This is a genomic window from Roseivivax marinus (assembly GCF_900109705.1).
In the GTDB taxonomy this organism is placed as follows: domain Bacteria; phylum Pseudomonadota; class Alphaproteobacteria; order Rhodobacterales; family Rhodobacteraceae; genus Roseivivax; species Roseivivax marinus.
Genome location: NZ_FOAI01000005.1, coordinates 226,519 through 279,259, shown reverse-complemented (window position 1 = coordinate 279,259; position 52,741 = coordinate 226,519). Strand labels below are relative to the sequence as shown.

Annotated in this window: 38 protein-coding genes and 1 tRNA gene (1 of these 39 cut by a window edge); 12 read left to right on the top strand and 27 right to left on the bottom strand. The window is 68.0% G+C overall.

The genetic code is table 11. The features are described from left to right. Window positions 1-388, bottom strand: a 388-nt coding sequence (locus BMX29_RS08760) for an IS110 family transposase (RefSeq protein WP_139196967.1), incomplete at its 3' end; no start/stop codon positions are given. A gap of 390 nt (window positions 389-778) precedes the next feature. Then, complete coding sequence (locus BMX29_RS08755; protein WP_092811971.1) at window positions 779-13,645, bottom strand: Ig-like domain-containing protein; 12,867 nt, start codon at window positions 13,643-13,645, stop codon at window positions 779-781. 979 nt (window positions 13,646-14,624) lie between these two features. Between BMX29_RS08755 and BMX29_RS08750 the strand changes: the two genes are divergently transcribed. The 3 genes from BMX29_RS08750 (at window position 14,625) to BMX29_RS08740 (ending at window position 18,354) form a co-directional block, all read left to right on the top strand. After that, window positions 14,625-15,395, top strand: a complete 771-nt coding sequence (locus BMX29_RS08750; RefSeq protein ID WP_092811969.1) for a L,D-transpeptidase — start codon at window positions 14,625-14,627, stop codon at window positions 15,393-15,395. A gap of 449 nt (window positions 15,396-15,844) precedes the next feature. Continuing rightward, window positions 15,845-17,035 (top strand): TRAP transporter substrate-binding protein, encoded by a 1,191-nt coding sequence (locus BMX29_RS08745; RefSeq protein ID WP_081749582.1) that lies wholly within the window; start codon window positions 15,845-15,847, stop codon window positions 17,033-17,035. 137 nt (window positions 17,036-17,172) lie between these two features. Continuing rightward, window positions 17,173-18,354, top strand: coding sequence for a TRAP transporter substrate-binding protein (locus BMX29_RS08740; RefSeq protein ID WP_092811967.1), 1,182 nt, complete (start codon window positions 17,173-17,175; stop codon window positions 18,352-18,354). Between the two features lie 45 nt (window positions 18,355-18,399). Here the strand turns inward: BMX29_RS08740 and BMX29_RS08735 are convergent, their stop codons facing one another. The 14 genes from BMX29_RS08735 to iscR form a co-directional block, all read right to left on the bottom strand. Beyond that, window positions 18,400-20,499 carry a TRAP transporter large permease gene (locus BMX29_RS08735; protein ID WP_092811965.1) on the bottom strand — a complete coding sequence of 700 codons (2,100 nt, stop codon included), beginning with the start codon at window positions 20,497-20,499 and terminating at the stop codon, window positions 18,400-18,402. Beyond that, on the bottom strand, window positions 20,496-21,059 hold the full coding sequence (locus tag BMX29_RS08730) for a TRAP transporter small permease subunit (protein ID WP_043841443.1): 564 nt from the start codon (window positions 21,057-21,059) through the stop codon (window positions 20,496-20,498). The genes BMX29_RS08735 and BMX29_RS08730 overlap by 4 nt, the downstream gene beginning before the upstream one ends. A 180-nt stretch (window positions 21,060-21,239) precedes the next feature. Next, window positions 21,240-21,316 (bottom strand) — tRNA-Arg (locus BMX29_RS08725). 542 nt (window positions 21,317-21,858) lie between these two features. Further along, entirely contained in the window at window positions 21,859-23,079 is a 1,221-nt protein-coding gene (locus BMX29_RS08720) for a cysteine desulfurase (RefSeq protein WP_092811963.1), read from the bottom strand. Further along, a complete protein-coding gene (locus BMX29_RS08715; protein WP_092811961.1) occupies window positions 23,072-23,662 on the bottom strand; it encodes a YIP1 family protein in 591 nt (196 codons plus the stop codon). Before BMX29_RS08715 ends, BMX29_RS08720 begins: the two co-directional genes overlap by 8 nt. Beyond that, on the bottom strand, window positions 23,659-24,141 hold the full coding sequence (locus tag BMX29_RS08710) for a YIP1 family protein (protein WP_092811959.1): 483 nt from the start codon (window positions 24,139-24,141) through the stop codon (window positions 23,659-23,661). Before BMX29_RS08710 ends, BMX29_RS08715 begins: the two co-directional genes overlap by 4 nt. A 5-nt stretch (window positions 24,142-24,146) precedes the next feature. Then, window positions 24,147-25,442, bottom strand: a complete 1,296-nt coding sequence (sufD, locus tag BMX29_RS08705) for a Fe-S cluster assembly protein SufD (RefSeq protein ID WP_092812009.1) — start codon at window positions 25,440-25,442, stop codon at window positions 24,147-24,149. 5 nt (window positions 25,443-25,447) lie between these two features. Beyond that, complete coding sequence (sufC, locus tag BMX29_RS08700) at window positions 25,448-26,200, bottom strand: Fe-S cluster assembly ATPase SufC (RefSeq protein WP_043841500.1); 753 nt, start codon at window positions 26,198-26,200, stop codon at window positions 25,448-25,450. A 36-nt stretch (window positions 26,201-26,236) separates the two neighbouring features. Further along, window positions 26,237-26,839, bottom strand: a complete 603-nt coding sequence (locus tag BMX29_RS08695) for a class I SAM-dependent methyltransferase (protein ID WP_092811957.1) — start codon at window positions 26,837-26,839, stop codon at window positions 26,237-26,239. Continuing rightward, entirely contained in the window at window positions 26,839-27,153 is a 315-nt protein-coding gene (locus BMX29_RS08690; RefSeq protein ID WP_043841503.1) for a heavy metal-binding domain-containing protein, read from the bottom strand. The genes BMX29_RS08695 and BMX29_RS08690 overlap by 1 nt, the downstream gene beginning before the upstream one ends. Before the next feature lie 55 nt (window positions 27,154-27,208). Beyond that, window positions 27,209-28,015, bottom strand: coding sequence for a polysaccharide pyruvyl transferase family protein (locus tag BMX29_RS08685; protein ID WP_092811955.1), 807 nt, complete (start codon window positions 28,013-28,015; stop codon window positions 27,209-27,211). A 1-nt stretch (window position 28,016) separates the two neighbouring features. Further along, a complete protein-coding gene (gene sufB, locus BMX29_RS08680; RefSeq protein WP_092811953.1) occupies window positions 28,017-29,561 on the bottom strand; it encodes a Fe-S cluster assembly protein SufB in 1,545 nt (514 codons plus the stop codon). 60 nt (window positions 29,562-29,621) lie between these two features. After that, window positions 29,622-30,665 (bottom strand): cysteine desulfurase family protein, encoded by a 1,044-nt coding sequence (locus tag BMX29_RS08675; RefSeq protein ID WP_092811951.1) that lies wholly within the window; start codon window positions 30,663-30,665, stop codon window positions 29,622-29,624. A gap of 31 nt (window positions 30,666-30,696) precedes the next feature. Then, a complete protein-coding gene (iscR, locus tag BMX29_RS08670; protein ID WP_092811949.1) occupies window positions 30,697-31,158 on the bottom strand; it encodes a Fe-S cluster assembly transcriptional regulator IscR in 462 nt (153 codons plus the stop codon). Between the two features lie 187 nt (window positions 31,159-31,345). Between iscR and BMX29_RS08665 the strand changes: the two genes are divergently transcribed. Continuing rightward, entirely contained in the window at window positions 31,346-31,999 is a 654-nt protein-coding gene (locus BMX29_RS08665; protein ID WP_092811947.1) for an alpha/beta hydrolase, read from the top strand. 22 nt (window positions 32,000-32,021) lie between these two features. Further along, a complete protein-coding gene (locus tag BMX29_RS08660) occupies window positions 32,022-32,273 on the top strand; it encodes a hypothetical protein (protein WP_043841511.1) in 252 nt (83 codons plus the stop codon). A 137-nt stretch (window positions 32,274-32,410) separates the two neighbouring features. On the opposite strand, the gene BMX29_RS08655 is transcribed toward BMX29_RS08660, so the two are convergent. Both BMX29_RS08655 and BMX29_RS08650 read right to left on the bottom strand, forming a co-directional pair. After that, window positions 32,411-33,010, bottom strand: a complete 600-nt coding sequence (locus BMX29_RS08655; protein WP_244889196.1) for a DUF924 family protein — start codon at window positions 33,008-33,010, stop codon at window positions 32,411-32,413. Window positions 33,011-33,116: 106 nt separating this feature from the next. Beyond that, complete coding sequence (locus BMX29_RS08650) at window positions 33,117-34,370, bottom strand: MFS transporter (protein ID WP_092811945.1); 1,254 nt, start codon at window positions 34,368-34,370, stop codon at window positions 33,117-33,119. 542 nt (window positions 34,371-34,912) lie between these two features. Here BMX29_RS08650 and BMX29_RS08645 point away from each other — a divergent pair. Further along, on the top strand, window positions 34,913-35,314 hold the full coding sequence (locus BMX29_RS08645; RefSeq protein WP_092811943.1) for a TadE/TadG family type IV pilus assembly protein: 402 nt from the start codon (window positions 34,913-34,915) through the stop codon (window positions 35,312-35,314). After that, the gene (locus tag BMX29_RS08640) at window positions 35,314-36,609 is read left to right on the top strand and encodes a pilus assembly protein TadG-related protein (RefSeq protein ID WP_092811941.1); all 1,296 of its coding nucleotides are present in this window, start codon (window positions 35,314-35,316) and stop codon (window positions 36,607-36,609) included. The genes BMX29_RS08645 and BMX29_RS08640 overlap by 1 nt, the downstream gene beginning before the upstream one ends. On the opposite strand, the gene queA is transcribed toward BMX29_RS08640, so the two are convergent. Then, window positions 36,606-37,661, bottom strand: a complete 1,056-nt coding sequence (gene queA, locus BMX29_RS08635) for a tRNA preQ1(34) S-adenosylmethionine ribosyltransferase-isomerase QueA (RefSeq protein WP_092811939.1) — start codon at window positions 37,659-37,661, stop codon at window positions 36,606-36,608. The genes BMX29_RS08640 and queA overlap by 4 nt on opposite strands. Before the next feature lie 5 nt (window positions 37,662-37,666). Further along, on the bottom strand, window positions 37,667-40,933 hold the full coding sequence (locus BMX29_RS08630) for a YhdP family protein (protein ID WP_175471163.1): 3,267 nt from the start codon (window positions 40,931-40,933) through the stop codon (window positions 37,667-37,669). 115 nt (window positions 40,934-41,048) lie between these two features. On the opposite strand from BMX29_RS08630, the gene BMX29_RS08625 reads away from it, so the two are divergent. The 3 genes from BMX29_RS08625 (at window position 41,049) to BMX29_RS08615 (ending at window position 43,707) form a co-directional block, all read left to right on the top strand. Further along, complete coding sequence (locus BMX29_RS08625; protein WP_092811935.1) at window positions 41,049-41,504, top strand: peroxiredoxin; 456 nt, start codon at window positions 41,049-41,051, stop codon at window positions 41,502-41,504. Between the two features lie 381 nt (window positions 41,505-41,885). After that, window positions 41,886-43,196, top strand: a complete 1,311-nt coding sequence (locus tag BMX29_RS08620) for a M23 family metallopeptidase (protein ID WP_092811933.1) — start codon at window positions 41,886-41,888, stop codon at window positions 43,194-43,196. Beyond that, on the top strand, window positions 43,186-43,707 hold the full coding sequence (locus BMX29_RS08615; RefSeq protein WP_092811931.1) for a bactofilin family protein: 522 nt from the start codon (window positions 43,186-43,188) through the stop codon (window positions 43,705-43,707). The genes BMX29_RS08620 and BMX29_RS08615 overlap by 11 nt, the downstream gene beginning before the upstream one ends. A 281-nt stretch (window positions 43,708-43,988) precedes the next feature. On the opposite strand, the gene BMX29_RS08610 is transcribed toward BMX29_RS08615, so the two are convergent. The 4 genes from BMX29_RS08610 to BMX29_RS08595 all read right to left on the bottom strand — a co-directional run bounded on the left by BMX29_RS08610 (window position 43,989) and on the right by BMX29_RS08595 (window position 47,028). Next, window positions 43,989-44,573 (bottom strand): HNH endonuclease, encoded by a 585-nt coding sequence (locus BMX29_RS08610; RefSeq protein WP_043841525.1) that lies wholly within the window; start codon window positions 44,571-44,573, stop codon window positions 43,989-43,991. 258 nt (window positions 44,574-44,831) lie between these two features. Continuing rightward, window positions 44,832-45,497 (bottom strand): alpha/beta hydrolase, encoded by a 666-nt coding sequence (locus tag BMX29_RS08605; protein ID WP_043841527.1) that lies wholly within the window; start codon window positions 45,495-45,497, stop codon window positions 44,832-44,834. Then, entirely contained in the window at window positions 45,494-46,141 is a 648-nt protein-coding gene (locus BMX29_RS08600) for a DNA-3-methyladenine glycosylase family protein (RefSeq protein ID WP_092811929.1), read from the bottom strand. The genes BMX29_RS08605 and BMX29_RS08600 overlap by 4 nt, the downstream gene beginning before the upstream one ends. Beyond that, on the bottom strand, window positions 46,108-47,028 hold the full coding sequence (locus BMX29_RS08595; RefSeq protein WP_244889195.1) for a precorrin-6A/cobalt-precorrin-6A reductase: 921 nt from the start codon (window positions 47,026-47,028) through the stop codon (window positions 46,108-46,110). The genes BMX29_RS08600 and BMX29_RS08595 overlap by 34 nt, the downstream gene beginning before the upstream one ends. On the opposite strand from BMX29_RS08595, the gene BMX29_RS08590 reads away from it, so the two are divergent. Beyond that, entirely contained in the window at window positions 46,909-48,126 is a 1,218-nt protein-coding gene (locus tag BMX29_RS08590) for an MFS transporter (protein ID WP_092812005.1), read from the top strand. The genes BMX29_RS08595 and BMX29_RS08590 overlap by 120 nt on opposite strands. 28 nt (window positions 48,127-48,154) lie before the next feature. Here BMX29_RS08590 and BMX29_RS08585 read toward each other — a convergent pair whose 3' ends face one another. The 3 genes from BMX29_RS08585 to cysS all read right to left on the bottom strand — a co-directional run bounded on the left by BMX29_RS08585 (window position 48,155) and on the right by cysS (window position 52,321). Further along, a complete protein-coding gene (locus tag BMX29_RS08585) occupies window positions 48,155-48,928 on the bottom strand; it encodes a squalene/phytoene synthase family protein (protein ID WP_043841529.1) in 774 nt (257 codons plus the stop codon). A gap of 123 nt (window positions 48,929-49,051) precedes the next feature. Next, window positions 49,052-50,686: a citramalate synthase gene (gene cimA, locus BMX29_RS08580; RefSeq protein WP_244889194.1), complete on the bottom strand. Its 1,635-nt coding sequence runs from the start codon at window positions 50,684-50,686 to the stop codon at window positions 49,052-49,054. 264 nt (window positions 50,687-50,950) lie between these two features. Beyond that, window positions 50,951-52,321 carry a cysteine--tRNA ligase gene (gene cysS, locus BMX29_RS08570; RefSeq protein ID WP_092811921.1) on the bottom strand — a complete coding sequence of 457 codons (1,371 nt, stop codon included), beginning with the start codon at window positions 52,319-52,321 and terminating at the stop codon, window positions 50,951-50,953. Window positions 52,322-52,539: 218 nt separating this feature from the next. On the opposite strand from cysS, the gene BMX29_RS08565 reads away from it, so the two are divergent. After that, window positions 52,540-52,741 carry the 5' portion of an MmcQ/YjbR family DNA-binding protein gene (locus tag BMX29_RS08565; RefSeq protein ID WP_092812003.1) on the top strand. The gene runs 164 nt beyond the window's last position, so only the first 202 of its 366 coding nucleotides appear in the window; the start codon lies at window positions 52,540-52,542; its stop codon lies off the right edge, out of view.

The window sequence follows — 52,741 nt, the reverse complement described above, 5'->3', positions numbered from 1 at the left end:
ACGCTCTGAGACCACGCACCTTTCCGGCGGGATGGCTACGTCCGGCATCCGGTCGGAACACCATGAAACGGGCGATGAGCTCCGCGTCGATGCGGTCCGTCTTGGCCCGGGTCCCGCGGCTGGCGGCAAAGGCTTTGATCTGCGCTGGCGGTAATTGTCGCGTGACGATTTCTGCCGCGTCGAGCGCTGCCCATAGCCGCCACTCCTGACCACCGGTGGCCTCAAAGCACACCAGGGCGCCTTGCCGGCGAGCCATGGTCACCGCCTGTGCATGGCCCTCCGGCGCGTTCGGCAATCGAAAGCGTTCACCACCCGGCAGGCAATGGATGTCCAGCCAGTCACGAGAGACGTCTATGCCGATGACGCGTTCGGGTGATACCGTGTTCATGCTCTCTTCCTTCTGCTCCGCGGTCCTGATGGCCGCTTCCAACTGTTCGAGACGATGAAAGAGAGACGGTGCTGGCTCGCTAGCAGACGTGGTCAGGCCACAAGGCTCAGACGCCAAACACCGCCCCGTCACCAACCTTGGCCGAGGTTGGTGACGGGGACAGAATAGCGAACCTGAGATACAGAAGTGGTCAGTCAGCAGCAGGCGAAAGGCACGCAGGTCGCAGACGTCATCCGCGTCCGGGCGCCATAACTTTCCCCCGGGGCCTCATGACCTGCCCACGTCATGGGGCGCCCTCAAAAGAGGCGCCCCCGGTCCCGGGGGACCGGAGGCGCCATATCTTGCCGTTGGGTGGCACACGGCCCCGGAGCGCGCCCGGGACCTGCCCGCTCAGATATCGAAGGACGAGTCCGCCGCCAGAAGGCCGATCTGTTCCTCTTCGAGCGCCGCGTCGAAGATCGCGACGTCGGCCATCTGGCCCGAGAACGGGTTAGTGAAGTTCGATCCGCCCGTGGCGCTGCCCCAGCCGAGGCCACCGACCTGCAGGTACTCGCCGTTGCCGGTCCAGTCCATGACGAACCCCGGGGCGGAGTCGGCCAGCACGCCGTCGATCCAGAGCTCCACGCCGTCCCCGTCGAACACCGCCGCGACCTCGTATTCCTGGTTCGCCGTGATGTCGAAGACGAAGGTCTCGCTGTTCGCACCGTCCTGGAAACGGACCTTGAGGTCACCGCTCTCGATATAGGCGGCGAAGTGGTTGCCGCCGCCGGCGAATCCGCTGGCGTCCTTGACCACGAGGCCCTGGCGCGCCGACGGATTGTCGTCGATGAACGAGAAGGCGATCGTGCCCTCGGCGATCTCGAGATCCGGGGTCGGCGCGACGTTGATGACCGATCCCGACGAGCCGTTGAAGCCGGTGACACCGCCGACCTCAAAGACCGGCGTCGGCAGCGAGGACGGCTCGGAGACCTCGACGGTGACCGTCGCCGTGGCGGTGGGACCGTCGCCATCCGACAACGTGTAGTCGAAGCTGTCGGTGCCTACGAACCCGGCGTCGGGCGTGTAGGTCACCGTGCCGTCGCCGTTGACCTCGGCCGAGCCGGAAACCGGTGTCGTGGTTTCGGTGACCATGAGCAGGTCGCCGTCGGCGTCGCTGTCGTTCGCGAGCACGTCGATGATCACCGGCGCGTCCGTGATCGTCTCCGCCACGTCGTTCACCGCCTCCGGGTCGTCCTCGAGGCCGTTTACCGTGACGGTGACTTCCGAGGTATCGGTGCCGCCGTTGCTGTCGCTCACCACCAGTTCGAACGTGTCCGTCCCGAAGAAGTCCGCGTCGGGCGTGTAGGTCACCTGCCCGTCCGCCTCGATCGTCGCGCTGCCGTTGGCGGGCCCGCTGCCGATCGAGTCGATGGTGACGGTGTCTCCATCGAGGTCGGTGTCGTTGGCCGCTGCGTCGAAAGTGACCGAGCTGTCCTCGTCCACCGAGACGATGTCGTCCACTGCGACCGGGGGCGAGTTGAGCGGCCCGTCGGCGTGCAGCTCCGCGACCTGGCCCGCATCGAGGCGCGTGTCGTAGAACTGACGGTCCGAGATCGTGCCCTCGAACGGCGCGTCGAAGCCGGAAGAGCCGCTCGAGCTGCCCCATCCGCGACCACCCCACTGGATCCACTCGATATTCTGGGTCCAGTCCATCTGCAGCGGGCTCGACGCCACGAGTTCTCCGTCGATGTAGAGCTCGCTCGCGCCGCCTGCGCCGAACACCGCGGCCACGTCGTAGGTCTGCCCCGCGACGATCCCCGGCACCTGGAACGTGGCGCTGGCGCCGCCGTCCTGGTAGCGGGCCACGAGGGTGGAGCCGTTGAGGTAGATGACGAGGTGGTTGCCGCCGCCGCCGAAGCCCGAGGCATCCTTCGAGAAGAGGCCCTGCGCTCCGCTGGTGTCGGCCGCCGTGAACGAGAAGTTCAGCGTCGCCTGCGGCACCGAGTAGAGCGCGTCGTGCGGCTGTTCGATCACCGAGCCGCTGCTGCCGTCGAAGCTCACGGCGTTCGGCAGGTCCACCACCGGTGTCGGGAAGGACGTTATGTCGATGCTGACCGTCGCGGTGTCGGAGAACTCTCCGTCCGTCACGGTGTAGTCGAAGCTGTCCTCCGTCTGCCCGGCCGCGGGCGTGTAGGTCACGGTCCCGTTGCCGTTGTCCACGATGTTCCCGCCGTTCGCGGTGGCGGTCAGGCCCGCCAGCGTCAGCACGTCGCCGTCGATGTCCACGTCGTTGCCGAGCAGGTCGATGATGATCGCACTGTCGGCCTGGACCGTGGCGCTGTCATCGACCGCCACCGGCGCGTCGTTCACCGGCGTGACCGTGACCGACACCGTGGCGGTGTCGAAGCCGCCGTTGCCGTCGGTGACCTGCACCTCGAAGCTGTCGTCGCCGTTGAAGTCGGCGTCCGGCGTGTAGGTGACCGAGCCGTCCGCGCCGACCGACGCGCTGCCGTTGGCAGGCGAGACGGCGATGGCGAAGGCCGTCACGGTGTCGCCGTTGGCATCGGTGTCGTTGGCACCGGGCTGGAAGGTCACGCTGCCGTCCTCGTCCACGGTGATGGCGTCGGCGACCGCCACGGGCGGCACGTTCGGCTCATCGAGGACTGTGACGGTCACGGTGGCGGTCGAGGTCACGACCCCGCCCGCATCCGAGACGGTGTAGGTGAACTTGTCCTCGCCGACGAAACCCGACGCCGGGGTGTAGGTCACCGTTCCGTCGCCGTTGATCGTCACGGTGCTGCCGGCGGCGCCGCCGCTGACACCCGTGACCACCAGCGCGTCGCCGTCGAGTTCGATGTCGTTGGCGATGACATCGATATTGACAGCATTGCCCGTCACCGTGGTCCCGGTGTCGTCCACCGCGACCGGGTCGTCATCCACCGGGGTGATCTCGACAAAGACCGTCGAAGTCACGGTGTCGACGCCGTCCGAGATCAGGAGCTCGAAGCTGTCGGATCCGTTGGCATCGGGGTTTGGCGTGTAGGTCACGGTGCCATCGGCCTCGATGACCGCCTCGCCCTTGCCGGGCGCGGTGGCGATGCCGGCGACCACCAGGGCGTCGCCGTCCGGATCGGTGTCGTTCGTGAGCGGCGCGAAGTTCACCTTGCCGTCCTCGTCCACGAGGATGGTGTCGTCACCCGGCACCGGCGCGTTGTTCGAGCCGCTCGAGGACGAGGCCAGCCCGGCGATCTGCGACGCGGTGAGGACCTGGGCGTAGATCTGCTTGTCCGAGATCGTGCCCTCGAACGGCGCATCGAAACCCGGCGAGCCGGTGCTGCTGCCCCAGCCGCGGCCGCCCCACTGGACGTATTCCTCGTTTCCGGCCCAGCTGACTGCAAGATCATCGGAGTCCACGAGGTTGCCGTCCACCCAGAGGGCCACGCCGTCCGGTCCGAAGGTCGCGGCGATCTCGTATTCCTCGCCTGCGGAGATGCCCCCGAAGCTGAGTTCCGCCGAGGTGCTGTCGTCCTGGAAACGGGCGATCAGCGTGGAACCGTTGAGGTAGATCGTGGTGTGGCCGCCGCCGCCGAAGAACGACGCGTCCTTGCCGAAGAGACCCTGCGCGCCGCTCGTGTCCGATGCGGTGAACGAGAAGGCCACCGTGCCCTGCGCGACCTGCCAGGCCGGATCGTGCGGCAACTCTTGCACGCCCGCGTTGGTGCCGTCGAAGGTCATCACGCCGGGGGCGTCGTAGACCAGCGGGGCGCCAAGCTTCACCACCAGCGGCGCGCTGGTCAGGCCGATCGCGCCGGAACCCGCGGCATCCTGGACAACGGCCACGAAGCCGTTGACCCCGCCGTCCGGTCCCGTGCCACCGTCGGAGGTCAGCAGCGAGAACGGCACCTGTGCGGTTCCGGCGGCATCCAGCTGGACCGTTGCGACAACCTGGCCGGCCATCGCCTCGTTGGCGTAGAAGGGCAGCTCCGCGGGGCTGACGCCGAAGGCCGGCGCGCCGCTCGCGATGAAGAGACGGCTGTCCATCTGCAGAATATCGACAGTCGAATTGGCAGGCCCCGTGACCTCCACCAGGAAGTCGGTCGAGTTTACGTCCGCCTGCACGCCGGGCAGCGTCGCCACCAGGTCCGCCCCGCCGGCCACCAGAGCCAGCGTCGGCGCCGGAGCGGTGTCGTCGGTGCGGATCCGGGCCAGCGAGCCGCCGAGCGAGCCACCGTCGCCGGCGGCGGCTGTCGCCGCGCCCTCGTGGACGAGGCTGCCCAGCGACACCTCCTGCGTGGTGCCGTCGGTGAAGGTGACGGTCACGGTGGAGCCGATCAGCTCGTAGCCCGAAACCGAGCCCGCATTGCCGGCGCCCGGCACGCCCTGGATCGAGTTCGGGTCGATGTCGGTGGTGAAGGTGAACTGCTCACCGGGGTCGAAGTCGGTGAAGTCGATGGTCAGCACGTCGAAGCCGCCGTTCCGCGCCTGCGAGAACGGATCAGAGCTCGGATCGGCCGGCTGCACCAGGCCGGTCGCCGCCGCGCCGGAATTCGGCGTGAACGGAGAGGCCGTGGCGTCGCCGCCCGCGCCGGTGGGGTCGAACACCATGTCGGGCAGCAGCGCCGTCGAGAGGTCGAAGGACACCTGCGCGACCTGGATGCCGCTGCCGGCAAGGCTTTCGTTGGTCAGAATGAAGCTGCCCGAGCCGAATGTGGAGGCGTCGAGCCCCGTTCCCGGCGTGACCTGCACGCCAAGCTGCCCGCCGACCAGCTCCTCGGGATCGTCGTCCCCGAGCAGAATGGCCGCCTTCGCATCGGGATCGATGATCACGTTGGCGTCCCCCGCAGAGACGCCGGTCAGGGTGATCTCGACGGTTTCGTCGCCCTCGAACACGGTGTCGTCGATCACCGAGATGTCGATGACCGCGCTGTCCGCGCCCGCCGCGACGACGACTGTGCCGCCGAGGGCCGCGTAGTCGGCGCCGTTGGTCGCGCTGCCGCCGATGGTATACGCGATGGTCGTGGCCTCGGTCACCGCGGCCTCGAGCTGCACGGCGAACTGGCCGTCCGTGCCGGGCTCGGCGGCATCGCTGACCGCGACCACGGTGGCGACGTTGGAGCCTGTCGCCGAGGCATCAAGCACCACGGTCGCGTCGTCATCATCCCCCACCGAGGCATCGCCCGGCACGGAGTCCGGATCCTCCTGATCGGCCGTCAGGATTTGCGCGTAGTTGGCGTAGTCCGCCGGAACCGGCGCGCCGTCCTCGATCGAGTAGACCTCGATGCCGTTCAGCAGCGGGTTCTCCATCCCATCGACCAGGTCGTGCAGGAACGTGAGGTCGAGCGTCCCGTCGGTGACCTCGACCTGCACCTCGATCATGCCACCGACCTCGTGGCCGAACTGCGCCGAGAGATCGATGTTGTCGAGCTCGGGCAGCACGGTCCCCTCGACCGCCACGTCGAACACCCGCGCGCCGACATCGCTGGTGCCAGTGAAGCCGTTGCCCATGAAGAGCCGCACGCCGTAGGTGCCGGGGCTTCCGACGTCGAAGGCCCATGCCATCTCGGGATCGGTCGCGGCATCCCAGCGCTCTGTGTCGAAGATCGCGCCGGGCACCGAGCCGGGCACCGTGGCGCCGGGATCGACCGCCACGAAGCTGGAGACGTTGTTGCTGCCGGGAACGGCAAGGTAGGGGCTGTTGGTCGCGGCGGTATCGGCACTCCAGGCCGGTCCGCCGTCGGTCGCCGCGAGCTCGGCACCACCGGCGTTCACGCGGTAGAGTACCGTTTCGACCTGCGGGACGATGGGTCCGTTGACCGTTGTGGTGATGTCCAGCGTCGCGGTCGCACCGCGCGCCAGGCTGCCCACGGACCAGAGGCCGGTCGCCGGGTCGTAGGCCCCGACGCCGCTGTCGCCGACATATGTCACGCCATTTGGCAGAAGGTCCTGCACCGCCACGCCGGTGGCGTCGACGCCCGCCGCGTGGGTGAGCGTCAGGGTGTAGGTCACGGTATCGCCGTAGGCCGGGGCCTCGTCGGAGACCGTCATCGCCAGTTCGAGATCGGCGGTGGTGAGAGGCGCGACCGAGACCGTCGCCTCGTCGTCCTCTCCCGAAGCTCCGTTGTCGGGCGTGGAGTCCGGATCCGGCAGGTCCGAGGCGATCACTTCGGCGAAGGTGTCGTAGGCGGTCGCGTCGCCCTCGACCACTGTGGAGATCTCGATGCCCTTGAGGGCCGGGTTCTCCAATCCGTGCAGGAACTCGATGTCGAGCGTGCCGTCGTCGCCGACCACCACGCGCTCGGTCAGGGCGAACGCGCCCTTGGGACCGGCAATGGCGTAGGGATCGACGTCGTCGAAGGCCAGGCCGCCCTCGATGTTCACGTCGAACACCCGCTCACCTACCGCGTCGATGCCGCTGAAGAGCTCGGCGAACAGAAGCTTGACCTCGACCAGCGTGCCCGCGGCCACGTCGAACTGCCACGCCATTTCGGGATCGGTCCCGGCGTCGTAGCGTTCGGTGTTGAAGACCGCCAGCGGCGCCGAAGCGGGGACGCTGGGGTCGCTGAGGTCGATCGCCCCGGGATGCGCCGAATTGGCATCGCCCGTGTAGAGACTGGTGCCGGTGCTGTTGGCCACCAGGTATGGGCTGTTCGCAGCATCGCCGAACGTCCCCTGGTCGCCCGACCAGTCGAGCGCCGAGCCGTCTGCCGCCGCGACCGTCGCGCCGCCGACGTTGACGCGGTAGATCGGCGTCACCTCGTCGAGCGTGGCCAGGTCGAGCACGGTGACCTCGAGGTCGAGACTGGCCGAGCCGCCGGTGCCGACCGTGCCCACGGTCCACACCCCGGTCGCCGGATCGAAGCTGCCGTCGCCCGCGGCGCCCACGAAGGCGAAGCCCGCGGGCAACGTCTCCTCGACCACAACGCCGGTCGCCGCGGCGGGGCCGTCATTGTCGAGCGTGAGCGTAAACGTGACGGTATCGCCCGCCACCGGTGTCGGATCGGACACGGTCTTGGACAGCGACAGGTCGGCTTCCTGCACCTCGGAATAGGACAGGTGGATCGGAGAGGTGACCGGGCCCTTGGGCTGGTCGGTCGCGGTGTCGATCACGCTTGCCGTGATGCCGAGCGGGAGCTGCGCCTCGTCGAGAACGCCGTACTCGTTGACCGCATCGGGCACCGACAGGTCGAACGCCGCGACCTGGGTGAAGTCGAAGAGCGACGAGATGTCCTGCACCGTGCCGTCGAGCGCGACATCGACATAGAGCATCTCGACCATGTTGTTGGCCGCGAAGCCGCTGTCTTCCAGCGCCGCGAGTTGTGCGTCGAGTTGTGCCTTGTAGGGATCGCTGTCGGCGAACTCGTTGGTGAAGGGCACGATGAAGCCCTTGCCCACCAGAACCCGCGCGGTCTCGCCCGCGGGGCCCTGGATCAGGATCTGCGGCCCGCCGTCGGTGTAGGTGCCGACGTCGCCTGCGCCGAGCCCGTTGGCGGTCAGCGTGACGTCGAGCGCCCCGGCCGCCTGGGTCGAGAGCGCCTCGGCCCCCATCTGCGCGTCCGCCCCCTGCCCCTGCAGCTGACCGGTCGAGGTGGAGCCGTCGGTGTAGCCCACCGTGAACGTGCTGCCCGACAGCTCGGCGCCGCCGATGCCGCCCACGTCCCAGAGCCCTGCCCCTGCCAGCGATGCCCCGCTGTCCAGCGTCCCCTTGTCGGATCCGGCGATGGAGTTCGGATCCATGTCGACGCCGAAGCTGATGCTCTTGCCCGGAGTGAAGTCGTCGAATTCGAGACGCAGCCGCTCGAAGCCCGCGATGCCGCCGGTGCCGAGATACGTGATGCCCTCGGCCCCCGCGCCGAAGCCGCCCGACGGAACGATCAGTCCGGTGCCGCCATCGGTGCCGCCGTTGAGGGTCACGATCTTGCCCACGTCGTCGCCGGCAAGGCCGAACGGATCGAATACCGCGTCGGGCAGGATCGCGTCGGTCACGTCCAGCTCGATCCAGGCGATCGCCTTGTCACCGACGTTCTGGATCTGGAAGGATCCGTTGCCGAAGTTCGATTGCTCGATGTTGGTCGCCCCGTCGTTGACGGTGAGCGTCGCCGCACCGACCGTGGGCGTCCCATCGGCAGTGCGGACCACGATGCCCGAGACCTTGGCGTTGTCCACCGAGGCCGTCACCGAGATGTCGAGTGCAGCGGGATCGCCGAAGCTGTCCGGCGAGACCGTGTCGGGCAGCGTCAGCACGACCGGCGCGTTGATGTCGCCGCCGTTCTCCGCGAGGATATCGTAGTCGTCGAGCACGATCTGCCCCTCGACGATGACGTCGAAGACCCTCTGACCGGGATCGGTCTGGTAGATTTCGGCGAAGTAGAGCTCGATCGAGTAGCTTCCGGGAGCCACCGGGATCGCGTAGGAGAACGCGGGCGCAGTCCCGCCACCGTAGCGCTCGGTTTCGTAGATCGTGCCGTCAAAGGCCGGCTGTTCGCCATTGCCCCCTGCACCGTCCGTGAAGGCTTGCCCCCCGTCGAAGTACTGGTCGGCCGAGAAGTCGATTCCGTCCTGTGTCAGCGCCGGGCCGCCCGCGTTGATCGCGGCCACGATCTCTCCGCCCGCGTTGTCGTCTTCGGTGACGGTGCCGGTGGCGGTCGCGTTGCCGATCCCGGCAAAGGTGTCGCCGCTGACGATACCGGTCAGCTTGACGGTGACTGTCTCGGGCCCGTTGGCCTGGTCGTCATTGGGCACGTCCACCACGATCTGGCCGTCGGTCACGCCGAGTGCCAGGGTGCCGGTGCTGATCGCGCCATTCACGTCGATCTCGTAGCCCACCTCCACGTATCCGTTCGGCGTGACGTCGAAGGTCACCGGGAAGACGAGCGTGGTCGTGCCGGTGTCGCCGTCCTCCACCACGGAGGCCGGGCTCGGCGCCCCTACGGAGACGGTACTGTCCGGCGCGGGATCGGCGCTGACGATCTCGATCGCGCTGAGCTTGGGGTTCTGCACGCCTTGCAGGAAGTCCACGTTGAGCGTGCCGTCGCTGACCGTGGTGGCGACCTGCTGGACGCCTGCGGTGTTCCAGCCAAACGCGCCGGTGATGTCGAAGTCGTCGAGCGCGAGCGCCCCTTCCACGTTCACGTCGAACACCCGCACGCCGGGATCCTGCGCGCCGGTCCAGATCTCGGCGAAGTAGAGGTTCACGATGTAGTCGCCGTTCACCACGTCGAAGGCCCACGACATGTTGTCGGGGTTGGCGAGGGTGCTGTAACGCTCGGTGTCGAAGACCGCGTCGGGCGCATCGGTGCCGTTAGTTCCGGTGAACGCGCTTCCGAAAGTGACGTCCTCCGACGGCGCGGTCAGGTCGAGATAGGGCGACGGCGTACCGGTCGCGGCAGTGCCATTCGCATTGGCCGCCGACTGGTCCTCGGACCAGGCCGGGCCGCCGTCGCTGGCGGCGACCTCCGCGCCACCGGCGTTGACGCGGTAGAGCACCTCGCCCGGCAGAGCGCCGTCATCGTCGAGGATGGTGACCGTCGCGGTGCCGGTGCCGATATAGGCGTCCGCCCCCGAGACAGAGGTAATCTCGATCTCGAAGGCCTCGTTGCCCTCGATGTCGGTGTCGCCGAGGATCGCGACCGGGATGGTGAAGTCGGCGGACCCGCCGGCAATGGAGCCCGACCCGGTGTAGACCCCGGTGCCCGGATCGAAGGTGGCGCCGGGCACGGTGTAATCCACCGCCGGCGTTGCGCCGCCCGCCACGGGCCGCACGGCGTAGGTGAAGGCCACGGTCTCGTCCACCGGCACGGTCCGGGAAGTCTGCACGGTCACGAGCACGTCGCCGCTGCCCGCGTCGCCTTCGAGCGCGGCGGCGGACAGGATCGAAAGGGCGGGCCCGGTGCCCAGGGGTTCGAGCGCCACGATCTCGACCGCGTTGATCAACGGGTTCTCGACCACGTGGGTAAAATCGATGTCGACGGTGCCGTCGTCCACCACGCCGACCCACTCGAACATGCCGCCCACCTTGTGGCCCAGCGTCGCCGAGAGGTCGAGATCGTCGAGGAACAGCGCGCCCTCCACCGAAACGTCGAAGACCCGGGCGCCGGGCGCACTTGTCCCGTCGAAGCCGTTGCCCATGAAGAGCCGCACCGCGTAAAGGCCATCGGCCAGCGTGCCGTTGCCGAATTCGAGCCCGAACGGATTGGCTTCATCGTTGCCGTAAAGCTCGTTGGTGTAGAGGCCCGTCGGCGTGGTCGCGGGATCGACCGAGCCATCCAGCCCGTTGTCGGCCGCATTCTGCGTGCTGGGCGCGGACGATCCCACGAGCGTCGCGCTGCTTTGCAGCCACGCCGGCCCGCCGTCGATCGCGGCGACATCCACGTTGCCGGCGTTCCAGCGGTAGAGGACCTCGCCCTCGGCGTAGCTCAGCGGCGCGCCGGTGATCTCGACGGAATCCCAGTCCGCGCCGAAGCTGTCATCGCCGGCAGCGGCGGTGGACAGAAGGCCGACGAAGGCGCCGGTGGTCTTGCCGGCGTTCTGGTAGGTGCCGCGCACCGCGGCGGCCACGTCGGCGGGAATGGCGATGGCCGTGGTCTCGGCCCAATCGGTGAAGACACCGTTGTCGACGTAGCGCGCCCGCGCCGTGGCGGTGGACGCCCCCGGCGTCAGGTCGAGGTCGAGCGCGACCTGCATGTCCGGGTCGCCGTCGCCGAGGCGCACCGGCGCCTCGATACCGGGAATCTCGAGGAAGACCGAGCTGTTCTGGTCGTCCTCCTCCACCAGCAGTTCGATACCGTAACGCACGCTGCCGCCGTCGTTCACCACGGCAACCGCCGCCTGGACGAAGGTCGACTGGTCGCCGGGACCGACCACGAGACCGTACTTCTCGCCTCCGTCCCAGGTCTGGTTCTCGTTCAGCGAGTACGAGAAGATGTTCTTGCCGGTGGTCACGATGCTGACCGCGCCGACATTCTGCTCGACCGCGAAGCCCAGGCCCAGAACGTCGCCCTGGTCGTTCGCGGTGTCCTCTGCAGAGCCTGTGTTCGCCGCGTCGATGCTGACGATGGTGGACGCGCCACCAAGGTTCCAGACGCCGCCGTTGTAGAGCGCCGGCTCGCCCGGCTCGGCCACCTGCGGATCGACGCCGTTGCGCCAGACCGCGTTCACGCCGATGTCGCCGGCGATGCTGTTGCCGTCCGGCACGGCGCCTGCGGGCGTGGTGGCGGGGTTGTTCAACTCGAAATCCCAGAGCTGGGTCTCGTCCGCGCCGACGCGCACGCCCAGGCCCTCGGTCGGGTCGCCCACGTGGCTGTCCACGATGTTGTTGAGCCCGTCGAGATCGAGATCGGTGCTGGGATCGGCCGGCTGCCCGCCGGGCACGAAGAAGGTCACGTTGTCGGCGCCATAGGTGGCCGCGATCACCAGGCCCGCGAAGTCGTCGATCCCGTCGCCGTCCTTGTCGATCAGGACGTCCGGAGAGAACCCGGCATCGCCGAGCGTGGTAACGCTGAGCGGCTGGGAGCCGAAGCCGCCGATCGTGCCAAGGCTGTCGACGGCGTCCACGCGCCCGTCGCCATCGGTGTCGATCGGCTTCTCGAAGTAGAGATTGCCGTTGAACGAGGCGGCGATGACCGCCCCGTCGAGCGCGCCGCCGAAGAAGCTCGCCGTGTATTCGGCAAGTCCGTTGGTGGAGGCGTTGACCGTCTTAAGGGAGCCGTCGTTGTTGTTGTCGAGAAGCTGGCTTTCGGGCGAATAGGCCGTGCCGTCCATGACGCTCAGTCCGTCGAAGAAGGCGGTCGGGTCGTTCAGAGAGCTGCCCGGGTGGAACCAGTCGTAGCCCGACACAACGTCGAAGAGGTCCGCGGGCAGCCCCGTGGTGCCAGTGACATCGTTCCAGACGCCCGAACCCTGCTCCTCGTAGATGATGAGGATGTTGGCGAGGTAGGTCCGCGCCTGCGCCTCGTCCGTGAAGATCTGGGCGCCGTCCACCACGATCGGGTCGCTCGGCGTCGCGCCCTTGTAGGTGCCGTCCGGGTTGAAGGCCGCTGCCAGCGCCTCCTTCGACGCGCGGATCGGGTTGGCATCGCCGCCATAGGTGCCGTAGGCGTCGCCGATGCCGCCGACATAGTGCAACTGGTCGCCGAACCCGTCCGAGCCGCCCTCGTTGAATTCGTTCGTGGCGAGCTCGGACGTCCAGTCATCGACGATCTGGCCGTCGGAGAAGGACAGCGGCTGACCGCCCCAGCCGCCGTTCGGCCCGTTGTCCCAGGTGAAGACGTTGCCGGCCTCGGTCACCAGCACGTCGTACTGGTTACGGAATCCGGGCGCGAAGACGGTCATCGGGTTGTCGACGAAGACGAGCTCTCCGCCCTGACTCACCAGAACGCGCTCGGTGATCTTGGCCATGTTGAGGCCGTTGTTGCCGCCGGCCCAATCCGGCCCCGAGCCGTTGTCGTCGAGCGAGAAGTTCGGGTTGGCGTCGATCTGTGCCTGGCTCAGCCCGAGATCGAGGAGATCCACATCCGTTCGCGTAGGGTCGTTCAGCGTCGGCAGGTCGAGCACGAACTGCTCGCCGTTGCCGTCGGTACGCACGTCGAAGCTCTCGAGCTCGGTGAGGTTGAACTTCAGGATCGTGCCCGACAGCGCGAAGTCCACCGTCCCCGAGAAGTTGTTGCCCGGCGCGCCCTTGTTGGTATTGCCGCCCTGCGCGACGTAGAGATACGTGTCCCCCGACACAGGATCGATCCCGAGGTCGAGTCCGTTGGTCGCGTGGTTCTCTTCCGACCGCGGCAGGCCGCGGATGATCGCGACGTTCGACAGGATGTCACCGGGCTCGACCCCGGCATTGGCCGCGGCGTAGTCCGCGCTCGCCACCACGATGCGGTGCACCTGGCCCGAGTTGGTGTCGAGCCCCGTGTCGTTGCCCACCGCGATGCGCCAGTCCGAGGACGAGACGTAAAGCACGTCGTTGCCGTCGGCATCCGCGCTGACCGTCATGCCGGTCACCTGTCGCTGGTTCGTCGAGTTGGACGTGCCGTCGTCGTTATAGTTCTGGGTGGAGCCGGGGATAACGCCGATCGCAAGCGTGTTTACTACGGTGAAGTCGGTGGTCAGGGCGCCGAAGCCGTCCACGGCGCGGTCGACCTCGTATCGGTAGACGGTGCCGTCCTGCTGCGCGACGTAAACGAAGGGTTGGCCGGTCTTGCTGGTGTCGATGGCTGTCGGGTTGTTGGACGACTCGCCCACGAGACCGGAAGCGCCGAATGTGATGGAAGAGTTGGTGAAAGCCATGAAATAATCCCCCCGAGGCCAAGCCCGTAAAAAGAAATGCCGCGTAATCGAATAATCCGGTCATTCGGAACGAATGACCGGCGCAATCTCAAATCGGGGAAATCCGTCTCGGGGATACGCGAGAAGACACCGGAGTTTTCGGTTACCATGCACCCGGCGGCACCGGGCCGCCTCGACCGACACATGCTCGCGGGCCGTATCGCACCGGATGAGACAACGGGTGCCTTCAACCGCCGCGCGGTACGTTCCCAACCAACTCCGCGCTCGCCTGCTCCCCCTTTGCCAGACACAGCCCCGACGCCAACGGTGTCGCGGCGCGTTGATAGCTGTCAACGCAGGTGGCGCCGCCGCGGAGGCCGGGCCTTCATGCTCGGCGGGATTTCGGTTTAGGTATCAATACCTAAAGTTGCGTAGCTGATGTGCGTCAGATCAGGGCGCCAATTCGACAAATACAACCTTAGGTTTATCTTCAAAAAATTTTTCTATTGTTTAGTTGTCAGTGCCCGATATCACTCAACTTCTTCCCGTCAATTGCGGACCGCGAGTCAGGAGTGGTGTTTGAGATTTCGGGCCACCGCTTTGCCAGAATCTGAATGGAGAAGGGACGCCCGGAGAATATATGAACCGGGTATCCGCATTTATGTGACCCGCCGATCCCGACCACTGCGCACGTCTCTCCGTGTGCCTCCGAAAGCGGACCGACCGGCGACAACGACGTCGCCCGCCGGGTTCGGATGACGCACTCCTGCAGACAGAGGCATCGACATCGCGGGGCGTCGCTCCCCCTGCCTGCCGTGAAATTGCGCGCGCGGGCCGTGAAAGGCATCCCGGACCGGCACGCGATGGCCACCCGCGGGGTCGGGGGCTTGCCGCTCGCGGCCTTCGTAGGTACCGACAACCGCCAGCACGATACTCATACCGGCGAGATCTCGCGAGCGGCGCTGGCCGACGGCATCTCCCGGAGCACCGGAGACATGCAATGACACGGCTTTCCGCCCTCCCCGCCGCCTGCGCCCTCGCCGCTCTCGTCTCGGCCTGCGCGCCGGCCGCCCCCTTCGAAGGCGTCGCCGACCGCCTCTCGCTCGGCAGCGGCCTCAGTGCGGAGACGCTCGAGATGTACGACGCGATGGAGGACGAGGGCCGCACCGTGCCCGCCATCGATCCGAAATACCTCTCGCCGTCCAAGGTCCGGCAGGAGGTGGCCTACTTCGCGCCCTACTCGGCAGGAACCATCGTGGTCGATCCCGGCGCCAATCGGCTCTACCGCGTGCTCGGCGACGACCGGGCCATGCGCTACGCCGTCGCGGTGGGTGCGGCGGGCTACGGCTTCTCGGGTCAGGCCCGCGTGCCCTACACCCGCAAGTGGCCGAACTGGACGCCCACCCAGAACATGATCAAGCGCGAGCCCGAGAAGTACAAACCGCTCGCCGCGGGACTCGAAGGCGGGCTCGACAACCCGCTCGGCGCGCGCGCGCTCTACCTCTATCGCAACGGCCGAGACACGCTCTATCGCATCCACGGCACCCCGAGCCCGTGGACCGTCGGCCACGATGCCTCTTCGGGCTGCATCCGCATGTTCAACCAGGACGTCATCCACCTTGCCGAGCAGATCAGCTCGGGCACCCGGGTGGTCGTGCTGCCGCGCGAGGACAGCGGCAAGTGGACCTCGGATCCGGACGCCCCGGCGCCCGACGCCATGGCCGGCGCGACGGACGACAGCCTCTCGGACGGCGCGGACGACGCCACGTGATCCGCTCGCGCGTTACCCGGGGGGGCCCACACGGCGGGCCCCCGGGTAACGCGCCCCGAGACCCTCTGCCCGCTTCACTGTTAAAGGTAGGGACGAGCTTCGCCTGAAGGGTGACCCTTCCAGCCCTCGATGGCCGGCCCGGGCAACGAAGAGCTTCCACGAAGCAGAGCGTGCCCCCGCCGCGCCGTGGCGACCGTTGCGAGGCAGGACTGGCGTGCCCCCTTTGACGGCCCTTGGCCAAGGCGGCGGTCTGCGCCAACACCACCTCGCGGGCTGCTGCGCTGCCGGAACCACGACGGCAGCGGCCGACAAGCGGTCCGCAGCCCCCTTCGCCCCATCCGCAACAGCGACCTTGCACCCCTGCGACTTGTCGCGCGCTCACCCCGATGTGACCCCGGAGCAGAGGGCGCTACGTTGGCGCCTGTCCGACATTCTAGGGGAGAGAGTTCATGGATCGTCGCAAGTTTCTGACCACCGCCGCCGTGGGGGGCACCGGCGCTAGCGTCCTCGCCGCACCGGCCGTCGCGCAGTCGAGCCCGCAGGTTCAGTGGCGCTGCACCTCGTCGTTCCCGCAGTCGCTGGACACGATCTACGGCGGTGCGCAGGACGTGGCCCAATATGTCCGCGAGGCGACCGACGGCGCCTTCGACATCCAGGTCTTTGCCGGCGGCGAGATCGTGCCCGGCCTGCAGGCCGCCGACGCGGTGCAGAACGGCACCGTCGAGATGTGCCACACCGCGGCTTACTACTATGTCGGCAAGTCGCCGACCTGGGCGCTTGGCGCGACCATTCCCTACGGCCTCAACAACCGCGGCATGAACGCGTGGCTGTATTACGGTGGCGGTCTCGACGCGCTCAACAACTTCTACAACGGCGTGGGCCTCCACTACCTGCCCGCGGGCAACACCGGCACCCAGATGGGCGGCTGGTTCCGCAACGAGATCGGCGGCCTTGCCGACATGGAAGGCCTGCAGATGCGGATCGCGGGCCTCGCGGGCCGGATCATGGAAGAGATCGGCGTCGTGCCGCAGCAGATCGCGGGCGGCGACATCTACCCCGCGCTCGAGCGCGGCACCATCGACGCGGCCGAGTGGATCGGCCCCTATGACGACGAGAAGCTCGGCTTCTACCAGGTGGCGCCGTACTACTACTATCCCGGCTGGTGGGAGGGGAACCTTACCCTCAACGTCTTCGTCGGCACCGAGGCGTGGAACAGCCTGCCCGACACCTACAAGCGCCTGCTCGAGACCGCCTGCCGCGCGGCCAACACCGAGATGATGGCCGAGTACGACTACAAGAACCCCACCGCCCTGCGGAACCTCGTGCAGAACGGCGCGCAGCTGCGCGCCTTCCCGCAGGACGTGCTGGACGCGACCTACGAGGCGGGCCTGTCGCTCTACTCGGATCTGCGCAATTCCGCGGATGGCTGGGCCGACATCTACGACAGCATGATGGCGTTCCAGTCCGAGCACTTCCTGTGGCAGCAGGTGGCCGAGGCGACCTTCGCCAACTTCATGATGGACAAGCAGCGCAACGGCCAGCTGCCCGCACAGATCCAGGGCGCGGGCTCGGTCGGCGGCGGCGAGTCCGGATCCGGCGGCTCCGGGTCCGGCGACAGCTCGGGCGGCGCCTCCGAGTAAGCCCGCCGCCCTACGGCGTGCCTCCTAAGAAAGGCCCCGGCATAGCTCCGGGGCCTTTTTCTTTCCTGCCCACGTATCGACCTTGTTCGCAATTATTCATATGAAGTGCTCAATATGCAGCAATAAGAGGCAAACACATGGATCGCCGCTCATTTTTTCGAACCGCCGCGATCGGCGGTGCCGGTAGCCTGACGCTCGCGGCGCCCGCGATCGCGCAGTCGTCGCCCCAGGTGCAGTGGCGCTGCACCTCGTCGTTCCCCAAGGGTCTGGACACCGTATACGGCGGCGCCGAGGATCTGGCGCGCTATGTCCGCGAGGCGACCGACGGGGCCTTCGACATCCAGGTCTTCGCCGCCGGCGAGATCGTGCCCGGCCTGCAGGCCGCGGACGCCGCGCAGAACGGCACCGTCGAGATGTGCCACACCGCCGCCTACTACTTCGTCGGCAAGTCGCCGACCTGGGCGCTCGGCACCGTGATCCCGTTCGGTCTGAACGCGCGCGGCATGAACGCGTGGCTCTACTACGGCGGTGGCGCCGACGCGCTCAACACGTTCTACAACCAGCAGGGCCTGCAATTCATGGCCGCCGGCAACACCGGCACCCAGATGGGCGGCTGGTTCCGCGAGGAGATCGGCGGGCTTCAGGACATGCAGGGCCTTCAGATGCGCGTGGCGGGCCTCGGCGGCCGGATCATGGAAGCGCTCGGCGTGGTGCCCCAGCAGATCGCCGGCGGTGACGTGTATGCCGCACTCGAACGCGGCGCGATCGACGCGACCGAATGGGTCGGTCCCTATGACGACAACCGCCTCGGCTTCCAGCGTGTGGCGCCCTACTACTACTACCCCGGCTGGTGGGAGGGGAACGCGACCCTCTCGGTCTTCTGCAACAAGGAGGCCTACGACGCACTGCCCGAATCCTACCGCAGCCTGCTCGAGACGGCCGCGCGCGCGGTGAACACCGACATGCTGGCCGAGTACGACTACAAGAACCCCACCGCCCTGCGTGAACTCGTGGACAACGGCGCCGAGCTGCGCCGCTTCCCCGACGACGTGATGGAGGCCGGTTACGAAGCCACGCTCGATCTCTATTCCGACTTCCGCCAGAACGTGGACGGCTGGGCCGAGATCTACGACTCCATGATGGCGTTCCAGTCCGAGCACTTCCTCTGGACGCAGGTGGCCGAGCAGAACTTCGCGGCGTTCATGCAGCAGAAACAGAGCGAAGGCCGTCTGCCCGCCCAGATCGACGGTGCCGGTGCGGTCGGCGGCGGCTCCGCCGCAGGCAGCGACGCCGCAAGCTCCGAGAGCACCGACCAGTGACCTAGAAACGAAGCGGCCCCCGGGATCACCGGGGGCCGTTTCGCATCAGTTGAAGTTGAAGCCGCCGCTGTCGCCGCCGCCGGCCTGGCCCTCGGGCTCCGGCTCGGGGTTGGCCTCCGGCTCCGGCGACGTATCAGCGTCGGACCCGGACGCACCGCCTGACCCGCTGCCACCGAAGTTGAAGCCTCCGCCGCTGTCGGCTTCCAGAGTCTCCTGCGGTTCGGCTTCAGGGGCGGTATCGCCCCCCTGCCCGCCGCCGAAATTGAAGCCACCACCGGACGACTGACCGGAGGACGAGGACCCGGCCCCGTCGGACGACTGCCCGCCCGACGACGGTGCCGCACCGGAACCGCCTCCGAAGTTGAAGCCTCCGCCGCCGTTCGACGCCCCGTCTCCCTGGCCTTCGGACGAGCTGCCGGAGCCGCCCGATCCACCGAAGTTGAAGCCGCCCGACGCACCGCCGCCAGTGCTTCCGCCCGACGACGATCCGCCGCCGCCGAAGTTGAAGCTGCCGCCCGAGCCGGAGTCGCTGTCGGGCGCGGTCTGGGTCGCCGGCGCGCGATTGCGCTGCGCCTCGCGGTCGGCCTTGTAGTGCGTCACAAGGCTCGGGACCGAGATCACCAGAAGGATCAGCAGGAACTGGATGCCGATATAAGGCAGTACGCCGCGATAGATCTGCGCGGTGCGAATGCCCGGAAGCGTTTCGCCCGTCACCTTGTCCGGCCGGTCAGACCCCGGCGCCACCGATCGCAGGTAGAACAGCGCGAAGCCGAAGGGTGGCGTCAGGAACGAGGTCTGCAGGTTCATCGACAGGATCACGCCGAACCAGATCAGGTCGATGCCCAGCGTCTCGGCCACCGGCGCCAGCAGCGGCACAAGGATGAAGGCGATCTCGAAAAAGTCGAGGAAGCAGCCGAGGATGAAGATCACGATGGTGACCACCACGAGGAAGCCGAACTGCCCGCCCGGCAGGCCCAGCAGCAGTTCCTCGAGCCACACCTGGCCGTTCACCCCGTAGAACGTGAGGCCGAAGACCCGGGCACCGATCAGGATGAACAGCACGAACGCCGAGAGCTTGGCCGTGGCCTCCACCGCTGACCGCAGCGTGCCGAAGTTGAGCCGGCCCTTGGCGACGGCAAGGATCAGCGCGCCCACGGCGCCCATCGCCCCGCCTTCGGTCGGCGTGGCGATGCCGAGGAAGATCGTGCCCAGCACGAGGAAGATCAGCGCCAGCGGCGGGATCAGCACGATCACCACCTCCTCGGCCAGCTTCGACAGGAAGCCGAGCCGCAGGTAGCGGTTCGCGAGCGCGATGCCATAGCAGATGATGACGGTGAACGCCGAGACGAAGACCACCCGCGTGGCCGGAATGTAGTCGGCGAACAGGAGCCGCGTCGACGCGATGTAGAGCACCGCGGCCAGCGCGAACATCGCCAGGAGCGAAGTCACACCGCCTCCGAGCCGCCGCTCTTCCGGTGGCAGCGCCGGCACGGCCGAAGGCCGCAGCATGGTCAGCGCGAACATGTAGACGCAGTAGACGAGGATCACCACGAGCGCCGGGTAGAGCGCACCGAGGTACATGTCTCCCACCGAGACGCCCAGCTGGTCCGCCATGACGATGAGCACGAGCGACGGCGGCACGATCTGCGCCAGCGTGCCCGCCGCCGCGATGGTGCCCGTGGCGACCGAGGGATCGTAGCGATAGCGTTGCATCACCGGCAGCGAGATCAGGCCCATGGCGATCACCGACGCCGCGACGACGCCCGTGGTGGCGGCCAGCAGCGCACCGACGAGGATCACCGCGAAAGCCACGCCACCCCGCAACGGGCCGAAGAGCTGTCCCACGGTGTCGAGCAGGTCCTCGGCCATGCCCGACCTCTCGAGGATCAGGCCCATGAAGGTGAAGAACGGGATCGCCAGCAGCGTGTCGTTCGACATGATGCCGAACACCCTCTCGGGCATGGCCCTCAGAAGCGGCCAGAAGAGGTTGATCTCGTTGGAATAGTCCGACAGCGCCACGCCGATGACGAAGAACACCATGCCGCCACCGGCCAGTGTCAGCGCCACCGGGTAACCCAGCAGCAGAAGCCCCATCACGGAGATGAACATGATGGGGGCGAGGTTGTGAGCGATAAGCTCGATCATGAGCGGGCCTCCCGTGCCGCGGGCGGCAACTCGTCGTCTTTCGTGACTGGATAGGGCATCGCGCCCGACAGCTGCGCGAGCCGCTTGACGATCTCGGAGAGCCCCTGCGCGGACAGCGACACGAAGCCCAGAAGCACCCACAGTTTCGCGGGCCATCGGATCAGGCCGCCAGCGTTCGACGACTGTTCGCCCGACTGGAACGAGCTGACGAAGAACGGCCAGGCGAGCCACACCATCAGGATACAGAACGGCATCAGGAACAGAAGGTGCAGCGTCAGGTCGATGATCGCTCGGCCCTTCGGCGAGAGACGCTGCGACAGCACGTCGACACGCACATGTTCATCCTGCCGCAGGGTCCACGCGGCGCAGAGCAGGAATACGGCGCCGAAGAGGTACCATTGCAGTTCAAGCCACGCATTGGACGAGAGGTTGAAGCTCTTGCGGATGATCGCGTTGCCTGCCGACACGAGCACAGAGGCCAGGATCAGCCACGCGACAATGCGCCCGATCCACCCGTTCACCGTGTCGATGCCCCGCGCGAGCGGCAGCAGTGCCTTCATGACGACCTCCCCTTCCAGCCGGTCTGCGCGCGCTCTTGCCACAGTTCGCGGGCGGCGTGAACAGGCGCCGCGGTGCACAGGCGCCGTTATACCGTGCACGGGAGGTATCTCGCGGACGATCGAGGGCCAGCCGCGCGCGCTTTCAGTCGCCGGACGGGGCATTCGGGATGAGAATGAGAGTGGCGCACCCGAAAGGATTCGAACCTTTGGCCTCTGCCTTCGGAGGGCAGCGCTCTATCCAGCTGAGCTACGGGTGCAGCGGGGGTGTGCCTAACGCCGTTCGCGGGTCGGCGCAAGCGGGATCCCGTGGCAGGAGGTGCATGCAATTCCGGGGTGACACAAAACTATACCTATGGTAGAAATTAAATGTGGCCACGTCCCTTTTCAGGGGGTCAAGGCCATCGGAGCATAGTTCGAGACGTTGACATGACCTGACTCTTGCTCGGACTGCGGTGCCTCCCGCCGCCGTGTCGGGCAGATCGCATCGAGACACCGCCAGAGCGTACCCGGACCGTGCGCTCGCCTCGTGCCGGCATCCTCGGCGCTTGGTTGGTGTCGAAGACGTGATGGGAAAGGCGGCGCGTCCGATGGCCCCTCGGCGATCCGTCCGGGCGACATGCTCCGAACCATATACGCATCCCGGCGCGGCCCTTCGCGCGCGCCACGGGTCTTCGCGCCTCCCGGTGGGCTCGCCCCCGGCCGCACGGCACCCCCGCGGCCTCCCGCCGAGAGGACGAGGACGCCGGCGCCCCTTTCCCCCGGGGCGCCGGCGCAGTCGTTCAGAGCCTGCGCGACGGCATCAGGCGAAGAGTTCGTGGGCCAGTTCCAGTGCATCCACCAGCACGTCGACCTCGGCCTCCGTGTTGTAGAGGCCGAAGGACGCCCGGCAGGTCGCCGACACGCCGAGGTGATCCATCAGCGGGCCTGCACAATGGTGGCCCGCACGCACGGCCACACCACGCTTGTCGAGGATCGTCGAGATGTCGTGCGGGTGCGCCGCGCCGTCGAGCGAAAACGAGAAGATCGCCGCCTTGCCCGGCGCCTTGCCCTGCACCTGAAGCCAGTTCAGCCCGTCGAGCCGCGAGCGTGCGTAAGCGGCGAGCTTCGCCTCGTGCGCCGCGATATTCTCCATCCCGAGATCCATCATGTAGTCGAGCGCGACGCCCAGTCCGATGGTCTGGACGATGCCGGGCGTCCCGGCCTCGAACTTCATCGGTGGATCGGCCCAGGTAACCTCGTCCTTGTGGACTTCGCGGATCATGTCGCCACCGCCCATGAAGGGCCGCATCTCGTCCAGCCGCTCCTTGCGGATGTAGATCGCGCCCGAGCCGCTGGGGCCATAAAGCTTGTGACCGGTGATAGCGTAGAAGTCGCAGCCGATATCGGCCACGTCGACGGGCATGTGCACGGCGCCCTGGCTGCCGTCCACGAGGACCGGCACGCCCTTCTCGTGCGCCGCGGCGCAGATCGCCTTCACGTCCACCACGGTGCCGAGGACGTTCGACAGATGCGTGATCGCCACCAGCTTGGTCTTCGGGCCGATCGCGTCGATGACCTTCTGGGTATCGAGCGAGCCGTCCAGCTCGGTGTCCACCCATGTCAGCTTCACGCCCTGCCGCTCGCGCAGGAAGTGCCAGGGCACGATGTTGGCATGGTGCTCCATCACCGACAGGACGATCTCGTCGCCCTCCTGCATCCGAGGCATCGCCCAGCCGTAGGCCACGAGGTTGATGCCCTCGGTGGTGCCGGTGTTCAGCACGACCTCCTCCTCGGAAGGGGCGCCGAGAAACTTCGCTACGGTGCCCCGCACGGCCTCGTATTTCTCGGTGGCGAGGTTCGATAGCGTGTGCAGGCCACGGTGCACGTTGGAATATTCCTCGGCATAGGCCCGGGTGACCGCATCGATCACCACCTGCGGCTTCTGCGCCGAGGCGCCGTTGTCGAGGTAGACCAGCGGCTTGCCGTTTACCTCGCGCGACAGGATCGGAAAGTCCCGGCGGACCTCTGCAACGTCATACATCTCCGGTCATCCCCACGGTTGCGCCCGAAAGCGACAGGAACAGTGCGATGCCGAGCGCGAGGCCGGTCACGGCCAGCAGTACCGACAGCGCGGACTTGCCGAGGCCCTCGAAGCCGTGGGCCTCGGCGAGAAAATTGATGAGAATCCATATCCCCGCCGCCGACGCGGCGAGCGACACGATCCCCGCAAGGCCCGGCGCGATGGGCGCGAGAACGATCAGAAGCGCCTGCACCAGGACGTCGAGCCCCTGCACCCAGGCCACCAGCAGCGCGACGTCACGCAGCCGCCCTGTGCCGCCAATGCCGCGGCCCGACCAGGTCATCGCGACGATGGTCGCCACCATCACGATGGCCAGCCCGCCGGCGAAGACCATCGGCTGCGACAGAAGCGGCATCAACGCCTCGTCGTCCGGTGGCGCGAGCTGCACCGACACGCCCACGAGCGCGCTTTGCAGCACGACCACCAGCGCCATTGCACAGGCAATCGCCTCGGTGCCGAGCCGGAGCGACAGAAGCATCCGCGCCACGTCGCGCGGCGCGACGACGCTCTGCCAGGCGAGCGACAGATATCCGTTGAGCGTCATGCGCCCTCCTCGGCGACAATCATCCCGGCGATCCAGAACCAGAGGAACGCGGCGCACCAGGCCAGCCCCACGAGGCTGAGCGCGGGGCCCGCCCCCACGAGGCCCGCGGTGAGACCGTTCAACAGGATCAGCGGCGTGGAGGCAAGAAAGCTCCAGAAAAGCGCGATACGGGCCGCGCCCCACGTTCCCCTGCCGCCCAACAGCCGTGCCACGCCATGACCTATGGCCGCGAGCGCGTAGAACAGCAGGGGCGCGACGAAAAGCCACCCGAAGAGGGCGCCGCCCAGCATCGGGTTCAACTCTTCGCCGTTCAGATGCGCCTGCCGCGACAGCACCGGCCATTGCGACACGAAGGTCAGCGTGCACGCCCCCATCAACATGGCGAGCGCACGATCCTCTCGCGGGCCGTCGGCCAGGAGCCGCCTGACGACGGCTCCCGGTCTGCGGTAGGTCGCGACGATGTTCGTTGCGACGCTCACGCCCTTCAGCGCGCCCGGCGGCGGAAGAGCCAGGCCGAGATACGCTCGACGATCTCGTCCTGGAGAGCCTCGTCGTCGATCTCCTGCACGGCCTCGGCGAGGAAGGCGAGCGTCAGGTAGTCCGTCGCCTCACCCTCCGGGATGCCGCGCGAGCGCAGGTAGAACAGCGCCTCCTCGTCGATGGCGCCCGAGGTCGAGCCATGCGAGCAGGCCACGTCGTCGGCATAGATCTCGAGTTCCGGCTTGGCCTGGAACGTCGAGTTGTCGTCCAGCAGGAGCGACTGCGAGATCTGGTAGCCGTCGGTCTTCTGCGCGCCCTTCTCGACCAGGATCTTGCCCTGGAACACGCCCACGGCGCCGTTGCGCAGGACCTTCTTGAAGACCTGACGGCTTTCGCAGTTCACCGCGTCATGGGTGATGAAGACCGTGTCGTCGTGGTGGAAGTCGCCGTCGCCCATGCAGGCACCCGCGATGTGGGCCACCGCGTCGTCGCCGGTCAGCTCGAGCACGACCTCGTTGCGCGTCATCACGCCGTTCGCGGTCAGCGTGAACGACTTGAACACCGACTCCTCGCCCAGCCGGCCGAAGATGTGCGTCGCCGCGCGGCGCTCGTGGTCGCGGCCCTGCGTGCGGATGTGACGGAACGTGGCGCGGTCGGCGACGTCGATCTCCATGCACTTGTTGAAGCGCGCGGCGGCCGGGCCGTTCTCGAGCAGCGTCAGCTCACCGCCCTCCTCGACCTTGACCACATGATGCAGGATCGCGTCCGAGGTCTCGGAGGCGTGGTTGTAGATCAGGCAGATCGGCTTCGACACCTTGCCGGTGACGCGGATCAGCACGCCGTCCTCGGCGAACGCCGTGTTGAACGCCGCGAGCGGACGCTCCACCGGCGACTGGCCGCGCGCCTCGAGCACACCGTAAACGTCGCGCGCCCAGTGGATGTCCGCGCTGCTTTCACGCAGACGCTCGATCTCGACGTTCTCGAGGCTCAGGTCGTCCGAGGCCTCGGCGTCGAAGGCGCCGTCGGTGAAGACGATCTTGAGCCGGTCGAAGGCGTGGAACACCTGCGGCTCGCCGGCATCGAAGATCGCCGCCGGGGTCACCTCGGCCGAGGTCAGCGTATCAGGACGGGTGTATTTCCAGTACTCGTCGCGGCCTTGCGGCAGGCCCATGGCGCGCAGGCGTGCCTCGGCGTCCTTGCGCGCGGGTTCAGCCCAGCCGCCCGTGGGACGCTGCAGCCCGTCGAGCCGCGTCGCGGTCGCGTCGAGCTTGCGCTGGTCGGGCGCTTTTTTCTTCAGCATGGCCATTACGCGGTCTCCTGGAACTCTGCGTAGCCGTTGTTCTCGACCTCGAGCGCGAGCTCGGGGCCGCCGGTCTTCACGATCTTGCCGTCGGACATGATGTGCACGACGTCCGGTTTGATGTGGTCGAGAAGACGCTGGTAGTGGGTGATGACGAGGAAGCCGCGATCGGGGCTGCGGAGTGCGTTCACGCCTTCGGACACCAGCTTCATCGCGTCGACGTCGAGGCCCGAGTCGGTCTCGTCGAGGATGCAGAGCTTGGGCGCGAGCATCGCCATCTGAAGGATCTCGTTGCGCTTCTTCTCGCCACCCGAGAAGCCGACGTTGACCGGACGCTTGAGCATGTCGGCGTCGATCTGCAGCTCCTTCGCCTTGGCGCGGATTTCCTTGAGGAAGTCGGACGACGACATCTCTTCCTCGCCGCGCGCCTTGCGCTGCGCGTTCACCGCCGAGCGCAGGAAGGTCATGTTGCCGACGCCGGGGATTTCGACCGGGTACTGGAATGCCAGGAACATGCCTGCGGCGGCGCGCTCCTCGGGTTCAAGGTCGAGGATGTCCTCGCCCAGCAGGGTCGCCGATCCATCGGTCACCTCGTAGCCTTCGCGGCCCGACAGGACGTAGGACAGCGTGGACTTGCCCGACCCGTTCGGACCCATGATCGCGTGCACCTTCCCGGCCTCGACGGTCAGGTCCACACCCTTGAGGATCTGCTTGTCCTCTTCCTCAAGCTTCACGTGCAGGTTCTTGATCTCGAGCATGTTTTCCTCTTTCGCTGTTCGGTCGCAGACGCCCCGTCAGGGCCGCTGCATGATCTGGATGATCCGCAGGAGCTTTCCCGGCGGGATGGCCTGCGGTGTTATGTCGAAGCGTGCCATCCGTCCGGCGATGGCGGCCGGGGCCCCGATGAACCCCTCGATCCGGTGGTAGTGCGCCCGGTGGGCATAATCGTCGAAGAGCAGCGTCAGCGGCCGCTCGGCGCAGTAGGCGGCGGCAAGCGCGCAGCCCAGCCGGAAGCGTCCGTCGACCAGCACCACGTCAGGATGGACGAAATCGCGACGCTCCCAGATTTCAAGCGGGTAGCGGGCGAAGTTGCGCCAGTTGTCCTCGTTCGTGGGGTGGCCCCAGTCGCGCGTCGGGCCGATGTCGCACCAGTGAACGTCGACGCTCGTGCCGGCGGCCGGCGGGTTCCCGGAGAACCAGCCGCGCATCATCGCGGCCCAGTCCGGATCGCTCTCGATCGAGGTGACGCGCTTGCCCGGCATCTCGGACGCCACGACCGTGGAGCCGCCCGAGCCGTATTCGAGGATGACGTCCGCTCGCGCATACTCCGCACGCAACAGCGCCTCCTCGGGCTCGCCGAGCGTCAGCTCGGGGCGTTCCACGGTCCCCGTCAGCATCAGCCCAGCACCACCGCCGTGCCGGAAACCGAGACCATCAGCATGGAGTCCGAGACCACCTCGTAGTCGATGTCCACGCCGACGACCGCATTCGCGCCGAGCTTTTGGGCGCGGGCCTCGAGTTCGGTGAAGGCGACCTCGCGTGCGTCCTGCAACTTGGCCTCGTAGGCGCCCGAGCGACCGCCGACGATGTCGGTGACCTGCGCGAAGAAGTCCCGGAAGACGTTCGCGCCCATGATGGCCTCGCCCACCACGATCCCCTTGTAATCGGCGATCTGGTAGCCCTCGACGTTGTTGGTGGTGGTGACGATCATCTCGCCCTCCTTACCCGGTTTCGTCCACGGTCCGCGCATCGCGACGCTTGTTCCGTCATGCCGCCCGCTCCCGACGCAACTCGGCGGGGAACGCGTCCAGCAGACCGGCTTTCGCCGCGGCGATGCCGTCGGCGTAGGACGGCGCGGTATCCGGCAGGCGCGGCAAGTGCTCCGGAACCTCCGCGAAAGACAGCGGACGCGGCAACGCCCGACCGATCCCGGCGGCGTAGTCGTAGAACTTGAGCCGCGGGCTCTTGTGGATGCCCGCCGGGTCGAGCCACGTGTTCGGCACGCCATAGGCATCGGCCACGACCAGCCCGTGCAGCGACGAGGACAGCACGTGCGCACAGGCCCCGATCTCGCGGCAGACGGTGGCGGCGTCCTGCCGCACGTCGATGAGCTTGAGCCGCGGATCCGCCTTCAGCAGTGCCGCGACCTCCGGCCCGTCCACGTGCGCAAGATGCGGCACAAGCCCCACCCGGTCCTCGCGCTCGGGCCGGTCGCCAAGCGCATCGGCAACCAGAAGGCCCGGGTCGCCGTAGACCCCGTTCACGTCGACGCCCAGAAGGCTCTCGGTGATCGGGCCGCGCAGGGCGGCGAAGCGCACGTGCGGCACGAAGTCCAGCCGGATCGGTTTGAGCGTTCCCGATCCCCAGACCCACGGACGATCCCCGCCCGCACGGCCCTCTGGATGGGTGCGGCGCACGATCTGGAGGATCGAGCCCACCGCGAACACCTCCGCGCTCTTCGGGTCCGCGTGGACGACCTCGCGTCCGGACGCGAAGGCGGTGACGATACCCGACAGGGCATCGCCGAAATTCGCCTCGCGCGCGTACCAGAAGAGCTTGAGCGGTGTGCTCATCTCAGCCGACCGAGCCCTCGAGCGAGATTGCCACGAGCTGCTGGGCCTCCATCGCGAACTCCATCGGAAGCGCCTGCAGCACCTCCTTGGCGAAGCCGTTCACGATCAGCGCCACGGCCTCTTCCTCGTCGAGGCCACGCTGGCGGCAGTAGAACATCTGGTCGTCGTCCACCTTGGACGTCGTCGCCTCGTGCTCCACCCGGCTCGAGTTGTTCTTGACCTCGATATACGGAACCGTGTGCGCGCCGCACTGGTCGCCGATCAGCAGGCTGTCGCACTGGGTGTAGTTGCGCGAGTTGGTCGCCTTGGGGTGCATCGACACGAGACCACGATAGGTGTTCTGCGCCTTGCCGGCCGAGATACCCTTGGACACGATGCGCGAGCGCGTGTTCTTGCCCAGATGGATCATCTTGGTGCCGGTATCGGCCTGCTGGTGGTTGTTGGTGATCGCGATCGAGTAGAACTCGCCCTGGCTCTCGTTGCCGCGCAGGATACAGGACGGGTACTTCCACGTCACAGCCGAGCCGGTCTCGACCTGCGTCCACATGACCTTCGAGCGGTCGCCGCGGCAATCGGCACGCTTGGTGACGAAGTTGTAAATGCCGCCCTTGCCCTCCTCGTCGCCGGGGAACCAGTTCTGCACGGTCGAGTATTTCACCTCGGCGTCTTCCTCGGCGATGATCTCGACCACGGCCGCGTGAAGCTGCGCAGTGTCGCGCTGCGGCGCGGTGCAGCCTTCGAGGTAGCTCACGTAGGAGCCCTTGTCGGCGATGATGAGCGTCCGCTCGAACTGGCCGGTGTTCTCGGCGTTGATCCGGAAGTAGGTGGACAGTTCCATCGGGCAGCGCACGCCCGGCGGCACGTAGACGAACGAACCGTCCGAGAAGACGGCTGAATTCAGCGTGGCATAGAAGTTGTCCGACTGCGGCACGACCGAGCCGAGATACTTCTGCACCAATTCGGGGTGGTTCTTGATCGCCTCGGAGATCGAGCAGAAGATCACGCCCGCCTTCTCCAGTTCCTTCTGGAACGTGGTGCCCACGGACACCGAGTCGAAAACCGCGTCCACGGCCACGCGGCGCTCTTCACCGCCGCCGGTGCGGCCCTCGGCCGGCGCCTCTTCGGCGCCCTCGACGCCCGCGAGGATCATTTGCTCGCGCAGCGGGATACCGAGCTTCTCGTAGGTTTCCAGAAGTTTGGGATCGACCTCGTCGAGCGACTTCGGCTTCACGTCCATGCTCTTGGGCCGGGCGTAGTAGTACTGCTCCTGGAAGTCGATCTGCGGATACTCGACCATCGCCCAGTCGGGCTCTTCCTTCTGGAGCCAGCGGTCATAGGCCGCCATGCGCCAGTCGGTCATCCACTGGGGTTCTTCGTTCTTTTCCGAGATCAGGCGCACGATATCGGGCGTGAGGCCCTTCGGCGCATAGTCCATCTCGATCTCGGTTTCCCAGCCGTACTTGTACTTGCCGCCGAGATTGCGGACCTTGTCCACCGTCTCCTGGTCGACGCCCTCTTTGACTTCGGTCTCGTCCAGAGCTGCCATAATGGATCGTCCTCTCCTGATCGTCAGCGCCCGAGGATCGGGCGACACGCCGGGTCCGCTTCAGGCGGCCTTGGCGCGGAATTTCCTTACGTGTTTCGTCCACGCCTCTGCGAAGCGGGTGACGTCGTTCTCGGTGGTGTCCGGTCCGAGGCTCACCCGGATCGCGGAAGACGCGGTGCTCGCGTCGTGGCCCATCGCCCGCAGCACGCGGCTTTCGCGCACCTTGCCGCTGGAACAGGCCGATCCGGCGCTGATGGCAAAGCCCGCGAGGTCCATCTGCATCACCTGCGTCTCGCCCTTCCAGCCCGGCACCGCGAAACACGACGTGTTGGGCAACCGGGAAGCGCCCTTGCCTAGGAAAATAGTGTCTTCCTCGGCAGCTGCAACGCTCTCTTCTAGAATGTTTCTAAGTTTTTCGACCCCGGTCCAGGCGCCCGCGTCCAGATCGCGCGCCGCGGCCTCGGCCGCGGCGCCGAAGCCCGCGATGCCCACGATGTTCTCGGTGCCGGACCTGCGGCCCATCTCCTGCCCGCCGCCACGGATCTGCGCGGCGAGATCGGTGCCCCGGCGCAGAACGAGCGCGCCCACGCCTTTGGGCCCGCCGATCTTGTGCGCCGAGATCAGCGCCATGGTGCAGCCCATCCAGTTGAAGGCCACCGGCAGCTTTCCGAAGGCCTGCGTCGCGTCTACGACCGCAAGGCCCTGGGGCAAGTCCTGGATCACGCCGGTCTCGGAATTGGCGGCCTGTAGCGCGGTGGTCTCCGGGGCGTCGACCTTCACGCGGCCGGCGTCGTCCACTGGCAGCACCGCGTCGATCCAGGCGGCAACGGCGTCGTGCTCGATGTCGGCGCCGGTCAGCCCGCGTCCGGCGCAAGCGAGCGCCGCCGCCTCCGTGGCGCCGGAGACGAAGACCACGTCCGCACCGTCCGCGCCGAACGCGGTCGCGACCTGCGCGCGCGCCGTCTCGACGATGCGCTTGGCCGAGCGACCTTCGGCGTGCACCGACGACGGGTTTCCGACCGCGTCCATCGCGCCGATCATCGCCGCGCGCGCCTCGGCCCGAAGCGGAGCGGTAGCGTTCCAGTCGAGGTAGACACGGCTCATGCGCACACCTTCGTCATGCGTGGGGGCTGCATCACGCCTCGTCCACCACGTCGAAGATCGCCGGCACCGCCGGGCACGGCACCAAGGCATTGCCCACGATGTCCGACAGCCGCGTCTGGTGCAGGAAGACGTAGACATGCGCCGAAAGCCCCTGCCACAGCCGGTTCGACAGCGATTGCGCCTTCGACCCGGACAGCCCGCCCGAGGCGCCGGCGCCCTTGTGCATGGCGTCCACGGTCTCGTCCACGGCCGACAGGACGTCGACCACGCGGATCTCGGTCGACGGTCGAGCCAACCGGTAGCCGCCGCCGGGGCCCCGCACGGACGTCACGAGGTCGGCACGACGCAATTTCACGAACAACTGTTCGAGATAGGATGCCGAGACATCCTGCCGCCGCGCGATGTCGCCCAGCGTGACGAGCGAACCCTCGGGTTGCAGGGCGATATCGACCAGCGCCACCATCGCGTACCGGCCCTTGGTGCTGAGTTTCATACCGACGCCCGTCTCATCGCGGCCGCGGCGGAAGACCGCGCGGCAATTGACCTTGTCCGGGCAAAGACGTATCTGCCTCGGACGCCGTTCGGGCACCCTGCCCGGCCGGTTTAGAACCGTTCTAAAGTATCCGAGGGATTTCGTCAACGATCCCAGAACGGATGCCCCGCGAAGGAGCCGCCCGTTTATGCCCGAGGTGATTTTCCCCGGTCCCGAAGGCCGTCTCGAAGGCCGCTACCACCCGCAGAAGGATCGCGACGCCCCGATCGCCATCGTGCTGCATCCGCACCCGCAGTTCGGCGGGACGATGAACAACAAGGTTGTCTACAACCTCCATTACGCCTTCTACAACATGGGCTTCACCGTGCTGCGGTTCAATTTCCGCGGCGTCGGCCGGTCCCAGGGCGAATACGACCAGGGCGTGGGCGAGCTGTCGGACGCGGCCTCGGCGCTGGACTACCTGCAGTCGATGAACGCCAACTCCAAGCACTGCTGGGTCGCAGGCTTCTCGTTCGGCGCTTGGATCGGGATGCAGCTGCTGATGCGGCGCCCCGAGATCACCGGCTTCATCTCGGCCTCACCGCCGGCGAACATGTACGACTTCTCGTTCCTGGCGCCCTGCCCGTCCTCGGGCCTCATCATCAACGGCACCGCCGACCGCGTGGCCCCGCCCAGCGACACGACCTCGCTGGTGGGCAAGCTCAAGGAGCAGAAGGGCATCACGATCACCCACGAGGAGATCGAGGGCTCGGGCCACTTCTTCGAAGGCGAGCACATGGACGCGATGGTGCACACCGTTCAGGACTACGTGAAGCGTCGCCTGACGGAATCCACGCGCTGATCGCCCCCGCGGACGAGGACCCATGAGCTACATCGAGACACTGGCCGACGACCTCGCGCGCGACGTGCTCGAGGCTCAGGACAAGATGGGCGAGGATCGCCTCTACGTGGAGGTGGCGGGCGTCCTGGCCGCCGCGTCGACGACGCTGGAAGAGGCGTTCCTGACCTCGGTCCGAGTGCGGCTCGCCGAACGGCGGGCCCGCGACTTCCTCGTCGATCGCATCCGCAAGGCATCGCCGTCGGACACGGACGGAAACTCCGCGCCGCCGGTCTGAGGTATCGACGGGCCCGAACCGCAGGCTTTGCGCGACGCGAAGGGTCGGCGTCCGGGTCACTCTGGCGCATCCGCAGATCCACGACCTAAGGAAACCAGAGGCCCGGCCGCAACGGCCGCCGGGCACCACGTCGCCTCTCAGGCGGGTTCCTTGATCTCGCGTACCACGCGGCCGTAGCCGCCCTCTTCCATGAAAGCCGTCTCGTCCGCCGTCGAGGTGCGCCCCAGCACGCCATTGCGATGCGGGAAGCGGCCGAAGCGGCGGATCACCTCGCGGTGCGCCTTGGCGTGGACGAGGTTGTCTGCCCCTGTTTCGGGCATCCGCTCGCAGATCAGGCGCACGCAGCGGTCCTGGTCGCAGAGGTTCTCGGCATGCATGAGCGGCAGGTAGAAGAACTGGCGCGCCGGCTCGTCGATGCGGAGGTCCCAGTTGCGGCCGATCGCCTGCTTGGCGGCGGCGCTGGCGACCCTGTCCGAGGCGTAGGCACGGGGATCGTCGCGGAACATGTTGCGCGGGAACTGGTCCATCAGGATCGCGTAGGCCAGCACCCCCGAAGGATAGGTCAGCCAGAGCGCGTAGGCCCCTTCCATCCCCTCGTCCCACGCATCGCGGAACCGGGTGCGGATCGTCTCGTCCACGGCGTCGTCCTGGCGATACCAGCCCTCGGGGCCGACCTCGTCGATCCAGTAGCCCAGAATGTCCTCGGGGCGCGTCGTCGTCGTCATCGCGTCGGACATGCGTGCCTCCCTCTCCTCAACCAGCGTCCCTTGCGCCTCCACCCGGCGTTCCGTCAGGTAAGCAGGCTCTGCGCGCGTTGCACAGTCACGAAACATGTCATCGCTGTCACGACGCGGACGATGTGGCCTGTTCGGCCTCCTCGTCCTCGGCGGCGTATTCCATCGAGACCACCGTACCGGTGGGCGCGTAGTAGGTGTAGCTGCCGGTATCGTCGACCGACGGCGCCGCGCGCTTGGTCATCCGGTAGAAGGCGTAGGCCGTCAGGCACAGCATCGGGACGGCGATCAGAACGAAGAAGCCGCGCGGCCCCACCACCTGCATCAGGTAGCCGGTAACCAGCGGGCCGACGATGGCGCCGACACCGTTGACGAACATCAGGCCGGCGGACGCACTCGCCATGTCCTCGCGCTCGAGATAGTCGTTGGTGTAGGCGATGAGCAGCGAATAGAGCGGGTTCGCGGCTCCGCCGATGAACACCGCCGCCGCGACGACGATCGGAAACGCGCCGGTGAACAGCAGGCCCACGACGCCCGCGATTCCGCCGACCAGCGCCACGACGGCGATCAGCACGCGGCGGTCGATGCGGTCAGACAGCCAGCCCAGCGGATACTGGAACACCAGCGCCCCGACATAGAAGGCCGCCACGAAGATCGAGGTCTCCCGGATGGTGAACTGGGCCTCCGAGGCGAAGACCGCCGCCATGCCGAACTGCAGCGCGAAGACCGCCCCCATGAGCGACATGCCGACGAAGCCCAGCGGCGAGGCCCGGAACAGCTCCTTGAGGTTCATGGGCTTCGTCGACTCGAAGGCCGGCGTGGGCGAGATTGCCAGCAGGATCGGCGCGAAGGCGATCGAGACCAGGACCGAGGGAATGACGAAAAGCAGGTAGCCGCTGGCATCGGGCAGAACCAGCAGCGATTGGGCGAGGATGATGCCCAGCATCTGCGTGATCATGTAAAGCGAAAGCGCCTGGCCGCGGGTGTCGTTCGTGGCGGCGTTGTTGAGCCAGCTTTCCGAGGTCACGTAGACCCCGCAGAAGCAGAAGCCGAGGATCACCCGCATGAGGATCCAGACGGCCGGATGCTCGAGCGTCGGGAACATGATGAGCGCCGCCGAGATCAGCGAACCGAGCGCCGCGAATACCCGGACGTGGCCGACCCGGCGGATCATCTCGGGCGCCAGACGCGAGGCGATCATGAAGCCCAGGAAGTAGGCCGAGATTACCACCGACATGGTAAAGGCCGAAAAGCCGGCCGCGCCGCCGCGCACGCCCATGAGAGAGCCCTGCAGGCCGTTGCCGACCATCAGCAGCAGGATGCCGAAGAACAGCGGCCAAGAGGCCATGAACACCTGGACCATCGGAATGCCCTTTCCGTCGTGCCGCGAGTCGGCGCGCCAGCGCTCGCTACGACGCGGGGCGCGCCGCGTCCATCGTCTTCACGCCAGCGAATTGTCGGTATGCGACAAACCCGGGTCGCGGCACGGTGGAATGGTGGCGAAGCCCGGGAAATACGGCGAAATCGCGGCGATACCTTTCTTTCGGCAAGAACGGTTTTGCAGAATAACGAATCAATCTAAGGTTTTGTTGGCGCAGAAACAGCCCCATGCGCGAATTACGCGCATTCCAGTATGCGGAATTAAATCGCGCGCGAGAAAATCGGTTGGTTGCGGCACCGAAAAGCCTAGCGCTTTGATCGTTAACCAATATTGAGCCCTGCATGTAATGCCCCTGCCGTCCCGGGTCGTTCAAAAAAATTGAAATAGCTAAGCACCGTAAAAACGACGTAAAAAATCGCGCAGGTTGCGCGTGTGGCGAAAAAGCGGCGAATTCGCCCCATTTTAGCTCCGTACGGCCCGGATTCTCGAAGCAGTTGGTGGGGGCGCCAGCTACGGAGGACGCCATGGCGTTCAGGGATCGTTTCGGTCGCACGTTCGCTCGCTCGGAGGACGGCGGCTCCACCGTCGAATTCGTCATCTGGATGCCCTTCGTCGTGGGGTGCCTGATGCTGATCCTCGACTTCTCCAACCTGATGATCGTCGATGCCGGGCTCTGGAACGCCTCGCGCGACACGGCCCGCGCGGTCGCGTTGCGGCGGGTGTCCGAAGCCGACGCGGAAGCGCATTTCGACGCCCGGATGTTCCCCCGCAAGGTGCCCTACACCTTCGACGTGACGGTGGACGGTGACGAGGTGTCGGTGACCGTGCTGGTCGACGGAGAGGAGACCGCGCTCACTCCCTTCCTGCGCCGCGTCTACGACGGCAAGCTCGGCGCGTCGGTTCGCATGCTGATGGAGCCCGCGTGATGCCCGCGCCCCGGTCTCCCCGCCCTGCCCGTCTGGTGCGGCAGGAGGACGGCTACGGCACGATCATGTCGCTGTCGGTGCTGACGATCACGCTGCTCATGGGCGGTTTCGCCATCGACCTGTCGAACGCCTGGCGCGTTCGCGAGGTTCTGACCTCGGCGGCCGAGGCCGCGGCCTTCAGCGGGGCGGTGCGCGCCTCGGAACCGCGCCTTTCGGAAACCCCGGAGCAGGCCGCGGCGCGGATCGGCCGCGACGCGCTTTCATTCGCCGACCTCGAGGACGCCTGGCAGTCCGACAGCTTCGAGCTGGGCCAGGTCACCGAGGCCGGCGTGTTCGACGCGGGCGCCACACCGCCGGACGCCGTCCGGGTCCGCCTCTACCGGCGCGCCGAGCGCGGCAATGCCGAACCGCTGCGCTTCCTTTTTCCTTTCGGCGCCGATCCCTGGTCGATCACCGGCGAGGCCGTCGCCGGCTTTCGCACCCGCCCGTCGGTCTCCTGCGTCGATCCCCTGCTGTCGCTGCAGGCGCGTGTCGACGTGTCGTCGAAGAACGTCTTCGCGGGTATCTGTCTTCATGCAAACGCCACGGTCGATTACGGCGACGCGCCCGTCTGGAAGACCCGCTCGGCCTCGCGGCTGCTGAACACCGTGGTCGCCAACGCGGTGTCGGGCGACGCGCTGGACGCCGATCTCTTCGGCCTGCAGGACGGGCTGACGCTGTGGCATCTCTACCAAGCCGTGCAGAGCGCGACGCAGAACATCCATGCCTCCAATCTCGATGACATCCGCGTGCTGTCGAACGGCAGCTTCCGGGTGAACTGCGACGACCGGGGCATCGCGCGGCTGGACGACGGATTCGTGGTCCAGAACGCCGCGATCTACTCGGATTGCCCGATCCGCTTCGGCACCGACGTGCAACTGCACGCGAGCCTCGTGGTGTCGAACGTGAGCTCGCTGCTGGTCGGGCTCGGCGACGTCGAGGTGACGCCGGACGCGCTGCTGCCGGGCTCGCCGCCGTGCATGGCGGGCGACGGGGTGCGGATCCTGCTGTTCGCCGATCTCGACATCGTGTCGGACATCCCCGCGATCGTCTCGACGGACTCGCCGGTCAGCCAGCTCATCGACGAGGCGGTTGCGGAGACCGGCGGCGTGGTGGGCGACGTACTCGACGTCACCGGCTCCCTTCTGGGCACGGTGGCGGAACCGATCAACGACATCGCCTCGTCGTTCGAGCTACTGCCCGTGTGCCTCAACCTCGAGCCCATGCTCGACCGCAACACCGTGGTGCTGCGCTAGGGGCTCGGCACCAGCAGCGAGGCGTCGCCGTAGGAGAAGAAGCGATACCGCTCGGCGACGGCGTGATCGTAGATGCGGCGCACGCGCTCGGGACCCATCAGCGCGGAAACCAGCATCATCAGCGTCGACTTCGGCAGGTGGAAGTTCGTCATCAGCGCGTCGGTCGCGCGGAAGGTGAAGCCGGGATAGATGAAGATGTCGGTCTCGCCGCTCCACGGAACGACTGCGCCGGTTTCACGCGCCGCGGTCTCGATCAGGCGCAGCGCTGTGGTGCCCACGGGGATGATGCGCCCGCCGGCTGCCCGGGTCTCGGCGATCTCGGCCGCGGCAGCCTCGGACACCTCACCCCACTCGGCGTGCATCTTGTGAGTGGTCACATCGTCGACCTTCACCGGCAGGAAGGTTCCGGCGCCCACGTGCAGGGTGACGCGGCTGAACGCGATGCCGCGTGCGGCGAGGTCGTCAAGGAGCGCCGTGTCGAAGTGCAGCGAGGCGGTCGGCGCCGCGACCGCGCCCGAGCGCTCCGCCCAGACGGTCTGGTAGTCCTCGGCGTCCTGCGCGTCCGCGGCGCGGCGCTGCGCGATGTAGGGCGGCAGCGGCATGGCGCCGGCCTCGGCCAGCGCGGCATCGAAATCCTCGCCCGCGAGGTCGAAGCGCAGCACGCCCTGCCCACCCTCGCGCGCCACGAGCACCGCCGAGAGCCGGTCGGAGAACCGGATCGTCTCGCCGTCGCGCACCTTCTTGAGCGGCTTGACCAGCGCCGACCATGCGCCGTCCGCCCGGGCCTCGAGCAGCGTCGCCTCGATCCGGGCCTCGGTGCGCCCCTCCGCGCCCTCGCGCGTGCGGGTGCCCGAGAGGCGCGCGGGGATCACGCGGGTGTCGTTCAGCACCAGCCGGTCACCGGGGCGGAGCCAGTCGCCGAGATCGCGCACAACCGCGTCGGTGATGGCGTCGCCTTCAGCCACCAGCAGGCGCGCGGACGACCGCGGCTTCGCGGGCCGGGTCGCGATCAGCTCTTCTGGCAGGTCGAAGTCGAAGTCGGAAAGCTGCATGGCAATCACCGGGTCGTGGGCGGGGGGCGGCGGAAGAGCTCGCGGAACATCCCGGGCGTGAACACCGAAAGCGGATTGACCGCAACCTCCGGCGCCGTGCTGGTGCCGCGGATGTTGAAGTTGAAGCCCAGAAGCCCCTCGCCCCGGCGGGTGAAGATCGAACCGATGGAATTGATGACGTAGACCGGCGACAGGACGCCCTGAAGGTCGAGCGCCCCGGAGGCGAGGTCCACGTAGCCGTCGAGCGACACCCCGATCGACGGGCCGACCGCGCTCGACTCGGTGACGACCACGCGCTCGGGGCTCAGTCGGAACCGCGCTTCCACGTCCTGGAAGTAGATGCCCGGCCCTTCGAGCTGGTCGATGATGCCGACGATGCTGACCGCGTCGAGGATCGAGCCGATGGCGGGGGCGTCGCGCAGCCGCGCGTCGGTGATGGTGACCGCGCCGTCATAGGTGCCGGGCGCGCCCGTGGGTGTCAGGTTCAGCACCATACGACCGCTCGCCACCGTTCTCAGGATGCCCGTCGACTCCAGCACGTCGCCCGCATCCTCGGACAGTAGACGCAGGCCGGTGCCGCCATTCTGCGGCAGAAGCTGACCGGTCAGAGGCGCGCCGGTCCCGGCCATCCGCGCGGTAAACCCCCCGTCGAGGCCGCTGCCGGCCGTGGTGAACCGGCCGGCGAGCCCCTCGATCCGGATACCCTCCGAGATCGTCAGCCGATCGAGTTGCACGTCGAGCGGGACTCCGCCGCCTGACCCGCCCGCTCCGCCTGCCTCGCCGCCCAGCGTAGCGCCGCGCAAATCCAGCATGCCGCCGCCGATCGCCACCGCAGGCGCCGCCCCGGCCCCGCGTCCAGTCAGCGTCACCGGCGCATCGAGCCAATCTCCGATCCGCACCCGGTCGAGGCGCACCCGGTCCAGCCCCCCATCGGCCCGCAGGCTGACAGCGCCGGTTGTCCTCAGACCGCCCGCGTTGAGCGACAGCGTGTCTACCCGCGGACTGTTTCCGAGGCGGCCGGCCACTTCCATCTGCCCGGTCGTGCCCCGCGCCAGGGACCACCCGACCTGCGGGATCGACATGCCGATGCCCGCGAGGTCTGACGTCAGGCGGAAACGCGGCGCAGCGCCGTCCGGGGGCAGGTCGAGCGCAATGCGCGCGGGCCCCCGGCCCGAGATCAGCCCGTCAGGCAGTGCGATGCCGAAAGCATCGGCCGCGTCCGGGCCGATCTGCGCCGTGCCCTCGACCGAACTGCCGCCCGCGCCCTCGCCCAGCGGCAGCGTCCAGCCGCCGTCAAAAGCCACGCCCGACAGCGTGCCCGGCCCCGAGATCGCAACCCTCTCGTTGGTGACCTCGAGCGACAGCGCCTCGGCGGCGAGGCGCCGGCCCGGCACGACGGAGTCGCTTTCGACGTCGCGCACCGTGCCGCTCAGGTCGATCACCGTCTCGTCGAACCCAACGCCGTCCTCCAGCGGTCGCTCGATGCGCCCGGTGACCTCGACCTGTCCCTCCGCAAGGTCCACCGGGCGGCCGGCACGGTCCAACACCGACATCGGCGGCAGGTTCACCACCGAAAGCGCCGCAGTCGCGGAGCCGTGCGCCGACAGCCGCAGGTCGCCCGTGGCCGGTTTTGCCCGCGTGTCCGGGATGACGAAGGCGCTGCCGGAAAGATCGACCGGACCGCCCTGAGGCGGCGTCAGTGTCCCGGCCTCGAGCCGCACCGAAAGCCGGTCCCGGTCGATCACCAGCCGCCCTGCGCCTCCCTCGACCGGGGGGAAGGTATCGGCGAAGAGGACGGAGGCGCCGGCGAGATCGGCATCCACGTAGAGTTCGGGGTCGGCGCCGGGCGCGCGCCGGAACGAGAAGATCGCCTCGCGCGCCGTGCCGGAGAGCACGCGCTCGGCGACCCAGTCGCGGGTGCCCGGCGCGACCGGCAACGGCCAGTGCGCCACAACCTGCGCCACCGACAGGTCCTCGGCCTCGGCGTCGAAGCGCACATCCCATCCTTCGCCCGTCGCGGTCGCGCCGCCTGTCGCGGTCAGCGCCGCCTCGGGGTCAGCCACCCGCAGGCGGCCGATCTCGACCCTGAAGGGCGCGCGGGACAGGCGCACGTCCACCTCGACCCGTTCGAGATCGAGCGGTTCGGGGAACAGCCCGCCGGGATTGGCCTCGACCCCGGTCAGCACGAACTGGCCCGCGATGGCAGGGGCCGCGTCGCCGCGGGCGGGCTCCAGCACCGCGCGGCCGCTGGCCCGGGCGGTGCCCTGCGCGCTGTCCACCGCGATCTCGGAGAAGTCGATGCGCCCCTCGGACGGATCGAAAGAGAAGTAGGTTCGTGCGCCTTCGAACGCGATGGGCGTCGCGGCTTCGGTCGGTTGAAGCGCGCCAGCTCCGATCCGCAGGGTGACATCCAGCCCGCCGAGCGATCCGTCGCGTTCGGTCCAGCCCCGGAACGCGCCAGAGATCGGCGCCCGCAGTCCGTCGAGCCAGGCGAGCGCCGGGCTCTGCGTGGCGATGTCGCGTGCCGGCAGGTCGCTGACCGACAGACCGAAGGACAGCTCCGCCGTGCCAAGCGTGCTTTCCGCATCCATCTGCAGACGGGCGGGCTCGGCGCCCGCGCCGAGGACCGTCACCGCCCCGTCGAGGGCCAGCCGGTCGCCTTGCCGCGTGACCTCGATCCGCCCGCCGTCGGCCAACCATTCGCGCCCCGCCCGCGCGTCCGTGTAGCGCACCGACACGCCGTCGAGCGCCACCGTCCGCAGACCCGACAAGCGCGGGTCCGACAGCGCGGCATCGATGGCCTCGACGGTCTCGGGCACCGTCGGCGCACGGCCCTCCGTGGGCGCAAGGCCGATGCCGAGCCGCCCGTCTTGCTCGCGCGACAGCGCCAGGATCGCGCCCGACAGCCGTGCGCGCCGCAATTCCACCCGGCCGGTGAGAAGCGGCCGCGTGGCCGCGGCGATCTCGAGTTCGGCCGCCTCGGCCACCGGCGTGCCGTCCGGCCCCGTCAGGCGTGCGTCCGACAGCGTGACCGCCACGCGCCCCTGCCGCCCCACCAGCAGGTAAAGGTCGTCGAAGCCCAGCGTCGCGCCCGGCACGAGATTGGCGATGCGGGCCTCGATGCAGTCGGCCAGCCAGTCCGGCGCCGCCACCGGGCGGCCGATCAGCGCCCCGATGCCAACGGCGACGAGGGTCGCGCACAGCACCAGCACAGCGAGCGCACGGCTCCATCTCCGCCTGGCCTTACGCGTTGCGCCGCCCTCTTCGCTCACCGAGCCTCGCTCACTGGATTGTCCGCCTGCCTGCATTATCCTTGCGCCGGACTATGCCCCCCGCGCCGCGCGAGGCCAACCGGCCCCGCGGCGCCCCTGCCACGGAGCCCCTCACATGATCGCGACCGGAGAAAAAGCCCCCGACTTCACCCTGCCCGCCACCGGCGACACCTCGGTCACGCTGTCCGAGAATTTGCCTGCGGTGGTGTTCTTCTATCCCCGCGACGACACCTCGGGCTGCACCAAGGAGAACGAGGCGTTCTCCGCGCTGCTGTCGGAGTTCGAGGCCGCCGGGGTGAAGGTCTTCGGCATCTCGAAGGACGACATCAAGAGCCACGAGAAGTTCATGGCCAAGAAGTCGCTCACGGTGCCGCTTCTGTCGGATGCCGAAAGCGATGTGTGCGAGCGCTACGGCGTCTGGGCCGAGAAGAAGATGTACGGCAAGACCTTCATGGGGATCGAACGCTCGACGGTCCTGGTGGGCAAGGACGGCACCATCGTTCAGGCGTGGCCAAAGGTGAAGGTTCCCGGCCACGCGGAAGAGGTGCTCGAGGCCGCCCGCGCGCTGTGATCCCCTGCCGCGGTCCCGGTCCTCCGGGGCCGCGGCGCGATCCGGTCCGCCGCCCTTGTTGTGGACCTCGGGCAACAGATCCCTCGTGTGCGTCATGGGGCGCCGCCCCCGGCCTTGCGATCCCCCCGCCCGCCCGGCGATGCATGGCCTCGGACCGATCCCGTCCCGCTTCTGCCCCGAGAACGGGCAGCGCCATTAAGAGAATCGCGTTGGAATCGGCGGATTTTTGCCGTTTCGGCCGAATTCCGCGATGCGACTCGGGTCGTATGCCTCAAAACGTTGCACCAAATGTGATGACCGCGTAATCCGACGTCCAAGGCGCCGGGGTCGGGACAAAATCCCCGAGTGTCGTTGATTGGGACGGGACAGAGGGATCAACCTGTGAGAACGCGCCTCGCGATCAAGACCCATGCGTTGCTCGAACGCACCTTTCCGGAACGCCGACTCTTCCTTCGATCCGACAGCGACACGCGGTTCATCCGCCTGCGCCCCGAGACCCAGGCCATCGCCTTCGCGGGCTGCTCGGCGGTCATCGGCTGGACGATCGTCGCGACCGCGATCCTGCTCATGGATTCGATCGGCTCGGGGTCCTATCGCGAACAGGCCCGGCGCGATCAGGTGACCTACCAGCAGCGGATCAACGCGCTGGCCGAAGAACGCGACAGCCGCGCCGCCGAGGCGCTGGCCGCGCAGGACCGCTTCAACACCGCGCTCGAGCAGGTGTCGGTCATGCAGACCCAGCTTCTGAAGGCCGAGGCACGGGCGCGCGAGCTCGAAACAGGCCTCGACGTGGTGCAGTCGACCCTCGGCAAGACCATGAAGGAGCGCGAGACCTTCCGCGACCAGTACGCGTCGCTGCGCACCAAGCTCGAGGAAGGTGGCGCGGCCGCCGTGGCCGGCACCGGCGACGACAGCACGCTCGACTTCCTGACCGCCGCCCTCGCCCGCACCGCCGAAGAGCGCGACAAACGCGTGGCGGATGCCGAGGACGCGATCATGCGCGCCGACGAGATGGCGACCGAGATCCGGCTGATGGAAGAGAAGAACGACATGATCTTCCGCCAACTCGAGGAGGCGATGACCGTTTCGGTCAAGCCGCTCGACAAAATGTTCGAGAACGCGGGCATGGACCCCGACCGCATCCTCGGCGAGGTCCGCAAGGGCTATTCCGGTCAGGGCGGACCGCTGACGCCGCTGTCGTTCTCGACCCGGGGCGAGGACCTCGGCGCCGATGCCGCGCGCGCCAACGACATCCTCAACCAGATGGACCGGCTGAACCTCTACCGGATCGCCGCCGAGAAGGTGCCGTTCGCCTCTCCGCTCAAGGATCCGTTCCGCTTCACGTCGGGGTACGGGCGTCGCTGGGGCCGGATGCACGAGGGCACCGACTTCGCCGCCGCGCACGGCACGCCGATCTACGCCACAGCCGAGGGCACCGTGGTGTACGCGGGCTGGATGTCGGGGTACGGCCGGCTCGTGAAGATCAAGCATTCCTTCGGGATCGAGACGCGCTATGCCCACAACTCGAAGCTCTTCGTCGAGGTCGGGCAAAGGGTCTCGCGTGGCCAGAAGATAGCTGCTATGGGGAACACCGGACGTTCTACCGGCACACACCTCCACTACGAGGTCCGTGTCGGCGGCAAGGCCGTCAATCCCATGACCTATCTCAAGGCTGCGAACGATGTTTTCTAAGAGCAAAATCAACGATCCGGCACCCGGCAAACCGGAAGAGGCAAAGCCGGCCGCTCCGGAGACTCAGACCCAGCAGGCGCCGCGCCAATCCTCCGACTTCAAGCCGGCCGCTCCCAAGGCGAAGCCGCCGGCCTCGGTCCTGTCGAGCGATCTTCACATCACCGGCAACGTCAAGACGACCGGCGACATCCAGGTCGAGGGCACGGTCGAGGGCGACATCCGCGCGCATCTGCTGACCGTCGGCGAGAGCGCGACGATCAAGGGCGAGTGCATCGCCGACGACGTCGTCGTGAACGGCCGGATCGTTGGACGCGTGCGCGGCCTCAAGGTGCGTCTCACCGCGACCGCGCGGGTCGAGGGCGACATCATCCACAAAACCATCGCGATCGAATCCGGCGCCCATTTCGAGGGCTCGGTCCAGCGTCAGGACGATCCGCTGTCCTCGCGCGGCAAGGGTGGCCAGCAGCCGCAGCAGGCCTCCGCCCAGAAGGCCGAGCAGCAGCCGAGCTGATCCGACCGACATTCGCAGCACTGCGACCGCGCCGGGCCCCTGGGTCCGGCGTTTTCGTTTGCCTGGTCGCTTCGAGTGCGCCTGTAGCGGGATTTGAGAAGGACGCCACCCTGTTCGCGGAGGCCGCCCGCCGGGGTGTCTTGGCGCAAGCCCGATCGCGGTTCAGCCGTGGAAGCGACAAGGCCGCGATCCCCTGCCCGCCTGCCGCGCTGCACATCCCGGCGCCAGCCGCGCGATGCGCCGCCGGACAACCTGACGACCTGTGGTCCGCGGGACGCGCCCTACTGCTCCAGCTCTGCGTCCCAGTAGAGAAAGTCGAGCCAGCTGTCATGCAGGTGGTTCGGGGGGAACTTCCGCCCCATGTTACGCAATTCCTCCGCGCCGGGCTGGCGTGGCGGCTTGCGCAGCGACAGGCCCGACTGGCGCAGGCTTCTGGACCCCTTGCGCAGGTTGCACGGGGCGCAGGCGGCAACCACGTTTTCCCAGCTCGTGATGCCACCTCGGGCGCGGGGCACCACGTGGTCGAAGGTCAGCTCTCCCGGCGATCCGCAGTACTGACAGACGAATTCGTCCCTCAGAAAAAGATTGAAGCGCGTGAAGGCCACGCGCTTCTGGGGTTTGACGTAATCTTTCAGCACCACGACGCTCGGTATCTTCAGCGTCATCGAGGGGCTGCGGACCACCTCGTCGTATTCGGCGATGATGTCGACCCTGTCGAGGAAGGCCGCCTTCACCGCGTCCTGCCAGGGCCAGAGCGAGAGCGGGTAATACGAGAGCGGCCGGTAATCCGCGTTGAGTACCAGCGCCGGGGTGTGTTTCAGCGCCCCCGGTTCGCGCACGAAATGCGTCCTGAAGTCTCCGTCCATGCCGACTCGTTCCTCGCCCTGCCTGCCCGTCGTCCGAAGCGCCAGAGCGGGGAACCCGCCCCAGCCTGTCAGTCACTATATATCGCGATCCCTCTCGAACAAGTCCCGCGATGTGCCCTGCACCTGCAGGGAATAGGAGCTGATTACGACGTGTGCATGACACCGTGCGGCGACGCGACACGTCGCGTCAACACGGGCGATGGTCACAGCCGCGTAGGCTTCCGGCGTGGACCCGTCAGGGATACCGGGGACGCAGGCTCAGAGGTGGCACTTGTCCCGCATGAAGGCGAGCGCGACCGACAGCCCGTCTGGCGCGATGCCGTGGGCGGTGCCCTTCATCACGTGGCCGTAGACCTCTTTCCAGCCCGCCTTCTGCAGCGCATCGGCGGCGTCGGGCATGGATTGCGGCGGGACCACGTCATCCTGGTCGCCGTGGACCAGCAGGACCGGCGGGCGGCTGACGGCCTCGTCGGCCAGAAGCTCGGGCTCGAGCAACCGTCCCGAGAAGCCGACGATACCCGCCACCTCGTCCTCGCGGCGGGGCGCCACGTGCAGCGCCATCATCGTGCCCTGCGAGAAGCCGAACAGCACAACCTGCTCGGGCAGCAGATCCTCGTCGACCATGAACGCGTCGAGGAAGGCGTCGAGGTCCGCGACCGCCGCGCGCATCCCGGTCTCGGCTTCCTCCTGACTCGATCCGTCGATCCACGGGATCGGAAACCACTGGAATCCCATAGGGTTGACCGAGCATGTCTCGGGCGCGTCGGGGGCCACGAACAGCGTATCGGGCAGGTGTTCGGAGAGCGGCTCGGCCAGGCCCAGCAGGTCGGCCCCGTTGGCGCCGAACCCGTGCAGGAACACCACCGCCGAGCGGGTCGTGCCCGAGGCGGGCTCGCGTCGTCCGGTCTGCAGCACGCGGGTCATGCGATCCCCTCCCTGTTCTTCGCCACGTGGTAGTAGGCCCAGAGCGCGCGCGCCGCAACCGATCTCCATGGCGACCAGGCGGCCGCCATGTCTCGCAGCGCCTTCTCCTTGGGCCGCTCCGGCAGGTCGAACAGCAGCCGCGCGGATTCCTGCAGCGCGAGGTCGCCGGGGGCGAAGACGTCGGCCCGCCCGAGGCTGAACATCGCGTAGATTTCGGCGGTCCAGACGCCGATACCGGTGACCTGCGTGAGTGTCTTCACCACCTCGTCGGTCGGTGCCTCGCGAAGCGCGGCATAGTCGATCCGCGCATCCGCCAACGCCTTGGCATAGCGCGCCTTCTGCCGGGACAGGCCGACGGCGCGCAGGTCTTCCTGCGTCGTTGCGCGGATCCGCGTCTCGTCGGTCATACCGGCATCGACCAGCCTCTGCCGGATCGCGCGGGCCGACGCGACCGAGACCTGCTGGCTCACGATCGCGTTCAGAAGCTGGTCGAACCCGTCCGGAGACCGGCGCAGGGGCAGCGGTCCGGTTTCCTCCAGCGCGGCGGCAAAGCGCGGCTCGGCCTCGGCCAGCCACGCGCTGCCCTCCGCCACGCAGGCCTCGCCGACGATCACGCGTCCGACGGCAGTGTCAGTCTCAGCCATCTCAGGGCCTCCTTCGATGTCCGTGCCACCGGCGCATCGGGCAGCGCCGGCCGTGCGATGAGTGCGATGTGCAGCCCGAGCGCGCGGGCCGCGTCGAGCTTGGGTCGTGCGCCCTCCCCACCGGCATCGCGCAGCACCAGCCAGCCGATGCCGAGCTCCCGGAAAAGCCGCATCTCGTCGGCGATCGTGAAGGGCGGCGTGCCTTCCACCGCGATGAGACCCGGCGGCGCATCCCGGCCGCCGCGCCGGCGCAGAAAGACCGTGGCGCGCAGGCGCCTCAGCACGGCCTCCTCTTCGCGCCCGGTTGCGGCAAACACATGTGCGCCCGGCGGAATCGTCCTCGTGAGGTCCGAAGCGCGTCGCAGGACGTGCCAGCGCCGCGCGCCGCGCGGATGCCAGCCGGGCCGGCAAAGGCGCAGCACCGCCACGCCCGCCGCGCGCGCGTGGCGCACGGTGTCGGCGGCACGCGGGTCGCACGGATGCTCTGCGGCCACGCAGGCCGCCGCCCCGGCCAGCGCCGCTTGGTCCGACACACGTTCCACTCGACACGCCCCCGGCCACGCGGCCGCGAGCGCGCGCGCCTCGGCGGTGTCTCCGGTGATGAGGACGGTGGGTACGTCGGCGCGGGTCATGGCTCTCACATAGAGATCGGCGTCCCGCTTGCCCATGGGGGCGGTCACTGGCGCGCCCCGCACCAAAGCCACGACGATTTTCGCAAGGCCATGCGCCACCTTGCCGCCGACCGCCGGCCCGCCTATCGATGCAGCATGACCGCCGCCGCCACGCCCGTCCGCGCCCGCCGCAACGTTGCCGTCCTCGTCGCCGCACAGGCGATCCTGGGCTCGCAAATGCCGATGATCTTCACCATCGGCGGCCTCGCCGGGCAAAGCCTCGCCCCGAACCCGTGTTTCGCGACCCTGCCGATCTCGCTGATCGTCTTGGGTTCGATGCTGGCCGCCCAGCCGCTCTCGAGCCTGATGCAGAGGGTCGGCCGCCGCGCGGGCTTCCTCGTGGGCGTCACGGGCGGCGCGATGGGCGGCGCGATCGGTGCGGCCGGCCTCTACACGCAGTCGTTCTGGCTGTTCCTGCTCGGGAGCCTCTTTACCGGCATCTACATGGCGGCGCAGAACTTCTACCGCTTCGCCGCGACCGACACCGCGAGCGACGAGTTCCGCCCCAAGGCGATCTCCTACGTGCTGGCCGGCGGCCTCGCCGCGGCACTGATCGGCCCGCAAATCGTCAAGCTGACCGCCGAGGCCTTCGTGGTCCCCTTCCTCGGGACCTATGCCGCGGTGATCGCGGTGAACCTCGTGGGGGCGTCGGTGTTCCTGTTCCTCGACATCCCGCGCCCGCCCAAGCCCGACGCGGATGCCCCGCGCGGGCGCAGCGTGCCGCAGCTTCTGGCCTCCCCGCGCATCGCCGTGGCGGTGATCTGCGCCATGGTGTCCTACGCACTGATGAACCTGATGATGACCTCGACGCCGCTCGCGGTGGTGGGCTGCGGCTTCACCACCGGATCGGCCGCCGACGTGGTCAGCGCGCACGTGATCGCGATGTTCGCGCCGTCCTTCTTCACCGGCCACCTGATCGCGCGCTTCGGTGCGCCACGCATCGTCGGCGCGGGGCTCGTCTGCCTCGCCGCGGCCTCGGCCACCGGGCTCGCTGGCGTGGATCTCGAGAACTTCTTCGGCGCGCTCGTGCTTCTCGGTCTTGGCTGGAACTTCGGCTTCATCGGCGCCACGTCGATGCTCGCCGCCGCGCACACCCCCGAAGAGCGCGGCCGCGCCCAGGGCATGAACGACGTGATCGTGTTCGGCGGCGTGACGATGGCCTCGCTGGCCTCGGGCGGACTGATGAACTGCTCCGGCGGAACGGCGCAGGAAGGCTGGGCCGCGGTGAACCTCGCGATGGCGCCGCTGATCTGCCTCGCCGCGGCGGCGCTGCTCTGGGGTGTCATGCGCCCGAGGACCGCGCCCCAGGGCTGAGACTCCGACAGCCGCCCCCGGAGCCGCGTCAGACCGCGCGACCGATCCCCGCCGCACGCAGGGCGAGCCGCAGGCCCTGCCCCGCCGCCGGTCCGGAAAGCCGCCCGTCCAGCACCGCCTGCGGATCGCGCGCCGCCGCCGCCAGGATCCCCGGCGCCCGCCAGGCCGCCAGTTCCGCCGGGCGCCCGGCCTTCGACGGCACAGCCTCCAGCCCGGAGCGGTCATCGCGCCACGATGCCGCGAGGCGGCCCACCGCCTCGAGCGTCATCTCGGGCAACGGCCGGATGCCCCGCGCCTGCAGCGCGGGCACACCCAGCAGCCAGTTCGCCCGCGCGGCCTGTCGGCCCACCGCCCGCGCCCGCACCTCGTCCGTGGCCCCGAGCGCGCGCGACGCCGCCCACATCAACGACCCTCCGGTCGCGCGAAGGTAGTCCTCCAGTTCGGCCACCTCGCCCATGTCCTCGCGCGCCGCATCCCTGCGGCGGGCCTCGACGCCCTCGGACAGCACCCGCGCGCCCTCGGCGTCCAGCACGTGCGCCAGCGGCGTGACCACCTCGTGGCGCCGCACGAGCCCGCCGGCCGCGATCTCGGCCAGGGCATCGACCCACCATTGCAGGCGCATCTCGGCGATCAGCGGCTCCTGCGTGACGAAAGGCGCGCGCGCCGCCTCCACGTTGGCCGCGTAGATCGGGAACAACACGGCGCGCGCCGCCACCGGCGATGCCATCGTCGCGCGAAACCGGTCGGGATCGCCGCGTTCCACGATCTCGGCACAGGCATTGAGGTCGTCGTCGAAATCCATGCGCGCCGACCTAGACCCCGGCCCGGGCCCTTCCAAGCCCCGGCCCTTCTTCTCGTCGCAAATACTCCGGGAGCGCGAGGGCAGCGCCCTCGCTCCCCGTGCCCGGCTCACGCGCAACGGCGGTCATTCCGCCGCCCGCAGCCCGGCATCCGGCACGTCCCGCGCCAGCTTCCAGCGCACCGCGTCGAGCAGCGCCTCGAAGCTCGCGTCGACGATATTGGCCGACACGCCGACGGTCGACCAGCGGCGGCCCTGCCCGTCGGCGCTGTCGATGATGACGCGCGTGACTGCCTCCGTGCCGCCTTGGGTGATACGGACCTTGAAGTCGACGAGCCGCATGTCGTCGATGATCTCCTGGTAGGGTCCGAGATCCTTGGCCAGTGCCTTCGACAGCGCGTTGAGCGGTCCGCGGTCCGAGCCGGTCTCGTCGAAGCTCTCGGAGACCGAGAGCTTTTTCGTCCCATCTACCTTCACCACCACAACGGCCTCGGACACGGTGCCCATGCGGTCGTACTTGGTCTTCCGCCGTTCCACGGTCACGCGGTAGCGCTTGACCTCGAAGAAGTCCGCAGCCTGCCCGAGCTCGGCGCGGGCCAGCATTTCGAACGAGGCCTGCGCGGTGTCGTAGGCGTAGCCCTCGGCCTCGCGCGCCTTCACTGTCTCGAGGATGCGCCCCAGCGCCGGATCGCCCGGAGCGACCTCGATCCCGGCCTCCATCAGCCGGCGGCGCAGGTTCGACTGTCCAGCCTGGTTCGACATCGGGATGAAGCGCTCGTTGCCCACGGAATCGGGCGCCACGTGCTCGTAGGTCGACGGATCCTTGAGGATCGCGCTGGCGTGCAGTCCCGCCTTGTGAGCAAACGCCGACGCACCGACATAGGCCAGCTGCTTCAGCGGCACGCGGTTCAGCACGTCGTCGAGCATACGGCTGACCTGCGTGATGGTCTTCAGCCCTTCGTGGGTGACGCCGGTGGTGTAGAGGCTTGCATAGGGCTCCTTCAGCAGGAGCGTGGGGATGATCGAGACGAGGTTCGCGTTGCCGCAGCGCTCGCCCAGCCCGTTCAGCGTCCCCTGGATCTGGCGCGCGCCGGCGTCCACCGCGGCCAGCGCGCCCGCCACGGCGGTCTCCGTGTCGTTGTGCGTGTGGATGCCCAGCCGGTCGCCGGGCAGGCCCGCGGCGATCACCTCGGACACGATGCGCCCGATCTCGGTGGGCATGGTGCCGCCGTTGGTGTCGCACAGTACGATCCAACGCGCGCCCGCGTCGCACGCTGCGCGCAGGCAATCGAGCGCGTAGCTGGGGTTGGCGAGGTAGCCGTCGAAGAAGTGCTCCGCGTCGAACAGCGCTTCGCGGCCCTGTGCCACGCAATGCGCAACCGAGGCGCGGATATTCTCGACGTTCTCGTCGAGAGCGATGCCGAGCGCGGTCTCCACGTGGAAGTCGTGGGTCTTGCCGACGAGGCAGACCGCCGGGGTGCGCGCGTTCAGCACACCTGCGAGCACGTCGTCATTCTCGGCCGAACGTTCGGCACGCTTGGTCATGCCGAAGGCGGTCAGCGTGGCGCGGGTCTCGGGCGCCTCTTCGAAGAAGGCGCTGTCGGTGGGGTTCGCTCCGGGCCAGCCGCCCTCGATGTGGTCGATGCCCAGCCGGTCGAGCGCCTTGGCGATCTTGACCTTCTCGGCGACCGAGAACTGCACGCCCTGGGTCTGCTGTCCGTCGCGCAGCGTGGTGTCGTAGAGGTAGAGACGTTCAGGCATGATGGCTCCTGCGCGGCTGCGTCTTCGTCCGGGGCATGCCCACGAATGTCAGGAAGGACGGCTCTGCGACCTCCGCACCCGGCAAGCGGTCGCGCCGGGCATCGTCTGCCTGGGCGGGCACCTGTGCGTGCAGGATATCGTTGGTAACCCATCCGAGCCATTCGCCCGCCCAACGCCGGTTGAGACACTGAAAGCGTCTGCCCCGTGGCAGGCAGGTGCTGCCGGATGCGGGCGCCGGGCGGGACCGCTGAACCGATGCGATCATCACGCGTCCTCCTGCGCCAGCGTGTCGGCGTCGAAGTCCGGCCCGGCGATGAGCTCGACTCCGGCCTTGGACATGCGCACTTCGACCCCGGCGCCGGTCAGGAGGGCCTTGAGGCGGTCCACCTCGGCGAAGTCCTTCGTCTCCATCGCGGTGGCACGAGCGTCCGAAAGCCGTGCTTCCCACGCCGAGAGGTCGACCGTCGGAGCCGCGGCCCAGCCCGGCACTTCTGCCCCCATGAGACCGAGAAACTGCAGCGTCGCGCGCAAGCCGGGCGAGTCATCCGCGTGAGCCAGCTGGTGCAGCTCGGCGATGGCGCCGGCGGTGTTCAGGTCGTCCGCAAGCGCAGCGACGACCGGCCGGTAGACCTCACCGCCGTCCTCGGCCCCTGCCGCCACCGCATACCACTTGCGCAGGTGCGCCTCGGCCTCCTGCCGCTTCTGCGCGGTCCAGTCCATCGGCTTGCGGTAATGCGCGGACATCAGCACCAGACGCACCACCTCGCCCGGGATGCCCTCGTCTAGCAGGTCGCGTACGGTGAAGAAGTTGCCGAGAGACTTCGACATCTTCTTGCCCTCGACCTGAAGCATCTCGTTGTGCAGCCAGACATTTGCGAAATCGCCGTGGGGATGGGCGCAGGCCGATTGCGCCACCTCGTTCTCGTGGTGGGGAAACATCAGGTCGCCGCCGCCGCCGTGAATGTCGAAGCTTTCGCCAAGAAGCGCGCCGGCCATGGCCGAGCACTCGATGTGCCAGCCGGGGCGGCCCCGGCCCCACGGGCTGTCCCAACCCGGCTGGTCCGCCTCCGAGGGCTTCCACAGGACGAAGTCCATCGGGTCGCGCTTGTAGGGGGCGACCTCGACCCGCGCGCCGGCGATCATGTCCTCGACCGAGCGTCCCGAGAGCTTGCCGTAAGACGGGTAGCTCTCGACCGAGAAAAGCACGTGCCCTTCGGCGGCGTAGGCGTGGCCGTCCGCGATCAGCCCCTCGATCATCGCGATCATTTCCGAGATGTAGCCGGTGGCGCGGGGGGCATGCGTGGGCTCCAGCGCCCCGAGAGCGCCCATGTCGTCGAGGAACCAGCCGATGGTCTCCTCGGTGATCTCGGCGATCGGCCGACCGGTCTCTGCCGCGCGGGCGTTGATCTTGTCGTCCACGTCCGTGAAGTTCCGAACATAGGTCACGTGATCGGCGCCGTAGACCTCGCGCAGAAGCCGGAAGAGCAGGTCGAAGACCACCACCGGCCGTGCGTTACCGAGATGCGCGCGGTCGTAGACGGTCGGCCCGCAGACATACATCCGCACGTCCGAGCGGTCGATCGGCTCGAAGACCTCCTTGGCGCGGGTCCGGGTGTTGGTCAGCCTGATGTCCATGATGCGTGGTCCTTCGCGCGCGTCTCGCTCGCGGCGGGCTTTAGCAACTCATGGCGTCGAAAGGAAAGAGAAGAGCGGCCCGCCGATGCGATCAGCGGATAATGCAGCCGATGAGAATGGCAGGTGCGGTGCTCATGATGACAAGTTTACCAGCGCCGCGCGGCGACTTCCAGCGGTTTCGCTTGCGCGGCTCCCGGGGCGGGCGCACCGTTCGCGCCATGACCCGCGCCCTCGTCACCGAGATCTGCATCGCCCTGCCGGGCGCCGAGCATTCCGACCCCTGGGACGGAGGGCACGACGCGTGGAAGGTCGGCGGCAAGATGTTCGCCGTGGTCGGCACCGCCGCGGATGGCGTGTCGGTGAAGACGGCGAGCATCGAGGACGCCGCATTTCTGATCGAGCTCGGCCGGGCCGAGCGCG

Coding starts and splice junctions, on each gene's coding strand:
- BMX29_RS08755 (WP_092811971.1), bottom strand. CDS start 13,645: ATGGCTTTCACCAACTCTTCCATCACATTCGGCGCTTCCGGTCTCGTG.
- BMX29_RS08750 (WP_092811969.1), top strand. CDS start 14,625: ATGACACGGCTTTCCGCCCTCCCCGCCGCCTGCGCCCTCGCCGCTCTC.
- BMX29_RS08745 (WP_081749582.1), top strand. CDS start 15,845: ATGGATCGTCGCAAGTTTCTGACCACCGCCGCCGTGGGGGGCACCGGC.
- BMX29_RS08740 (WP_092811967.1), top strand. CDS start 17,173: ATGGATCGCCGCTCATTTTTTCGAACCGCCGCGATCGGCGGTGCCGGT.
- BMX29_RS08735 (WP_092811965.1), bottom strand. CDS start 20,499: ATGATCGAGCTTATCGCTCACAACCTCGCCCCCATCATGTTCATCTCC.
- BMX29_RS08730 (WP_043841443.1), bottom strand. CDS start 21,059: ATGAAGGCACTGCTGCCGCTCGCGCGGGGCATCGACACGGTGAACGGG.
- BMX29_RS08720 (WP_092811963.1), bottom strand. CDS start 23,079: ATGTATGACGTTGCAGAGGTCCGCCGGGACTTTCCGATCCTGTCGCGC.
- BMX29_RS08715 (WP_092811961.1), bottom strand. CDS start 23,662: ATGACGCTCAACGGATATCTGTCGCTCGCCTGGCAGAGCGTCGTCGCG.
- sufD (WP_092812009.1), bottom strand. CDS start 25,442: ATGCTGAAGAAAAAAGCGCCCGACCAGCGCAAGCTCGACGCGACCGCG.
- sufC (WP_043841500.1), bottom strand. CDS start 26,200: ATGCTCGAGATCAAGAACCTGCACGTGAAGCTTGAGGAAGAGGACAAG.
- BMX29_RS08695 (WP_092811957.1), bottom strand. CDS start 26,839: ATGCTGACGGGGACCGTGGAACGCCCCGAGCTGACGCTCGGCGAGCCC.
- BMX29_RS08690 (WP_043841503.1), bottom strand. CDS start 27,153: ATGATCGTCACCACCACCAACAACGTCGAGGGCTACCAGATCGCCGAT.
- BMX29_RS08685 (WP_092811955.1), bottom strand. CDS start 28,015: ATGAGCACACCGCTCAAGCTCTTCTGGTACGCGCGCGAGGCGAATTTC.
- sufB (WP_092811953.1), bottom strand. CDS start 29,561: ATGGCAGCTCTGGACGAGACCGAAGTCAAAGAGGGCGTCGACCAGGAG.
- BMX29_RS08675 (WP_092811951.1), bottom strand. CDS start 30,665: ATGAGCCGTGTCTACCTCGACTGGAACGCTACCGCTCCGCTTCGGGCC.
- iscR (WP_092811949.1), bottom strand. CDS start 31,158: ATGAAACTCAGCACCAAGGGCCGGTACGCGATGGTGGCGCTGGTCGAT.
- BMX29_RS08665 (WP_092811947.1), top strand. CDS start 31,346: ATGCCCGAGGTGATTTTCCCCGGTCCCGAAGGCCGTCTCGAAGGCCGC.
- BMX29_RS08660 (WP_043841511.1), top strand. CDS start 32,022: ATGAGCTACATCGAGACACTGGCCGACGACCTCGCGCGCGACGTGCTC.
- BMX29_RS08655 (WP_244889196.1), bottom strand. CDS start 33,010: ATGTCCGACGCGATGACGACGACGACGCGCCCCGAGGACATTCTGGGC.
- BMX29_RS08650 (WP_092811945.1), bottom strand. CDS start 34,370: ATGGTCCAGGTGTTCATGGCCTCTTGGCCGCTGTTCTTCGGCATCCTG.
- BMX29_RS08645 (WP_092811943.1), top strand. CDS start 34,913: ATGGCGTTCAGGGATCGTTTCGGTCGCACGTTCGCTCGCTCGGAGGAC.
- BMX29_RS08640 (WP_092811941.1), top strand. CDS start 35,314: ATGCCCGCGCCCCGGTCTCCCCGCCCTGCCCGTCTGGTGCGGCAGGAG.
- queA (WP_092811939.1), bottom strand. CDS start 37,661: ATGCAGCTTTCCGACTTCGACTTCGACCTGCCAGAAGAGCTGATCGCG.
- BMX29_RS08625 (WP_092811935.1), top strand. CDS start 41,049: ATGATCGCGACCGGAGAAAAAGCCCCCGACTTCACCCTGCCCGCCACC.
- BMX29_RS08615 (WP_092811931.1), top strand. CDS start 43,186: ATGTTTTCTAAGAGCAAAATCAACGATCCGGCACCCGGCAAACCGGAA.
- BMX29_RS08610 (WP_043841525.1), bottom strand. CDS start 44,573: ATGGACGGAGACTTCAGGACGCATTTCGTGCGCGAACCGGGGGCGCTG.
- BMX29_RS08605 (WP_043841527.1), bottom strand. CDS start 45,497: ATGACCCGCGTGCTGCAGACCGGACGACGCGAGCCCGCCTCGGGCACG.
- BMX29_RS08600 (WP_092811929.1), bottom strand. CDS start 46,141: ATGGCTGAGACTGACACTGCCGTCGGACGCGTGATCGTCGGCGAGGCC.
- BMX29_RS08590 (WP_092812005.1), top strand. CDS start 46,909: ATGACCGCCGCCGCCACGCCCGTCCGCGCCCGCCGCAACGTTGCCGTC.
- BMX29_RS08585 (WP_043841529.1), bottom strand. CDS start 48,928: ATGGATTTCGACGACGACCTCAATGCCTGTGCCGAGATCGTGGAACGC.
- cimA (WP_244889194.1), bottom strand. CDS start 50,686: ATGCCTGAACGTCTCTACCTCTACGACACCACGCTGCGCGACGGACAG.
- cysS (WP_092811921.1), bottom strand. CDS start 52,321: ATGGACATCAGGCTGACCAACACCCGGACCCGCGCCAAGGAGGTCTTC.